A 57,671-nucleotide genomic window follows, 5' to 3' on the forward strand; every position below is an offset into this window, starting at 1 on the left:
TCTGACGGTGGTGCGGGAGGCTCTGACGGTGGTGCGGGAGGCTCTGACGGTGGTGCGGGAGGCTCTGACGGTGGTGCGGGAGGCTCTGACGGTGGCGCGGGAGGCTCTGACGGTGGCGCGGGAGCAGAGACCCGGTACAGGAATCCTGAGCCGCCAAACAAGGGAGCACCTGGGTAGGTTGTATCAAACTGCTCGGCACCCGTAAGGCCGCCTTTCACATCAAGACTGGGATCTGTGGAATAGACCAACCAGCGCCCATTGGGGTTCGTAAAGACCGTTGAGCCAAAATTATTAATAAAATTGTTGCCAGCCACGAGCACAATGGCATCTCCAGAGCCAAAGGCGGTAATCGGTGCATTCAGAACAATGTTACCCGTCAAGGTTTGCAGAAAAATAGTGCGACCTGTAATCCCTGTAGGATTGACGGTACCAACGGTGAGGGTGCCGTTGTTCACCAACTGAAAGTCACTGGAACTGTTTAACTGAGCAGCAACTGTGCCGATTTGGTTACTGGGGTTTAGGAGGGTGACGCTGCCATTTTGTAGGGTTGCCCCTAAACTCCCCACTTGCAGCGGAGCCGTTTGGGTAAGGTTGCCAGTGGCTAAATTTACAATGAAAGGGTTACCGTTCGTGCTCAAGCCAGTTGTCAGGCCATTGACCCCATTATTAAAGCTAGTGATAGCAAGCCCCCCTTGGTTGCTGAGGGTGACCCCGCCATTAACATTGCCCGACAGTGCTTGCACTTGGTTATTGAGGTTGCTGAGGGTGACGTTGCCTTGGCCGAGCAGTTGTAGGGTGTTGGCAGCAATGGCATGACTACCTTGGCTGACACCGCCGCCACTGTTGAGGGTTAGGTTGCGCCCATTCAGAGTTGTGACCCCAGAGCCATTAAACTGAATCCCAGCGGAACCAGCACCGGGAGTTTGCAAGGCAAGGTTATAGCTCAAACTCAAGGGACGCACATCCATTAGGCCAGTACCACTGGGATGACCAATGGTCACGAGGGAAAACCCACCACTAATACGATCCAGCAGTGTCTGATCGATCAATAAGCTGCCCGTTGCACCATTTCCCACGCCAACTGTGGTACTGGCAAGCACGGGTTGAAAGACTAAACGACCGCTGCCATTAGAGGCGATGAATATATTAGCTGGATTGTCAGCCCACAAAGAGGTACTACCTAACGCCGCAAAGGTTAAGGTTCCATTCTCTACTTGAAAGCGAGCAACACCATCGTCATAGGAATTAATTTCAATGCCAGTTCCAGATTCGCTACTGCGGCCATCAATTAAAAGGTTTCCAGAGCCACCAGCCTGAATAATGGTTGTAGAGGGTAGCCCAGAAGAAATTTCAACTCCAGTTCCATCTGGCTTAGCGATTCCCAGAATCTGAACATTGCCAGTGCTACTGCTAATTAGCATCGTTCCATCAACTTCACTGGAAATTGACACCCCTCGGTTGAAAAAGAAATCATTTCCAGTTCCAGAGCGCCCCTCTAGTAAAATATTTCCCGATGCGTTTGTAATGGAGGAATCAGTGATCTCAATCCCTTGACTCAATCCTTCTGGGATGGGATTGCCACCCGTACCGAATATTTCAATATTGCCACTGCCTGTTGTTGTAACTATGGCCTCCGTTATCTTAATACCACGGCTACTCCATCCACCATCAGAGCCCTGACCAGTCAGGGTAATATGACCACCCCCAGCATTTAAGGTTGAATCGGAAATCAAAACACCGGTTCTACTACCAGTACCAGTGATGTTAATGTTCCCTCCTTGTGATAAAAGACTGGAGAGTTGGATCCGAACCGCAGCCGAACCACCTCCAGTACCATTAATAGTAATGCTCCCCCCGTTTGAATCAAGTCTCGAGTTGCCGATATTAATTCCACTACTGTTACTTGAAAGTAAAATGTTGGCGGATCCTGATGTTGCTTGAATACTGGCGTTGCTAAGTCCAATCAACGTTTCAGCTTTCAAAGTAATTGAACCGACTCCTGAGCCAGTGTAGTTAATTGATGACGATGGAGCGACAGAAATAGATCCTGTTTGCGACTGAAGAGTAATATTGCCACCCGCTGATAGATTTCCTGTTAGCGAGTTAATGGTGAAACTACTTATATTTACAAAAGAGATGGCTCCACCAACCGTTCCAGCTAGTTCAGACACATCATTGGCTGCAGTTAAGTTAAAGGTTCCACTGCCAGAGAGCGTTAAGATATCTGCATTGATTGTGCCGCTACTGCTTTGACTGATGAGGCCATTTCCTTGCAAACTAACAGTTGTTGTGCTGCCAGACGAAGCTCCTAGTTTGATAGGGGCATTGAGGGTAATATTGTTGCCAGAATTAAAGCGAAGCGTAACAGAGGAGCCTGAGAACGCATCTATAGGTGCATCGACCGTAATATTGCTGCCAGTGATTTCAACATTTGTACCCCCAGAGAGCCGACTTTCAATTGTTTGATTGCCAACCGTTGCATTGGCAATGGGGGTAAAAATATCAGGATCGCCACCAGAATAACCACCATTATTAACGACATTACTATCAACGATGGTGACATCAAAGGGATCAAGCAGCCATGTTCCAGCTTTGCCATTGATAGCGCTGGCATCCACAAGGCCAAAGGCATTCAGGACGTTGCGCCCGGAGGTTTCTACAAAGCCACCATCGCCTCGGAGTTGGCCACCACGCGCCGTAATGGTGCCATAGAACTGGGTGGCATTATCGGCCCAGGCAATGATGGTACCGCCATTGCCATCGCTGAGGGCATCCGCTGCAATGATGCTGCCACGGTTAATAAAAAGGTTTTGAGCATTGAAGCTGCTATCAAGGCGATGGGTGCCTGTTGTGCCCCCTAGATAGTCGCCGCCGATCAGAATTGTGCCACCACCAAACTGGCCGGAGGCATTGAGGTTGGCATTCAGGAGAGCGGTGTTTTGCCCCGTGACGGTGATTTGCCCACCGATGCCGTTGGGGTTGGTAACGGATACATTACCCCCCACCACGGCGGTGCTGCTGCCCATTGGCACCTTGGCAGGGTCGTGCACGAGACTAATGGTGCCATCAGGGTGCTGGATGACGCTGTTGACGGTGGGATAGGTGCCACCGCCGGTGAGTAGATTGGGTAGATCTATGGCGGTAATGATGCCGTCTGCGGGGAGTCGCTCTTGAGGAATTTCGAGGCTGAGGAGCATCCCCTCTTGTGAGACCCGCACCATGCCACTTTCGGGAACGGCAATGAGGTGAATCGTCCCGGCAGGGGCAACAAGGCTACCGGTGTTAATGACGTGGTGCGCCATTAAACTCAGGGTTTGGCCACTGCCGACGGCCAGATGACCTTCGTTGATGATGATGCCTTTGTTGAGGAATTCAAAGCCAGTGGGGTTGCTGTTGAGTTGACTGTAAGTGTTATTACCGTTGAGATCAAACACACCACCATCGAAATGCACCCGCTGCGCTGTGCTGGCATGAAAGGCAGCGGGCAGGTTGAGGCGGGCATTGGCGCCAAAGACGATTCCGGCAGGGTTGAGCAAGTACAGGTTGCTGTTGCCACCGCTAATTTGCAGAAGGCCGTTGATGTAGCTGGCATTGCCGCCATTGACTCCGGCCAGAATATTGCGAATTTGAGGATTCGAGAGGAAGTTAGCGGTTTGGCCACTGCCAACGTTAAAGTCCCGAAAGATGTGAAAGAGGTTTTTGCCGTTGCTGGATAGGGTGCCACCCCCAATATCAAATTGTTGACCGGTTTGGGTGACGGTGGTGCCAGTGGTATTGGGGGCAGGGGTGATTTGACCGGCCACCGCGCTCGTGAACATTCCCCAGTACAGGAGGGTCAGCGGGAGCGATCGCCATGTCCAGTTCATAAATAGCCTCTACTTAGATGTGGCTTGGCATGTTTACCGAAAACGCCGTAAAGCCCCTGCCTTCAGGCATGGGGATATAAGGCGCATGTTGTGTTATCGAAAATTTTAGGCCTAAAAACTCGTCTTTTAGAGTGATTTTAGTTTAAACTAAAACCAGAGGTAAGGGTAATCAACCTCTCTAAAAACCCAATAGCCTAACGGCTAGAAAACAACCTAAGTTTTTTTGGTTGGTTTAACAGTACCTTTGGGCAAAAGGGAACTGCCCCGCAAGGGGGAACGCTTGGGGAGATAAGCACCGCTGTCGTAGCAGGACAACCTGATGCGATAGGTGCTGTCGCAGAACCAAGAACAAGAATCCCCTGCCTTTAGGCATGGGGAGTATGTCAAGGGACTCTGATATTATTGAATCATTTGTAAGGGTCGTGAACTACAGTTGGCCATCGGTCTTAGTGGCCATTGTGCGTCAGCCTTTACCCAGCTTAGGTGATGGCGATCGCCCCTGCGATGCGCTCATTACGTCTTCTGATCCTAATCAACCGCTGTTTTTAATGACCTGAGAGATTTGGGAGGTAAAGCAATATGCAACGTTTTGGCCGCTGGCTAGCACTGGTGTATCTACTGGGGGTTAGCCTTCTCGGCTGGATGCACTGGAGCGCACCTACATTGGCTGCCACCGCACCCGCCGCAGAGGAACTGGTGAATGTGGTGGACGAAAAACTAGGCAGTTCCTATGGGGAAAAGATTGACCTCAACAACACTAATATTGCCGCATTTATCCAATATCGTGGTCTTTATCCTACGCTAGCAAAGCTCATTGTTAAAAATGCTCCCTACCAGTCGGTGGAGGATGTCCTTAATATCCCCGGTCTGACAGAGCGGCAAAAAGAAACGTTACGGGCAAATTTAGATAAATTTACGGTTACTGAGGTGGAAACTGCCCTTGTTGAAGGGGGCGATCGCTATAATAATGGGCTATACAAGTAAGCTCTTGTGCATTTCCATCCTCATAAAACAACTCTAAAGGATGCGTTGGGTTAACGTTGACTGCCGCGACGTCTGGGTTTGATGTTCTAATCATTGGCAGTGGAGCCGCGGGGTTAAGTGCAGCGTTAGCCCTTCCTGCCTCCTATCGAATTGGGCTGATTACCAAGAATGACCTGCAGCAGTCTGCCAGTGGCTGGGCGCAGGGGGGGATGGCGGCAGCGATCGACCCCAGTGATTCCCCGTTATTACATGCACAGGATACCCTCTTGGCTGGAGCGGGGCTGTGTGATCCCGAGAGTGTTCGTTTTTTGGTTCAGCAGGCACCAGCGCAAGTGGAGCGCCTGCTGGCGATGGGGGTCGCCTTCGATCGCCAAGGCGATCGCCCAGCATTAACACTTGAAGCGGCTCATTCGCGACCGCGAGTCCTCCATGCTGCCGACACCACGGGGCAGGCATTAGTGACCACCCTATTGCAACAGGTGGCTGCCACAGCGAATATTACCCTGCTGCCCAACAGCTTTGTCTTAGACCTTTGGATGGAGTCTGGGGTGTGCCGCGGGGTATGTCTGTTGCGCGATCGCCAGATTCAATGGCTCAGTGCTGGGGCTGTCATTCTGGCAACAGGCGGCGGCGGCCAGGTCTTTTCCCAAACGACAAACCCACCCTTAAGCACCGGCGATGGGGTTGCCATGGCATGGCGAGCCGGGGCACAGATCCGCGATGTCGAATTTTTTCAKTTTCATCCAACCGCCTTGAACGTTCCCAATGCCCCCCGCTTTTTAATCAGCGAAGCGGTGCGAGGAGAAGGTGCTCATCTCGTTGATAACCGTGGGTATCGCTTTGTTGCCGACTATCMCCCCGCCGCAGAATTAGCCCCTCGGGATGTGGTCAGCCGTGCCATCTACCGCCACTTACAACAGTCTCGCGCCGCCCATGTCTGGTTAGATTTACGGCCAATTCCCCGCGATCGCCTGCACTACCGTTTTCCCAAAATTATTGCCGTGTGTCGGCAGTGGGGCATTGACGTGGAGCAGCAGCCCATCCCGGTGGCCCCCGCTGCCCACTACTGGATGGGTGGCGTCCTCACCAATTTACAAGCCCAAACCACGATTCCCGGATTGTATGCCGTTGGCGAAGTCGCCAGTACAGGCGTGCATGGTGCCAATCGCTTGGCCAGTAACTCCCTGCTGGAGTGCTTTGTTTTTTCTGCCCAGCTAGCTCATCTTCAGCTTACCCCAAGGCCAGTGCTTATCCCCCAGAGCACCACCTCCATCGACATTGACAGAATTGATATTTCCTTAGCCCACCTTGTTGCTTGGCGTACGCAATTGCGCGAGCTGATCTGGCAGAGTGCTGGCATTTGCCGCGATGCCCCGACCCTCATGGCAGCCCTGACCCAAGTCAAAACGTGGCGAGACCAAATGCCCACCCCCCTCCAACACCGTCTCCCGCAACACAGCGTTGAACTGGGGAGTGCTGCCATACAAACCTACCTATGGCAGTGGGGAGAACTGCGTAATCTTCTAGATATCGCCTACCTGATTCTCAAAAGTGCTCTCTTTCGGGAGGAAAGCCGTGGTGGACATTATCGCCAAGACTACCCCCAACCCGACCCAGCATGGCAAATGCATACCCTTATCTGTGGCGATCGCTGGCAAAAAGCTCCGATTCAAAGCGGGGATTGGCAGCCCCAAGCGCATCAGCATCTAGACCTGCATCAATTCTAAACTTCGGGACGTGCCAAGTCGTGTTGCCCCTGCGGCAAGAAGGTCTAGAGCTTGCTCACGGCTGCGAATGCCGCCTGAAGCCTTAATGCCGACGCGATCGCGACTTAAGCGTTTCAGGAGTTTAACATCAGCTACTGTTGCACCCCCCCGCCAGCCCGTACTCGTTTTCAAAAACGCCACCCCCGCATCCAGACAAATCTCCACCGCTACGGCTATCTCATCCTCCGTGAGCACCGCTGTTTCTAAAATCGCCTTGACAGTCACCCCCGTCTCCGAACAGATTTGGGCAATGTCACGATACACAGCTTCCGTATGGCCGTCCTTCAACCAGCCTAAATTTAAGACCACATCCAGTTCTGTTGCCCCCACCTCCACCGCCTGCTGCGCCTCATAGAGCTTGGTCTCACTGGTATGGGCACCACTGGGAAAACCAACCACCGTGCAAACCTTGACAGAGGTGCGATGGAGGTAGTCCACGGCTCTTTTCACCCATACCGGCATTACGCAAACCGTGGCAAACTTAAACTGTTCCGCCTCGGCACAACACTGGTCAATGGCAGCTATGGTGGCCAGCGGGTCAAGCTGTGTATGATCAATATAGGGCGCTAGGTCAAAAAGAGTATTTTCAGTCATAGGCGCTCTCTATTCCTGAAAGCCAGACACATATTCAAAACCATTATCCTATTATTAAAATTAAAAATATTAACTTTAGGGTCGCGCAATTCCCCATCTGCCTATGGGGTGGGGTAGTTCATCAGGCGGAAACTCGTATCTTTGCAGATCGGTTCTCCCCCCTTACCCTGACCAAAAGAGTTGCTACATTAAAGCTAAGTAAACACAGTAACATTGGCTGTGTGGCCTAAAGCACCTGTTGGAGAGGACGCACTATGGAGCCAACCATTAACCCACGCACAGTTCAGGAAAATGCTGAATCCCTTTGGAACTATCTGCAGAATATGGACGCAGAAGTGGTGGCTCGCCTGTCACGTCCTTCATCGCCAGCAATGGCAGTGGTGATGGAGCGCCATATTGGCAATTTATTAGGGTATTTGCCGGCAGAGGGATTTGAAGTATCCATTACCACTAACCGTGAACACCTCGGTCGCTTGCTAGCCTCTGCGATGATGAGTGGCTACTTCCTGCGGGGTGCGGAGCAGCGACTAGAGTTCGAGCAATCGCTCCAAGGGACAATTCAAGGGGAATAGGCAGGCGTGCCGCATCTAAAAGACGCTGAGGGTGGGTATGCCCTAGGGGTACCCTCCCTTCGCAGTGCATTGCTGGACTGGTATCAACACCACAGCCGAGATTTACCATGGCGACACACTCGCGACCCCTACGCCATTTGGGTGTCGGAAATCATGCTCCAGCAAACCCAAGTAGCCACGGTTCTCCCCTACTATCACCGCTGGCTGGATCATCTACCAACCATTCAGGCCTTGGCAGGGGCAGAGTTAGACACGGTTCTCAAACTTTGGCAAGGGTTGGGGTACTATGCCCGTGCCCGTTATCTTCACTGCGCCGCTCAGCAGATTATGAGTGAGCATCAGGGGCAATTCCCCCAGAACTATGCCGCTGTTGCTGCCCTGCCCGGAATTGGCCGCAGTACGGCGGGGGCCATTCTCAGTGCTGCCTTTGACCAAGCCCACCCTATTCTGGATGGCAATGTTAAGCGAGTCCTTTCCCGTCTCTTTGCCCTTTCTATACCCCCCAAGCAGGCAGAGACGCAATTGTGGGTATGGTCAGCACAACTCCTGTGCCCGCAGCAGCCCCGTAATTTTAATCAAGCCATCATGGATTTGGGGGCGACCATCTGTACACCACGTCAACCCCTATGTCATGCTTGTCCATGGCAAAATCATTGCCGCGCCCATCGGTATGGATTAACTCAGGACATTCCCCGCAAAATGACCAGTGCGCCATTACCTCACAAGCAGATTGGTGTTGCCGTCATTTGGAACAATGCTGGCCAAATTCTCATTGATCGACGGCCACCGACCGGATTATTGGGGGGGCTGTGGGAGTTTCCGGGGGGCAAAATTGAACCTAGAGAAACGGTACAGGAGTGCATTCGCCGCGAAATCCGTGAAGAACTTGGTATTGAGGTTAGGGTTGGTGAGCACCTAATCGACATTGACCATGCCTACAGCCACTTTAAGGTCACACTACAGGTCTATTACTGTCATTATGAGTCGGGAACACCACAACCCCTTGGCTGCGATGCTATCCGTTGGGTGGCACCAGCGGATCTTGATCAATTTCCTTTCCCTAAAGCAAACACCCTGATTATTGCGGCCATCCGTGAACGTGGTGCACCAAATTAACTAGGTGATCATTCGACTATCCATAGCACTGTTACAAGGGTGTTGAGTTTTTTGCTGTTTGCGCTAGAATTAAGATTATGCAATTTTTGGCTCAGTAGCTCAGTGGTTAGAGCAGGGGACTCATAAGCCCAAGGTCGCAGGTTCAAATCCCGCCTGAGCCATCCATCCATTGTCTGAGACAGTTTTACTTGAATGCGAGTTTTAAAATGAGGAGCTAGTCAAGCACGAACAGCACTCGAACAACGCTAATGACAACGGATCTGACGTTTTTTACCAATGAACCGGGAGCAACGCTGCTGGATCGCTTCAAGCGGACGCTGTCGGATGTGCAGTATTTTGATGTTTTGGTGGGTTATTTCCGAACAAGTGGGTTCCATCAACTGTATGACGCATTGGAAACCGTTGATCACATTCGGATTCTAGTCGGTCTCACAGTGGATCAAAAGGCGTTTGAGTTAATTGAAGTTGCTCAGGCTCAAATGAATCTGGATTTTGAGTCTCATAAACGAACGAAAGAGCAAGTTAAGGCTCAAGTTGCAAAGGAGATCGCGCAAGCTCAAGATTCCTATGATACGGAATTGGGCGTACAAAAATTCATTGAGTTTATTCAATCTGGGAAGTTAGAAATTAAGGCATATCCCAGCGCAAATCTCCATGCCAAGGTTTATATCAGTCGGTTTGGTGAGGGCGATCGCGACTTTGGGCGAGTGATTACGGGATCAAGCAATTTTTCCTGGTCAGGGTTAGTTGCCAACCGAGAATTTAATGTAGAGCTAAAGGATCGGGCAGATGTGGAGTTTGCCCTAGCGCAGTTTGAAGCTTTATGGGCAGATGCGGTTGATATTTCCGCTGAGTATGTTGACACTGTTCAACAACGAACCTGGCTCAACGATACAATCACCCCCTATGAGCTTTACCTTAAGTTTCTCTATGAATACTTTAAGGAAGATATCAATCTAGATGAAGACGATCTGGATGTGTATTTGCCGGACAGCTTCATGGAATTGGCGTATCAAAAACAGGCAGTCACATCAGCTCGTAAAATTTTGGATGCCTATGGCGGCGTATTTTTAGCGGATGTGGTGGGGTTGGGCAAAACCTATATCTCGGCATTATTGGCGCAACAGTTGCAGGGAGGGATTTTAGTCATTTGTCCTCCAGTGTTGCGTGACTATTGGCGAGATACTTTTTTTGAATTTGGGATTCGCGGCTATGAAGTTGAGTCACTGGGAAAGTTAGATGCCCTATTGCAGCGTGATTTAAAGAAATTTCGTTATGTGTTGATTGATGAGGCTCATCGGTTTCGGAATGAAGGAACCCAAGCCTATGACAATCTCTGCCGAATTTGTGCCGGGAAGAAGGTTATCTTGGTGTCTGCAACGCCCTTGAATAACCGCATTAGCGATATTTTCAATCAGCTTAAATTATTTCAACCTGCTCGAAAAAGTACCATTCCGGGGATTGCTAATCTTGAGCAATTCTTTAAGGCGTTACAAAAGCGATTAGATCAGTATTCCAAAGACGATCCTGATTATTGGATCACGTTGAAGGACGTATCGCAAGAGATCCGGACTAAGGTATTGCGATATGTGATGGTGCGACGAACCCGAACTGAGATTCTCAATTACTATGCCGATGATTTGAGACAACAAGGATTGATGTTTCCCAGGGTGGCGGAACCGCAGAAGATCATTTATCAGTTTGACGATAAGACGGAATGGGTGTTTAACCAAACGATGCAGCGATTGCGGCGGTTTTGCTATGCCCGTTATACCCCACTGTTGTATTTGAGGCAGCAAGTATCTAGCTTCACACGCCAGAGCCAACGCAACATTGGCGGATTTATGCGAGCGGTTTTAGTGAAACGCTTGGAGAGTAGTTTTTATGCGTTTAAGCGAACCTTAGGGCGATTTATTGTGTCCTATGAAAAATTTATTGCCATGTTCGAGCAAGGCACCATTCTGATCAGTAAAGAGCTAGATGTCTATGATTTACTGGAGCGAGACGACCCAGAGGAACTTTTAGCCTTGATTGAGCAAGATGCTGTACAGCAATATGATGCTACAGATTTCAACGATGATTTTATTCGCGATTTACGGTCAGATTTAGTTCTTTTAAAGGATATTCAAGCCCTTTGGCATCAGCTTGAGGATGATCCAAAACTGAATCAGTTTGTGGCGGATCTACAAAAWCATCCTCACCTGAACGGTCAGAAAGTCATTATCTTCACAGAATCGAAGGAAACGGGCGATTATCTTTACACAAATCTGGATCGGGTTTTCCCAGGGCAGGTGATGTTTTATGCCAGTGGAGGAGGCGTTTATAACCAAACAGGTAAGCCTGTGAGCCATAATCCAGCTATTGCCAAAGCCCTGATTCAGCAAAACTTTGATCCGAAGCATCCAGAGCCAACCGATACCATTCGGATTCTGATTGCCACAGACGTTTTGGCAGAGGGGATTAACTTACACCGCGCCAATGTGGTCGTTAACTACGACCTTCCCTGGAACCCGACACGGGTGTTGCAGCGGGTGGGACGGGTGAATCGGGTGGGTACGGTGCATGAACAGGTCTATATTTTTAACTGCTTCCCCACGGCGCAGTCGGAAGCGCAACTGGGGTTAGAAGAGAATATTATTGCTAAGATTCAAGCGTTTCACGACACCTTGGGAGAAGATGCCAAGTATCTGAGTGATGAGGAAGAGGTGACGACCCATGAGTTATTTGGCGATCGCCTCTATCGCACCTTGAATCAGCGAGAGAGCTACGATCGCGAGGAAGGCGACGAACGATCCGAACTAGAGTATTTGCAACTGTTACGCCAAATCCGCGATCGCCAACCGGATCTGTTTGACAAAATCAAAAAGCTACCCCGCAAAGCTCGTACTGCCCAACGATGGAACGGGTCGCCCCAGTTGGAACAGGATCAGGTCTTAACCTTCTTTCGCCAAGGAGCTTTGAAGAAATTTTTCCTGTCGGATGGAACAGCCGCTCAAGAGTTAGACTTCTTTCAAGCCGTTGATTGGTTGAAGTGCGAACCCGACACGCCGAAGCACCCTATTCCCAAGAGCTACTACGATCTGCTGCAACAGAATAAAGATGCCTTTGCGTCTCTGGATGACACCGCAGACATTGCACCTGCAAGCAGTCGGGGTGGCAGTAGCGCTGACAAATTTGTGATTCAGTGTTTGAAAGCTAGGGAAATTCGTCAGTTTCAAGGATTTACTGACGCAGATGAGGAGTTTCTAAAAGCGGTGCGTCTTGCCTTTGAGGAAGGTAGAATTCCGAAGCAAACGGCTAAAAAAGTGCAAGAGGCTCTAAAACCGATCGCAGGAAATCCTCTAAAGCTCCTGAGTGCGCTGAAGAAGACGGTGCCGCTAAATTTATTGGTAGAACCAGAGCCGCAAACGGTTCATCAGTGGGGCAGCAGTCGAGAGGTGGTGCTGTCGGAATATTTTTATCACCCACCCTGCGGGAAGAGCATCGCTCTACATCCCCCAGCCCCTTCTCCCCAGGAAGAAGGGGAGCTTGAAAAGCCCTCTCCCTAGGGAGAGGGTTGGGTGAGGGCAGCTACAGGTTTAGGAGGGATTAAGCAATGGAAAAGTCAAGCGCCATTCGATTACTAACCGACACGCTACAGCGTCCCTTTGACGAGGCACAGTTTCGGCAATTTGCCCGCAACTTGGTCAACGATCTGGATGAATCCAAGGCATTCCAAGTGCAGGGCAACTATATTAAGGATGCCTACAAGCGCCAGGTGCGGCTGTATAAGCGCATTGGGCAGTATGTCGATCCTGATGGCAATACGATCGATGTGTTGGTGGTGCGGTTGCAGCAGCCGGCATCTCTGGATCGGGCACGCACTATGCAGCGCAACTTTGTTGCTCAATACCTGCAAGATCGCAATCAAAAAGAAGCGGCGTTGGTAGCGTACACCACTGATGGCTCGCTGGATTGGCGCTTTTCCCTAGTTCGTTTGGATTATCGGCTAGAGCAGCAGGCAGACGGTAGCTATAAACCCAAGAAGGAGGTCACAGCGGCAAGGCGATCGTCCTTTCTGGTGGGGCAAACAGAGCCGAATCACACAGCGCAGCAGCAGTTATTGCCGCTGTTATTGAACGATCGCCAGAATCCTACCCTTGACCAATTAGAAGCGGCGTTCAATATTGAATCGGTTACGCAGGAATTTTTTGAGCAATACAAAAACCTGTTTCTCCAGGTGCGGGATGAGGTCGAAACCCTACTCAAGACCGATCCGGTCATCGCTACTGAATTTACTCAGAAACAGATTGACCCCGCCAATTTTGCCAAAAAGCTCTTGGGGCAAATTGTCTTTCTGTATTTTCTGCAAAAGAAAGGCTGGTTAGGAGTGGAGCCGGGGCAACCCTGGGGCAGTGGCGCGAAGGACTTTCTGCGGCGCTTGTTTCGGCGGGAGAATGTGCAATATGACAATTTCTTTAACGATGTATTGGAGCCGTTGTTTTACCAAGCTTTAGCGATCAATCGCGGTCGTGAAGCGCTGTATGAACTGCCCGGATGTCAGCAGCCCTGCAAGATCCCATTTTTGAATGGGGGCTTGTTTGAACCGATCGCTGGCTATGACTGGCAAACCACGAATATTTTAATCGCCAACGCCACGATTCAAAACATTCTGGATACCTTTGACCTGTATAACTTCACGGTGCGGGAAGATGAGCCACTGGATAAGGAAGTGGCGGTTGATCCGGAGATGTTGGGGAAAGTGTTTGAGAATTTGCTGGAGGTGAAAGACCGCAAGTCTAGGGGTGCCTTCTACACGCCCCGTGAGATTGTGCATTATATGTGTCAGGAGAGTTTGATTAACTATCTGGACACGACGATTCATCAGGTGCCCCGTGGCGATCTGGAGCGGTTGATTCGGCAAGGGGAACGGGCGATCGAGAATGATGCCGTGGTGGTGCAAAAGGGCAGCGAAACCGCAACCTATCAGTTTCAAGTGCCGGAGTTGGTGCGAACCCATGCGGCAGAAATTGACCAAGCGTTGGCAAATATCAAAATCTGCGACCCAGCGATCGGCTCTGGGGCATTTCCAGTAGGGATAATGCAGGAGATTGTGAAGGTGCGGAGCGTGTTGACGACCTATTTACCCGATGAGGGCAGATCTGCCTACGCCTTCAAGCGTCATGCCATCCAGTCCTCAATCTACGGTGTGGATATTGACCCCGGTGCGGTGGATATTGCTAAGTTGCGGCTGTGGTTGTCGTTAGTAGTAGATGAGGAAGACTACGAAAGCATTAAGCCATTGCCCAACCTAGACTACAAAATTGTCTGCGGTAACTCGTTACTGAGTGTAGAGAAAAACCTGCTGAATTATCAGGTGTTTGCCGAGTTAGAGCAGCGGAAACAGGAATACTTTGAAGAAACCAACCCAGACCGTAAGGCAGAATTACGCACCACCATTCAAGGGCTAATTCAAACCATTACTAACCAAGCTGAAACCTTTGATTTTGAGGTGTATTTTAGCGAAGTGTTTCAGCAAAAAGGTGGGTTTGATGTGGTGATTGGCAATCCGCCCTATGTGCGCCAAGAAAAATTAGGTGACGAAGCTAAACGAGCCTTAAAAGCAAACTTTCCAGATCTCTATAAAGGCACAGCCGATATTTACACCTACTTCTATGGTAAAGGGATTAGCTTACTCAAGCAAAATGGCTGCCTTGCCTACATCACCTCGAATAAATGGTTTCGTGCTAACTATGGCGTTCCCCTGCGCCAATATATGGCAACCCATTGCCAAATTCACCACATTATTGACTTTGGTGAATTACCCGTCTTTGATGCCGCCACATTCCCGGTCATTTTCATTGCCCAAAGGGGAGCCACAAACCCCGTAACCCCCCATTTCACCCCTGTAAAATCCCTCAATCCTCCCTATCCAGATATTCCGGCACTGGTTCACCAATTTGGTCAACCATTACCCAAATCTGCCATTCAAGGATCAGACTGGATGCTCACCAGTTCGGGTTCTGCCGATATTTTTAACAAGATGCAGCAGGTAGGTATACCGCTCGGAGAATATGTCAATGGTGAGATTTATTACGGCATTAAAACCGGTTTCAATAAAGCTTTTGTGATTGATGGGGCAAAACGTGCCGAATTGATTGCCCAAGATCCCAAGAGTGCAGAAATCATCAAACCATTAGCCGTAGGTGATGATGTTAGAAAATGGCATATTCGGAAGAGTGATAAATGGTTGATTTTTACAAGACGTGGAATCGATATTAACCAGTACCCAGCAATTAAAAATTATTTAGAACAATGGCGAGACGATTTAACGCCAAAACAAAGTAGTTCAGATGCAAAAGGTAGAAAACCTGGGCGATATAAATGGTATGAGATTCAAGATGACGTAGCCTACTATCAAGCTTTTGAAAAGCCGAAAATTATCTATCCTGATATTGCTAAAGAATCCCGCTTTGCTTTTGACACAAAAAATTATTATGTGGGAAATACAATTTACTTTATTGCTAAAAATGATTTATTTTTACTGGCGATATTAAATTCATCAATTATTTGGTCATACTGTAAAGAAACTCTGACCGTTCTTGGAGATGCTGATAAAGGAGGTCGGTTACGATTTTTTCGGCAGTTTGTTGAAAAAATCCCCATTCCCGCCGCTTCACCCGCCGACAAAACCCGCATCGAAGCCCTCGTCCAGCAGTGCCTTGATGCTCAGGGGCAAAATGTCGCCGCCTACGAAGCCGAAATTGACGACATTGTTGCCCGTCTGTATGGTTTGACCGAGGCAGAACGCGCCATCATCGCAGGGAGGGACAATGATCGACGGGTTTGAACTCTCTGACCATGCCCGCTTCCAGATGCAAGAACGAAACATTCAGCCATCCTGGCTCACGGAAACCCTTTCTGCGCCCGATCGGCTTTTGCCCCTTGCCGATTCTCATGGCAACACCCATTATCTAAAACAGATTTCAGATTTTGGAGGTAGATGGCTGTGAGTGATTGTCAACCCAACGGTTAATCCCCAACAAGTTGTTACGGTCTTTTTTGATAGGAGAGTTAAATGAAAGTAACCGTGCATAAAGATGATGATGCCCTTTATTTACGGCTCGACGATACCCCCATCATCGAGTCCGAAGAAGTGAGCGACGGCATTATCCTGGATTACAACGCTGAGGGTAAAGTGATTGGCATTGAAGTCCTTTATATTAGCCAGCGCAGTCCCAACTCCTGGCAACAGATTCTTTTGGAAACAACAGCTTAGTGATAAAGAGAGAATATGTTGATTTCCATTGCCTCCACCTCACCCTAGCCAATTGTAAACAACAACTCCAGCAACACGCCAGAGTTTTGAGAGCTATCAGCTTAACTCGGCTTGACAGGACGTTGTAGCGATCGTGGTTCTAGGTTGTTCGGGAGAACTGTCTAACAACCGCATGCACCGGAACGGCAAGGCGATCGGTAAGGTAGCAAAGGTTATCTGCGTCCGGTGATGCTAGCCGTTATGTCGCCAGCGCTGGGGGTTGTGGGTAGCAGAGCCGATCGGTGCAAAAATTTACACAACATAACAAATTACTGCACCCGACTTGGAGCTATACTTTCAGCATTACCCAAAACTAGTGGTAGCGGGTGAGTTCAGCCGTTAGCCTGTAAATTTGGGAACCCTTTGGGTGCAAGAGTGTTGCTTTTGACTCATTACTGAAGGAAATAAAGAGTATGGATCAACTCGTGAATATAATTGCTGCACTTGGTGTACCTGGTTTAGTGCTCGTAGTTGCTATGGCGGTTACAGGTTGGGCGGGTGCTGCTGCATTAACTGCGGCTTTAGCCGTTCTTGGAGGTCCATTTGGGATGCTTGGAGGAATTGCAGTTCTTGGAATTCTTGGACTAATCTCAAAAGGTTTGTCAGACTATGGGTTTGAAGCTATTTTCAAAGCAACTGTAGACGAGTTAAGGAGAAAAGGTAAGTCCAAAGTCGATATAGAGCAGGAGGTTGAATCATATCCAATTTCACGAGATTTGAAGCTGAAGATCAAGGATTACCTCCGGACAATGGCATAGTTATTGATTGTGTCGTATACCGAAAGGGGGGATTCAATACGCCTCATCAGCGCAAGAGAAGTGACACGAACCGAGCGAGAAGCCTATGAAGAGGGATAAGTCAGAAATGGAAGATGATTTACGGGCAGAGTATGACTTCAAGAGCCTCCGAGTCAGAAAATTAGGTTCTGGAAGAAAAAGCTTTGGTGGAACCACTGTACGGTTAGAACCTGATGTTGCAGAGATGTTTCCTAGTGCTGATGCGGTTAATGAGGCGCTACGGTTCTTGATTAGAGTGATGCGGGATAATCAGGCGATCGCTCCAACGGCACAGGCTAACAATTCAAATGCAGCGGACGATTGATAGTTATTGGTGCTGAGTTCGAGGTTGCTTGTCGCCGCTGATTTGAGCCGTTAGACCTCAGTGCTCCGGTTCTGTCAGCTTTCGGGTAGGTAGGCGATTCGCCCCCAATTGCCGAGGTTCGGTTCTTCTAGCGCTCGGTCAACCCGAAAACTCCTAGGTGCTTCTGAGTGAGCCGCAAAGGTTAAGCAGTGCTAGATTTGGGTCATAGTTTGAGGTTCCGAGAGGTGTCGGGGGGCGATCGCCTCTATCGCACCTTGAATCAGCGAGAGAGCTACGATCGCGAGGAAGGCGACGAACGATCCGAACTAGAGTATTTGCAACTGTTACGCCAAATCCGCGATCGCCAACCGGATCTGTTTGACAAAATCAAAAAGCTACCCCGCAAAGCTCGTACTGCCCAACGTGTAACCCTCTCGCCCAATTCTCTCTTTCCCTCACCCCCAGCCCCTCTCCCTAGGGAGAAGCGATTATCTTAAAAGTCAAGCAAATGATGATGCTGGAACAGCCGATTGACTCCCATCTGAGTTGGACGGCTGCCAGTCCGTACCATGGTTGAGCATGGCATTGAGAATTGTTAATAGCTTATGCATACAAGCCACTAACGCTACTTTGGTAGCCTTGCCCTTCGCTAATAAGCGGTGATAGAAGACGCGAATCACTGAATTATGGCGCACCGCCACCAAAGCTGCCATGTACAACAGTTGACGCACAGCAGCACGACCACCAACGATGGCGCGTTTGCCTTGCTTCTGCCCACTATCTCGGTTGAATGGGGCAACGCCCACCAGCACACTGATTTTTCGAGTGGACAACTGTCCCAGTTCTGGCAACAGGGCTAACAAGGTAGCGGCGACGACCTTGCCCACCCCTAGAACCGTCATCAGCCGCGTCTGTTTTGCCTGCCAGGGCTGACATGGATGGATTTGGGTGTCGATCTGCTCGTCTAGTTGCTGAATGCGGTCTTTGCGCCATGCAATGTGAGCTGCTATATCTGCTTGGGCTGTTCCGCGTAAGCCTGACAAGCGGTTTTGTTCAGCAGTCAGGAGGTCTACCAGTTGCCGCCTGCGGGTCACCAAGTCCTGAAGTTCTGCGTCCGCTTCGCTGGCCAATGAGCGAATCGGCGGTTTCATCGCTTCGCCAAACTAGGCTAAAATCGCGGCATCGACCGGATCGGTTTTAGCCAGTTGATTGGCAGCTTTGGCAACGTTTCGCGCTTGCCGAGCATTAATCACGACCACGGGATAGGCTAGCGTGGACAGCACCAACGCCACTGACCGCTCATCGCCGCCAGTGGATTCTAGAATCACCCGAGCGACCGCCTCAGGCGGACACAGGTGAGTCAGAAGTTCGCGAATCCCACTCGCGGTGTTGCTCACGCGAAAACTCTGCTTCTGGGGACGTAGATGTACATCTAGCCACCGCTTACACACATCAATGCCAATCCATTGTTCTTGATCCTGCATATCACTTTTGCGCCTGTCTGGGGGTAAATCAGGTGTTTACTCAGCCTTGCGTCATGGGGGTTCTACTGTCCCAACCGATGATTCGAGTTTGACCTGTTGCATCAGAGAGATGACCCTAGCTTCTCCACGATGTCTCGCATCTAAGGGGTGACGGTCTATCTCTCTAGTTTTAAGATACAAGGGTTGGGGATGAGGGCAATTCATAGCCACACTCAGCAATGCCGGAAACAAAATCATATTTGCGTCACCTGTGGGCGGCAATTCATTCTCTCTGGGATCAGTGGTTATAGCTGGCGGCACTACGAAACTGTCAAGGTATGGCAGGAGAAACTCATGACTACAGGGTCACCACCAAATTATCACGGTGGATAATTGTGTCTGCACCACTATAGCCAAGGATGCTGGCCAGTTCGGTGGACTGCTGCCCTTGAACGCGACGCACTTCGTCATTGTTGTAGTTCACCAGCCCGCGGGCCACTTCTGCCCCGTCAGGATCACAGAGCTTTACTGCATCTTGCGCTTGAAACTCGCCACACACTTTCGTAATTCCTGCCGCCAACAGGGAGCACCCACCCTCGGTAATGGCTTTGACTGCCCCGGCATCCAACCATAACTCGCCTTTCGGGATCAAGGCACGGGCAATCCAGCGCTTGCGGGCATTGATGGTTTTGGGTTTTGGTTCAAACTGGGTACCCAAGGACTCGCCCGCCATCACTTTCAGAATGTTGGTGGGCGATCGCCCATCGGTAATAACCGTTCGCACCCCCGCTTCAGTGGCAATCTCCGCTGCGCGAATTTTAGTGGCCATCCCACCCGTGCCCCACGGCGAACCCGCTGCCCCCACCTGTACCGTTTGCTCTAGGGCTGCAAGGGATTGAACCCGCTCAATGGGCACAGCCGTTTTATCCAACCGTGGATCCGCTGAGTAGAGACGATCCACATCCGTCAGCAAAAAGAGCCAATCGGCTTCGACTAAGCTGGCCACCAACGCCGAGAGGGTATCGTTATCTCCAAATTTCAGTTCATCCACTGCGACGGTATCATTTTCGTTGACGATGGGAATGACCCCCAAGTCAAAGAGAGCCTGGAATGTATTAAAAATATTGAGGTAGCTTTGGCGATCGACAAAGTTCTGTCGCGTTAACAGAATTTGGGCGATGGGCTGGTGCAGCACACTAAACAGATCATCGTACATCCGCATTAAGTGACCTTGCCCCACGGCTGCCACCGCCTGTTTTTGCGCCAACTGTTGTGGACGCTCCTGCAACCCCAGCCGCACTGCTCCTACGCCCACCGCTCCCGAAGATACCAGCACGACGCGATCGCCCCGCTGCCGACAGCCCCAGAGCACATCCACAAGCTGGGCGATGGTGGCCAGTGCCAGAGTTCCCTCCTTGCCCCCTGTCAAACTAGAGGTGCCAATTTTAACCACAATGGTTTGTGCCATGGTGCCTAACACGATCCACCATAAAAATATACCCCCGTCCCTAGGGCGGGGGATCGTACGCTAAAGGCGTTTATCGGAACGATGAGAGTACTTTAGGACATGGCTTGGATAATGTAGTCAAAGTAGGGAGCAGCAACTTCCGCCTCCTCGGCACTCAACAGCGACAAGGAGGCATCCTTCAGACAGCGAATGGCTTCTACCATACCAGCCATCGGCACCCCTAAGGAGTTGTACATTTCCCGCACCCCAATGAGTCCAGTGCGCTCAATGGGTTCCTTGTCCCCTGACAAAATACCGTAGGTAATTAAGCGCATATACCAGCTATAGTCGCGTAAGCAGAGGGCACGCTGTTTTTGGCCATAGGCATTACCACCAGGAGCAATAAAGTCAGGCCGCTTTTGCCACAGTTGCTTACTGGCTTGCTCTACCAACCGTTTTTCATTTTCAGCTAATGTCGTGGCAATGCGTAGGCGTTGCGCACCCGTTTCAAAAAAGTCACTAATTGCCTTGAGTTCGCCTGTGGTGGGGTAGCGCAATTCATCGTCCGCTTTGAGAAGAACCTGACTAATGACACTCATATTGCTAACACCGCTTAATACATTCCTCATTTTAGAGGACGGTGGTCGCCCGGTCACAGTTTTTTTCACCCCCTTAGCCTTTTGTGAATGTCCTACGCCTTTAGACAGCGGGTGAAAAGCTAACAAAGAAAGCGAAGTGCGGGAACGAGCAGAGCACCGTGGCGCTGCTGTCGATGACAGGGTTGGTGCTGAGGCATACATTCCCACCTAGACCTCCGAGGTGCTCCCGCCACAGCGAAGCTTGGCGGTCAGGAGGGGAGGAGCGCTGTCGAGCTTCGCTGCGCCAAAGGCGTATGAGTGCGGCTCAATACCGCCGAAATCAGTAATACTCTTGACCATTGCAGGCAATCTTCACGTGGTGGTAAAGTACCAACCATGAAACAAGTCTTGACACTCGTTGTAAAGCTTCAACCTACGCCTGAGCAAGCGTCCAAACTGGCGGCAACTCTTCAGGTGTTTGCTGATGCGTGCAACTATGTCAATGACAACACCCATCCCAAACTCACCAACAAAATCGCTCTTCAGTCCTTGACCGACCAGACCATCAAAGAGACATTCTCCTTGGTGGCCAACATAGCGCTCAGGGCGTGCGCTCGTGTGGCGGCAAACCGTAAGACTGCTAAACTCAAAGGCAAGCCTGTTAAACGGTTTGCACCAACCAGTATCGACTGTGGCAGCGATCTGTTTACCTTCAACGATAAGGAGTGGCAGGTTAGCCTTGCAACAGTTCAGGGCACAGAGAAGGTGAAGTTGGATGCAGGCCATTACCAAAGAGGCACACTCAAAGGGCGTCAGCCAACCTCGGCTCAGCTTTGCAAGCATCGAGACGGCAACGTCTATCTGCACATCCAACTGAAGACTGAAGCACCAGAGTCAGACCAATCAAGTCAATCAAGTAATGTGATTGGCGTTGACTTTGGACACAGAGATATTGCGGTTACGTCTGAAGTGGAAAAGTGGGACGGTCAGGACATTCAGCAAGTTAGAGATCGGTTGTCTAAGGTGAGAGCGTCGCTCCAAGCAAAACGCTCGAAAGGCACCCGATCGACTCGCCGCAGGGCAAGACAGAGTTTGCAACGGTTGTCGGGTAAAAATCGCCGTTATCAGCAATGGTTGAACCATCAAATCAGCAAAGCGATTGTGCAGCGGGCTAACGCCTTGAATGCTGTAATTGCTGTGGAAGATTTGACAGGTATCAGAGAATGCACCAACAAGCTGCCGCGCAACAAGACCGAGCGACGCAGCTCTAGTGGTTGGGCATTCTTTCAATTGCGTCTGTTTATCGCCTATAAGGCACTTCAGGCAGGCGTTCAGGTGCTTGCGGTTAATCCGGTATATACCTCGCAAATCTGTCACCAATGCCTGCACATTCATCCAGTGCAAGGCAAGTCTTATCGAAGTGGCAAGGGGTTTACTTGTGGCCATTGCGGTTGGCAGGGGGAGGCTGACTTGAATGGAGCAAACCTGATCAAGCGTTTGGGTCTGTCTTTAAACCAGCTTGGAGGAGCCGAGAAATTGTCTTGCTCTTTGAGTGAGCATATCTTGAGGGCTACTGAAAGCTCCCGTCTAGAGCACGTTAGCGCTTAGCGGAAGTTGTTTACAGAGGCGTTGAGAAGCAACAATGGGCATCTTTGGTGGCATTTTAGTTGTGGTTGCAGTTGTGCTGTTTTTTGTGCAACGCCACTATCGCCTGAAGCTACGCAGCCTCAAGTTAGCAACCCCATCCACCACCGCTGAACTGCATCACCTAGGGGAGCAAGTGGCACGGGAAATTGGCGGTGGCAATCTGCGCGAATATGTAAAAATTACAGGCCAAGTGACGACGGAGTCTCCCTTAACCTCAGAATTAAAGCAGGTGCCCTGTGTGCACTACAAAATGTCTGTCACGCGGGAGTACGAGGAACAGGTACGTGAGACAGATAGCGACGGGCGGACACGCTGGCGTACCGAACGTCGCTCTGACACCATTAGCAGCAATAGTCAGTCGATTCCCTTCCGTCTGCGCGATCGCTATGGTGACATTGAAGTGGATCCGACCGGGGCGGATATTGAAACTGTACAGGTCTTAAATGAGTTTCGCCCCGCCAATAATGCCAATCGGCTCTCCTTCGGGGCATTTACCTTGAATATTGGTACCTTGTCCTTCGGCAGTGGCACCACCCTCGGCTACCGCTATCAGGAATGGATTTTGCCCGTGGATCGCTCGGTTTTAGTGGTGGGGACTGCTAGCGACCAGACGGGAACCCTACGGATTGAGCGCCCAACTGCGAAGGGGCAAAAGTTTTTTATTTCCCTGAAGTCGGAAGACAGCCTCACCTCGGGTATGGCTGGAAGCCCCGTACTGAAGTACGGGGAGGAAAGCTCCTTTAGCAACTTTAGTTGTTTTAGGTTATAATAATACTGCGGACAACAGAAACGGCTATTTAAGGCACTGTTAACGGTCGATTGGGGGTGTTGTAAACCACCCCAGAGGCTCGTGGTTGGCTTGCTAACTGCAGGGCTACTAAAAGCTCCCTGCTTTAGCTGGGAGTAGTTTACTCAAGACACCAGTAATACCATTCTTTACACTGGTCTGGGGGCGGTGGCCTGTGGTGGCATCGGAGTGCTACTCATTTTGCTGAGCCTGTTCTAGCGCTTCGCTGAGGGCTAGCCAGTCTCTCAGGCTCAAGGCTTCAGCACGGCTCTCGGGAGGAAGTCCCAGTTCCGCTAAGACCTGACGAACAGCACTCGGATCAACCAGTGATTTTAAGGCATTGGCTAGCATTTTGCGGCGGGTGGCAAACCCCTGCTTCAGCAGCCGCTCTAACCACTGGGGGGAAGTCACCTGAGGTGGCGTTGGGTGAGGCCGTAAACAGATCACCATCGATTCCACTTTTGGGGGTGGCTGAAAGGCGCGCGGGGGAACGGCACAGACAGGTTCACAGGTGGCCAAGAACTGGCTACGTACTGAAAGGGCACCGTAGGCTTTGCTGCCCGGTTTGGCCATGAGGCGATCGCCAATTTCCTTTTGCACGAGGAGGATGAGGCGCTCAAAGGCGGGGGTGCGAGGCTGGCTCAGGGTTCCCAGTAAGTGTTCTAGGAGCGGGCCTGTGATGTTGTAGGGAATATTGGCCACTACTTTGTTACACCCCAAAGCCGCCAGATCAGTGCGCAGGATGTCCCCTTCCATCAGCACGAAGCGATCGCTACGGATCTGCCGCTTCAGGCTTGCACATAAATCGCGATCCAGTTCCACCGCAACCACCGCAACCCCAGCCGCCAACAGGGGACGAGTGAGTGCACCGCGCCCTGGGCCTACTTCAAGGACGCGATCGCCCGGTGTTAAGTGCGCCGCAGCAATCATCTGTGCCAACACCGCTTCACTGCGTAGCCAGTGCTGGCCAAACCGTTTGCGAGGTCGATTCACCTACTGCGGGCCTAACCCCACGGTCGGGGCATACACTGCCTGATCCCCCAGTTCCGCTTCAATGCGCAGCAGGCGGTTGTACTTGGCAACCCGCTCACTGCGGCACAGCGAACCAGTTTTAATTTGCCCTGAGCGAGTCGCCACGGCCAGATCCGCAATGGTGGTGTCTTCGGTTTCACCGGAGCGGTGGCTGATCACCGAGCGGTAGCCACTACGGGTCGCTAAGTCAATGGTTTGCAGCGTTTCAGTGAGTGAGCCAATTTGGTTGAGTTTGATTAAAATGGCATTGGCCACACCGCTGTCAATACCGCGCTTGAGGCGTTTGGGGTTCGTCACAAACAGATCATCCCCCACCAGTTGCACCCGCGTGCCTAACGCTTGGGTGAGGAGCCCCCAATTCTCCCAGTCTTCTTCTTGAAGGCCGTCTTCAATGGAAATAATGGGGTAATTGCTCACTAGTTGCTCATAGTAACTCACTAGCTCAGCGCCACTACGGCTGGCATTGTCAAAGGTATAGCAGCCATCTGTGTAGAACTCGTTAGCGGCAACATCAAGGGCGAGCGCCACTTGCGTACCGGGCGTGTAACCTGCGGTTTCGATCGCTTGCAGCAAAATATCTAGTGCCGCCTGATTCGATTCAAGGTTGGGGGCGAACCCACCTTCATCGCCAACCCCCGTGAGCAGCCCTTTATCCGCCAAGACCTTGTTCAGTGCCGCAAAGACCTCTGCTCCCCAGCGTAACCCTTCGCTAAAGCTAGGAGCGCCAACGGGCATAATCATAAATTCTTGGAAATCAATAGTGTTGGCGGCATGGGCACCCCCGTTAATCACATTCATCATCGGCACCGGCAGCACGTTAGCGAGGGGGCCACCCAAATAGCGATAGAGGGGTTGTCCAAGGTACTCGGCAGCGGCTTTGGCGATCGCCAAGGACACCGCCAAGATGGCGTTGGCACCTAAATTGCTCTTGTTCTCGGTGCCATCTAGCTCCAAAAGGCACTGATCAATCGCGGTCTGATCCAGCGCATTTTGATCCACTAAAGCACTAAGAATCGTGGTTTCAATATTTTCTACGGCGTGCAGCACTCCTTTGCCCCCGTAGCGCTTGGGATCGCCATCGCGCAGTTCGTGGGCTTCAAAACTGCCGGTTGACGCGCCACTAGGAACTTGAGCCAACCCGACCACGCCACAGTCTAGTTCAACTTCTGCTTCTACCGTGGGTCGCCCGCGGGAGTCTAAGATTTCCCGGGCACGAATGGTTGCGATCGCCGTATCCATCATGAGCATTATCCTGAGTATGCAGGTTAGATTTTACTGGTTTCGCACCGCTTTACCCAAGTACAGCCGGTTACGTTGGGGCAAGAATTCCAACTTTTTTTATACAGCTGAGCGCGGGGGCATGCCTTAAGTGCCTATCCCGCAACCACTCCATCGCGGATGACTGTAAAATCTTGTTAAGGAATTTAAGGGATGGTTGCGTTGCTGAATTCAGCCTATTCCTAGGGATCTTGTGTTAAGTAGGCTGCACAGGTTTGCTGAACCAGCGATCGCCCCGCAAAGATAGCAACTTCCCCACAGGCGCTATAAAAACCATGTAAACAGAGGTGAATTTTTTATTAAAAATCACGTACTAGTAGTCTAATGTACATTTTGCCAATCTGTATTAGCCTTAATCTAAGTTATTTCCGATTCCTCATAGAGCCAGTGTTTGCATGAGTAATTTTTCCGATTCCAACGGTCACGCCCCTAACTCCTCTGCTGTTCCACCAACCGATGACCATTGCGATCTCTACATCGAGAGCGATCGCACGGGCATGACGGTGCAAACCCTGAAGCGCGCCTTTGTCGATAACTTGCACTACATCCAGGGCAAAGATGCCACCTTTGCCACCCCCTACGATTATTTCATGGCACTGGCCTACACGGTGCGCGATCGCCTGTTGCACCGCCGCATTAAAACCGCCCAAACCTATTTTGAGCAGGATGCCAAAGTAGTTTATTACCTGTCGGCGGAATTTTTGATCGGGCGGTTATTGCTCAATAACCTCATTAACGTCGGCCTTTACGAGCAAGCCAAACAAGCCATGGCAGAGTTTGGGCTTGACCTGAATGAGCTGATGGAGCGAGAGCCAGAACCTGGCTTGGGCAATGGGGGCTTGGGTCGGCTGGCAGCTTGCTTTTTAGACTCCTTGGCCACCTTGGAAATCCCGGCAGTGGGGTATGGCATTCGCTATGAATACGGCATCTTTGAGCAAGTCATCACCAACGGCTGGCAGCACGAAGTACCCGATAACTGGCTCCGCTTTGGGAACCCGTGGGAAATTGCCCGCCCCGACTACAACGTCGAAGTGAAGTTTGGCGGCCATACAGAAGCCTACACCGATGCTCAAGGCCACTATCGGGTGCGATGGGTGGCAGGCACCACCGTTCTTGGCACCCCCTACGATACCCCCATTTCCGGCTACGGCAAAAATACCGTCAACACCTTGCGGCTGTGGAGTGCCCGCGCTGCCCAAGACTTTAACTTGCAAGTCTTTAATGCCGGGGACTATACCCAAGCGGTTTCGGAGAAAACCTTTAGTGAAAACATCTCCAAAGTTCTGTATCCCAACGACAATACCCCACAAGGGAAGGAACTACGGCTGCGGCAGCAGTATTTCTTTGTCTCGTGCTCACTGCAAGATATTATTCGGCTCTATCTGCGCAAGCACACCAGTTTTGATGCATTCCCCGAAAAAGTTGCCATCCAGCTAAACGATACCCACCCGGCCATTGGGGTGGCGGAATTGATGCGACTGTTGATTGACGAGTATCAACTGACGTGGGAGGAAGCGTGGGACATTACCCAGCGCACCTTTGCTTACACCAACCATACCCTTCTTTCTGAAGCCTTAGAACGCTGGTCTATTGATCTGTTTGGGCGACTGTTGCCGCGTCACCTAGAGATCATTTATGAAATTAACTACCGCTTTCTCAATGAAATCCGTCAGCGATATCCCGGTAATACCGCCCGCTTAGCACGGATGTCTCTGATTGAGGAGGGGCACCCGAAGCAGGTACGCATGGCGCACTTAGCCTGTGTGGGTAGCCATACGGTAAATGGCGTGGCCGAACTTCACACCGAGCTAATTAAACAGGAATTGATGCGGGACTTCTACGAGATGTACCCCGACAAATTCCAAAACAAAACCAATGGCATTACGCCACGGCGCTGGCTCCTCCTGAGCAATCCCCAATTGGCCAAGCTGATTACCGATACCCTCAACAGCGATCGCTGGCTTTACCACCTAGAAGACCTGCGAGGCTTAGAACCCTACGCGACGGATCCGGCGTTCCACGCCAAGTGGCAGAAGATTAAACAGGCCAATAAGGAACGCCTCGCCGACTACATCTGGCGCAACAATCAAATTGAAGTGGATCCCTACTCCTTATTTGACATTCAAATTAAGCGCATCCACGAGTACAAGCGCCAGCACTTGGCCGTGCTGCACATCATTACCCTGTACGAGCAAATTAAGGCCAACCCCAATATTGATATTCAACCGCGCACGTTTATCTTTGGTGGCAAGGCGGCACCCGGCTATTTCATGGCCAAGATGATGATCAAACTGATCAATTCTGTTGCGGCCATGGTGAACCACGACAGCGATGTCAATGGTCGCCTCAAGGTGGTATTCCTGAACAACTATTCGGTGTCTCTGGGGGAAATTGCCTATCCGGCGGCGGATCTCTCAGAGCAGATTTCCACCGCAGGAAAGGAAGCCTCAGGAACCGGCAATATGAAGTTTGCCCTCAACGGTGCGCTCACCATTGGCACCCTAGACGGCGCAAATGTGGAAATTCGCCAAGAAGTCGGGGCTGAAAATTTCTTCCTCTTTGGGTTAACAGCGCAGGAGGTGATGAGCCTCAAAGCGGAAGGCTACAATCCCCGTGACTACTACAACAGCAATCCGTTGCTGAAAAAAGTCATCGACAGCCTCATTTCCGACTATTTTTGCCCGCGGGAGCCGGGGTTATTTGAGCCAATTGTTAGCTCACTGCTCAATGACGATCAATACATGCTCTTGGCGGACTATCAGTCCTATATAGACTGCCATCAGCGGGCAGCGCAGGCCTTCCGTGATAAAGACCGCTGGACCCAGATGTCGATTTTGAATGTGGCGCGCATGGGGAAATTCTCTAGCGATCGCACCATTGCTGAATACTGCAAAGACATCTGGAAGATTGCACCAGTGCCCGTCTCCTTAGATGCGTGTCGGCCTGCCTTCCAGCCTGCACGAACCACACAAACCAGTAGTCTCTAGAGCCAAGCCCGCTGCCCAATCTAGTGAAGTGCTGTTCTTTGCTCTACACTGGACAAGGCTTGAGTAATGAGGAGAACAGCATGGCGGGGATCGGGTCAGCCCTACGGGTCTTTCAAAGCCGCAAGATGGCGGCACTCCTACTGCTGGGCTTTTCGTCCGGCTTGCCGCTGTTTCTCACCAGCCGTACCCTCCAAGCCTGGATGACCGTAGAGGGGGTTGACCTCACGGCGATCGGGCTGTTTAGCTTGGTGGGGCTGCCCTACTCCCTCAAGTTTCTGTGGTCGCCGCTTTTAGATCGCTATACCCTGCCGTTTTTGGGGCGGCGACGGGGCTGGTTGTTACTGATTCAAGGGCTACTGCTGGCGGCGATCGCCCTGATGGGGCTACAGAATCCGAGTGCCAGCTTACGGTTACTGGCGATGAATGCTTTGGCGATTGCGTTTTTAAGTGCCAGCCAAGATATTGCCGTCGATGCCTACCGCGCCGATGTGCTCGATCCCCTTGAAATGGGTGCAGGGGCGGGKATTTWTGTGTTGGGCTATCGAATGGCGCTCCTGATCACCGGATCCGCTGCGTTGATCTTGGCGGATCAACTGCCGTGGCCGCTAGTCTATGGCGTGATGTCGCTATTGATGCTGGTGGGGATGCTGACAACCGTTTGGGCACCGGAGCCTGAAGTACAGCCACCCGCTCCCCGCTCTTTGCGCCAAGCGGTGCTCCAACCCTTTTTAGATTTTTTTCAGCGGTATAGCTGGGGGACGGGGCTGATTATCCTAGGGTTTATTTGTTTGTATCGCTTGGGGGATGCTCTTACGGGGAATATGATGACCCCCTTTCTGCTGCAACAGGGCTTTAGCCAAACAGAAATTGGCGCTGTGCAGGGCGGAATTGGTCTCATTGCCACCATTGTTGGGGCACTGGCTGGGGGGGCTGCTATCAGTCAAATTGGCATTCATCGTGCCCTTTGGGTGATGGGAGGGCTACAGGCCTCTAGTAATGTGTCCTATTTTGTCTTGGCCAATGCGGGTGCAAATCCGGTTGTTATGATTGCTGCCATTAGTATTGATAATTTTTGTGCGGGGCTGGCGATCGCTGCGTTAACAGCACTTTTAATGAGCCTCTGTAACCCCCAATTCAGCGCCACTCAGTATGCACTCCTCTCCAGTTTATTTGCCTTTAGTCGAGATGTTCTGGCCGCTCCTGCCGGGAAAGCAGCGGAACTCATGGGCTGGCCCTTGTTTTTCCTCTTTACGATTGGTGCTGCCCTTCCCGCGCTGCTGCTGTTGCCCTTCTTTGCACCATGGCACCCCAAAGCCGATGTTCCCCGACCCGGCAGTGATGGCTAGCATTCAGGCTGGGCTGGGTGTATCGCTGCCGAGCCGCACAAAACTGCGTCGGGGGCGTTTTTTCCAAGGAATATCCAGCATACCCGTTTGGGAGCGGCCACTACTGATTTTATGCTTCACCTTCACAGGACGGTAGTCTGTGAGAATCCGCAGACTATTGAGTTCTGCTAATAGGGTTGCCCCATTGCTAATGAGCACCGCCAGCACTGGGTGTAGGCTCAAAAATACCCCTGCTAAGACCACACTGACGTTGGGAATAACCACCAAGGCAATGTTTTGGTTAATAATCTCCATGACTTCTTTACTGAGGGCGATCGCCTGAATAATCCCTTCAAGATTATTATTCATCAGTAAAATATCTGCCGTTTGCCGTGCGGCATCACTGCCCTCCGGCAGGGAAATGGAAATGTCGGCGTAGGCCATCGCCGCTGTGTCGTTAAACCCTTCCCCAACGTAGGCCACGACGTTTTCGACATTATTCTTAAACTTCTTGAGAATCTCCACCTTATCTTCTGGCAGGGTATTGGTATAAATTTGGCCAAGACGAAAGCCAGCGGCATAACCAACGGCGTTGGCAACTTCGTGGTGATCCCCTGTCACCATATAGCATTCAATGCCGCGACTTTGCAGATCGGCAATGACACTGGCCGTTTCTGGGCGCACCGGATTGCTGTAAAAAAGGACAGCCACCAGTTCACCATTACAGGCAACGCAAGCAAGGGAGCGATTCCAGAGCACGCCCTCGTGGGAGCGAAGTTCTTCAAGGTCGGCGTCAATATTGTTGTCAGTCATAAACTGGTGTGTGCCCACCAGAATCCGTTGCCCCTCTACCAACCCCATAGCACCGCGCCCGGGTTCATAGCTCCAATCTGAGTACTCGCCCGGCGAGATCCCCCGCGCTTGGGCGTACTCCATCACCGCTAAGGCAAAGGGATGGTTGATGTGCTGCTCAATGGTGCTGAGCCAGTACAGGAGGGTGTCTTCGCTAAGGTGTTCTTTGAGAATTTCCACCCCAGCAATGGTGCCCTTCACTTCCGTGAGAGTGCCGGTTTTATCAAAGACGATAATATTTACCCGCGAGAGTAGCTCAAGGGCACGACCATTGCGCACATACACGCCTACTTGGGGAGCATGGGTCAGGGCGGCCAAAATGGCTGTCGGAATGGTAATGCCAATCCCAGCGCCAAAGTCAAGCTGTAACGGGGCGATCGCTCGGTGAGCATCCAAGGTCAGCCCATACACAAGAGCAGAGACCCCCATGGCCGGTAAGATCGCTTGGTTAGAAATTTCTTCGGCGTAATTTTCAATGCGTGTATCGAGTTGGGGGGCTTGTTTGGCCAGTTGGAGCGTTTTCCCCACTTGGGTATCATTGCCAACGGCCTTAGCAGCAATACAGAGTTGCCCCCGCACCACCAAAGACGAGGCCAGCACCGCCTGCCCCGGTTCACAGGTCAGTAAATCCGACTCACCCGTCAAAAACTGCCGCTGAATCACCGCTGACCCCCAGAGCACCTCGCCATCGACAGGCACTGCCGAGCCAGCCGCCACAATGACGTGATCCCCCACGTGTAACTCACGAATTGAGACGTTACGACGACTACCATCCCGCTCAATCCAGTAGGTGCGCTGCTGATCAAGGGGATCAAACACTTGGGCTTCACCCACCTGTGCTGTCATGTCCCGCAGGCATCCCCCCATTTGGCTCATGAACACCGCTAGCACCGGAGCCATATACTCCCCTTGCAAGGTATGCAAAATCGTCCACAAGGATTCCAGTTGGGTGACGTTGAGATGGCGATGCTCAAGGCTTTCGAGGGCTTCCTGAAATGTGGGCAGAGCAATGATGGTAATGATTGTCGCGACAATTACTGGATAGAACGGAGTTTGCAGTGGCAATAGGGCAACAATGGCTAAGGCAGCCACGGGCAAGGCCATCTTTTGCAAAAAGTAGGCGGTGTTCCATGGGGAATACACCTGCTTGTCAATCGGCAGAATGGTGGGGCTGGGTAAGTCAGGGTCGGCGGCGCGACGGATCAGGGAACTAAACAGGGCAAGGTGACTCTCGCCATCGCTGTTATATTCGATGACAATACAGGCGGCAGCAGCATTGACGCGAATTTGCTGAACAACCTCCTGCTGCACCAACAGGTGCTGAAGTTGGCGCAGGTAGTGCTCGTCATAGCGCAGACGCGGAACCCGCAGCCGCAATCGCCCAGGAAGGTGATGAACCACTTCGTAGGCAATGGTTTGGGGGTCAGGATGAGTAGTGGTCATGGTCATGGGGAATTACCACATCGTCAAGGGAGGATTGGTGGGGTGCTGGCGTACTAATGAGGTCATGAATGTTTTGCTGCATCGTAATGCAGATTGCATCTAATGGTAAATCATTTAAGTCGCGGCCAAAGGGGTTTTCAATTTCAATGCCAATTTCCTCAACGCCAAAGAGGGTAAAGGCAATCAGACCCACCATTGGCCCTGTTAACCACCCTAGATCATCCACCAGTTGGAAGGGTAACAGCAGACAGTACAGCAGTAATAACTGCTTGAGGTGAATGGCGTAGGCCAAGGGGATCGGTGTTTTCAGGATGCGCTCACAACTGCCTAGGGCATCTACAAGCAGCACGAGTAACTCATCCATATAGGTGAGTTGATACAGAGACAACTGACCACAGCGGTGTTGTTGATGCAGATACGATTCTATCCATAGGGCAATGCGCAGCGGCACATTTTGTACCGATTGCAGTTCCCGATATTCGTGAGGGTCAAGGAATGGCTGAAGCTCTACAAAGGTTTCGTGGCGCAGGTGCTGCTTGGTGGCGATCGCAAAGGCGCCCACTAAGTTCACGGCTTTGATTTTGCCTTGGCGATCGGCGGCTGTTTGCTCATCAATGGCCGTCCACATCAAGCGGGTTAAGTTGCGGGAGGCGTTGATGATGTTCCCCCACTGTCGCCGTCCTTCCCAAAACCGCTCGTAGGCGGTGTTGGTACGAAACACAAGGAGTAACCCGAGCACAATAGAGGGGATTAAGCTGCCCAGAACTGGCCAATGCAGATTGACAATGTAAATGTCTGCCGCTGAAATCAACACCCCAAAGGCAACACAAAAAAGGACTTCTGGCAGAATAGCAGGAATGACGGAGCCGCGCAGCCGCAGCGCCAAGCGCAACCAATTTGGATCTAACAATAGCCGCTTAACGGCACTAGGACTGAATTGGCGCAGTTGGTGGTTGGGAGGCAAGTTCAAGCGTAAAAATGAGGTTCGAGGCATACATAATCCTAGAACGGAGTTGCGTTCCCAAACAATTACCTCTTTGGCTGCCACGAAAACTGGGATACGGTTACCGATACTTGGCATGCAACCCTCGAGGATGCGAAAGCACAAGCTGCGTTTGTAATTATCTATCGTTGTGGCGGATGAGTGCGGACGTTCGACCGTATGCCAGAATGGGTGGGAGATTACTTAAGTTGACATCCCCATCGTCGCTACGGCGGGGAATTCCGCGCGTCTTGTTAAGAAAAACCCTGTTAGCCGACAGCGGTTATTATTTATTTACAGGAGAATCGGCCTCATTTATGACTGTTGCAGTACCGGCAATTAAGGAACTCGAACGACTCCACCAGCAGGCGCGCCGCTGGCAAGAACTTTCTCCTCGAGAGCGCATCCCCTATTTGCAGCGCATGAAACACCTTGCTCGCCACCATGCCCAAAGGTGGGTAGAACTGGCCTGCCAGATCAAGGGGATTGACCGCGACTGGGTCGGCGAGGAGTGGACGACTGGACCGCTGGGGTTGATTCTCAAGCTAGACCACTATATCTATGCGCTGCGCCATAACGGTGTGCCGCCGGTGCCCCGCTGGCAAACCACCCCAACCGGACAGCGGGTGGCTCACATTCTGCCCCGCAATTGGCAAGAACGACTGCTGTGGTTTGGGGTCAGCGCTCAGGTGTGGTTACAGCCAGATCAGCCGGCTACCCAAGGCTCTGCCTACCGCAATCCGCCACCGCCGGGCGTTGCCGTGGTTTTAGGGGCAGGGAATATTACATCCCTGTGCTTGGCCGATGCCCTCTACCAACTCTTGGCAGCCAATCGGGTTGCGCTGCTAAAAATGAATCCGCTGCTGGATCCCTTAACAGACTGTTTTCGGCAAGTTTGTGCCCCACTCATTGAAGCGGGCTTTTTAGAGATTGTTACCGGGGATGGCACAGTAGGTGAGCAGCTTTGTCACCATCCCCTGACGCAGCATATTCACATCACCGGTTCCCACCATACCTATAACCGTCTGGTTTGGGGGGGGGCAATCCCAGATTCTCAGCAGCCACGCCTAACCACACCTGTGACTGCAGAGCTGGGAAATGTGACTCCCCTAATGATTGTTCCCGGGGACTGGTCAGCCGCAGAGCTGGACTACCAAGCGCGGCAGGTGGCGAGTGCTCTGGTTCATAATGCTAGCTTTAACTGCATCGCCGCCCAAATTGTTGTCACTTCTCGGGAATGGCCACAGCGGCTAGCCTTTTTGAGTGCCCTGAAGCAGCACTTGCAGGCTATCCCGCCACGCCCGGCCTACTATCCGGGGGCGATCGCCCGCTACGAGTCCTTTTTAGCGGAGTATCCCCAAGCTACAGTGCTCTCCCCCAAGCAGCCAGGCACGATTCCTTGGACCTTGATTGAAGGGCTAGACCCCACGGCTAACCCACGCATTTTTCAAGAAGAAGTCTTCTGCGGGCTACTGGCAGAGGTACAACTGCCGAGTAGGAATGCCCGCGACTTCTTAGCGATGGCGGTGCCCTTTGTCAATGAGCAGCTTTGGGGGACGCTGGGGTGCACTGTGATTATTGATCCGCGCACGGAGGCGCAGGAAGCAGATGCCTTTAACCAAGCGATTGCTCAACTGCGCTATGGTTCTATTGCGATCAATGCGTGGGTCTCCCTTGGGAATGGTTTGGGGTGTACCCCTTGGGGTGCGTTTCCCGGCCATACGCCTGCCGACATTGGTTCTGGGGTGGGGGTGGTTCACAACAGCTTTTTGTTTGATTACCCTGAAAAAGCTGTCATCCGCGCTCCTTTTCGGTTACCTGTAACCCCACCGTGGTTCTATGGTCACCGTAGGCTACCCGAACTGGCACAGGCAGTCATGGATATTTATACCAGTGGTAATCCCCTGAGCTGGTTCATGGTATGTTATTTCGCTTTAGGAAGCGTACATTAAGCCCCTGAGCGATCGCCCTGTCAGTCTATGGGCGTTGCACAATATCAGTATGATGCTTGGTCGGCCAGTGTATCTCAAGCGTTTAAGCCTGCGCCATTTTCGTAACTACCCTGAGCAAACGGTCTCCTTTACCGCGGCTAAAACGATTTTGCTGGGGGACAATGCCCAAGGGAAGTCCAACCTGCTGGAAGCGGTGGAATGGCTGGCCACCTTGCAGTCCCACCGTACCCCCCGCGATCGCGATTTGATTCAGCATGGCCACACCACTGCCCAGATGACGGCAGAGGTGGAACGGCAGGGGATTCCCCTTGAGTTAACGGGGGTGCTACGGCAGGGGGGAGGACGCAGCCTGCGGGTCAATGGCTGTACGGTGCGGCGCACCCTTGATTTTTTAGGCCAGTTGAATGTGGTGGAGTTTTCCTGTTTAGACCTCGACCTTGTGCGGGGAACCCCAGCGCTGCGGCGCTCATGGCTGGATCGCATTCTTGTGCAACTTGAACCGGTCTATAGTCAACTGCTCCAGAGCTATCAAAAAACTCTGCGGCAGCGCAATGCTCTGCTTAAGCAGGGCACAGGAATAGATGAAGGGTTATGGCAGGCTTGGAACCAGCAGCTTGCCGTCACAGGAACGCGGATGATGCGCCGTCGCCAGCGACTCATTGAGCGCTTAGCTCCCTTGGCTAGCCACTGGCATCAGGTCTTAAGTGGCGATCGCGAGGTGCTCACCCTTAGCTACCACAGCCATGTGCCCATTGCTGACCCCAGTCCCGAAGCAATGTTGGTCAGGTTTATGGAGCGTTTGGCAGAGCGCCGCTCGTTGGAACTCATCCACAAAACCACGCTGGTGGGCCCCCACCGTGATGATGTGGGGTTTGACCTCAACCATCAGCCAGCTCGTCAGTACGCCTCCCAAGGACAGCAGCGAACCCTAGTATTGGCGCTGAAACTGGCGGAGTTAGCTCTTGTGGAAGCTGTGGTTGGGGAGTCCCCCCTGTTGCTGCTGGATGATGTACTGGCAGAGTTAGACCTCTATCGTCAGCAGATTTTGCTAGAGGTGATGGGCGATCGCTACCAGACCCTGATCACCACAACCCACTTGACCCCCTTTGCCACTCCTTGGCGCTCCGATGCCCAGGTGCTTAAGGTGGCGGGGGGGCAGATTGCAGCCGTTGCTGGCACTGCTGTTGAAACCAGTAGCTAATTTGCGCGATCTCTAGCTCGGCGACGGTGACATTGGCGCTGGCGGCAATGATTCGCAGTTGCTTCAGGGCACTGATGAGAATCTGACCATACCACGTCATAAAACCCGCTTGTCGTTCTTCTTCTGCTTGCAGACGGGGATCTTTGGCAATGCAGTCATAGATCTGTGCCTCGGTGAGGTCGTCTAGGGGGCGATCGCCCACCGCTGCCTTGAGATAACGTAGGGTATAAACCGCAACCCGGATGGCAAAGCGATCCGCTGCGGGGAGCAGCAGTTGATCAATCCCTTGGCACTCGCTCACACTGAGGAGACTATCCGGGTCTATCATGGGTTGGCGGCTAAAAAGGCTTGCAGGCGATCGCCCACGGTGGAGCGCAGGCTGGGATGACACACCACCAACGGCTGCCAGTGCTGCACATCGGCTCGATTATAGCGGGGAACTTCGCCATTGGCATAGGTAAAGGCACCGCCCGCCTCCTGCATAATTAAATCCGGGGCAGCCAAGTCCCAATCTTTGGGGGCACTGCGACCGGTAAGGTTCACATAAAGATCGGCCTGTCCTTGACAAATAGTCGCGGTTTTGCAGCCCATGCTGCCCATGGGAATTTGCTGAACCCGGCCAAGGGTGCTTAAAAAGGCTCGTAGGCGATCGCCCCCATGGGAGCGGCTTATCACCACCCGCAACGGTTCCTGTGAAGCAGGGGGAGCAACCGTCAAGCGAGTACAGCCATGGCGGGTTTCCCGATAGGTGCCCGCGCCAGTAATCGCCGTAAAAAGAACCTCCTGCTCCGGCCACACCACCGCCGCCACACAGGGGCGCTGCTCATGCACCAAGGCAACGTGGATTGCATACTCCCCCGTCTGCTGCAGAAAGTCGTAGGTGCCATCGAGGGGGTCAATGATCCACTGGTAGGGCTGGGGCAGCGGCTGCCCGGGCTGGTAGGTCTCCTCCGTGAGGTAGCCAAACATCGTCTCTGGAAAATCGCGCTGGAGAGCGTGGCGCAAAAAAGCATCGATGGTTTGATCGGCAATCGTGACCGGATCGCCCCCCTTATCGGCAACCGCCAAATCCTGCACATGGCGGTAAAACTGACGCAACTGCTCTAGGGCTTGCCAGAGCACGGGGCGCAGTGTGGCTAAAACACGATGAAAATCAAGAGACTCAGACACTCAAGCCGCCTCAACGGATAGACCACGGGGAATGGCCGCAATTAGGGTGCGGGTATAGGGGTGCTGTGGCTGGGCATAGATCGCTTCTGCCTCGCCCATTTCCACAATTTCGCCATTGTACATAACCATGAGGCGATCGCTCATAAACTTGACCACATTCAGATCGTGGGAAATAAACAGATAGGTCAGCCCCAATTCCTGCTGCAGCTCCTTGAGTAGGTTGAGCACCTGCGCTTGCACCGACACATCCAGCGCCGACACCGACTCATCACAGACAATAAACTCAGGGTTCAGAGCAAGGGCACGGGCAATACAAATGCGCTGCCGCTGCCCACCGGAAAATTCGTGGGGATAGCGCCGCTGTGCTGCTGGGTCAATGCCTACCCGTGCCAGTAAGGTAGCGACCCGTTCTTGGCGCTGTTGTTTCGAGGGTGGCCGTCTGTGAATCACCATCGGTTCAGCTACCAAAGCACCAATGGTCATGCGTGGGTCGAGGGAGCTATAGGGGTCTTGAAAAATGAGTTGCATCCGCTGCCGTAGCGGGCGCAGTTGTCGAGGCCGCAGGTGCGTAATGTTGCGATCGCCAAACCAAATCTGCCCTTGGCTGGCGGGTACCAGACGCAGCAGGGCGCGCCCTAAGGTGGTTTTGCCACAGCCGGATTCCCCAACTAAGCCGAGGGTTTCTCCCCGGTGAATCGTAAACGACACATCCCGCAGCGCCTTGACGTATTGTTGCTTACCCTGCCCAGGATACTGCACCCAAAGATGCTCCACCCGCACCAAGGGAGGCTGAGCCGCCAATTGAGCTAAACGCGCCTGCTGCGCCGCGGCGGAGACAAGGGCTAAGGGGGGTGGAGTCTGGCTCATAAAATCAGCCACCGTTGGCAAAATAGCTAGGCGTTGCTCCAAGCGAGGGCGACAGGCCAGCAGGCCTCTGGTGTAGGGATGCTGAGGTGCCCGGAATACCTCGGCAACAGCACCCGCTTCCACAATTTGGCCACGGTACATCACCACCACCTGATCCGCCAAATCCGCGACAAGATTCAAATCATGGGTTACAAAAATCAGCGAGAGATGGTACTGCTGCCGTAACTCCCGCAACAGTTGCAAAATTGCTGCCTGTACCGTCACATCCAACGCCGTGGTGGGTTCATCGGCAATGAGCAGGGCTGGTTCTGCGGCGATCGCCATCGCAATCATCACCCGCTGGATCTGCCCCCCCGAGAGTTGATGGGGATACCGTTGCAAAAAGCGGTGCCGTTGATCTAGTGGGTCTTCAGGCTTAAGCAACTGCACCTGTTCAAGGAGGGCGATCGCCCGTTGCTGTACCTGCTGGCGGGGGAGTCGCTGCTGCGGATCAATGGCCTCTGCCAATTGAAAGCCAATAGTGTAAACCGGATTGAGGGAACTCATGGGTTCCTGGAACACCATACTGATCCGGCACCCCCGGATCTGTTGCATTTGTCGTTCTGAGCACGCCAAAAGATCGATCGCCCCCCCGTTTGGCTCCGGCTGAAACCAAGCACACCCCTGCGTCACCCGACCGGGGGGCAACAGTAACCGCAGCAGAGCCATACAGGTTACCGACTTTCCCGATCCCGACTCCCCGACAATGCCAAGGGTTTGCCCACGCTCTAGGGAAAACGACACCCCATCCACTGCCCGCACCGATTGCCCGACCTGTGGAAAATCAACGGTTAACTTGTCAACCTGTAAAAGTGGTGCAGACATTACGCAGACAAGATTCAAGATTAAGGAGTACAGCCAATTCCAGATAATCCTAGAATAGATGGGGTTTCCACATACGTCTATGGAACTTGCCTTTTTGGGGGTAGGGTTCCTGCTGGGGATAGGAGTCTGGCTCTGGCAGCGAACTCATCTACAGCGGCAGCTAGAAGCGATCCTTGCGCAATACAATGTCCATCCCCTCAGGTCGTCCCTTCCTCAGCGGGTGCAAACGGCGCTGGCCCAGCAGGCGATCGCCCAGCAACATTGCCTCAGTCAAATAGAGCAGTGTCAAGCCATCCTTGATGCGGCTCCCGTCGCCTATCTCGAAGTGGATGCTGCCAACCGTATTGTTTTCTGTAATCAACAGGCGCGTTCCCTCTTTCGACTCAGCACCCCCCACGGACGGCTGTTGCTAGAGCTAGTGCGCTCCTACGAGCTGGACTGCTTGATTGAAGAGGTACGGGAGCAAAATGCCATCACCGAGAAAGAATGGCTGTACGGATTTTTAACCCCAACAGGGCAAACCCGACGCAAACCCCTGCGGGGGCGGGGAATTCCCATTGCGGAGGCACATGTTGGGATTTTTCTGGAGGATCGCGRGGAGGTGACCCGCCTGCGGGATGAGCGCGATCGCTGGGCAACGGATGTCGCCCATGAACTCAAAACCCCCCTCACCTCCCTGCGCTTGGTGGCCGAAACCCTGCAACAGCGAGTTCCAGAGCCACTGCGAGATTGGGTCGATCGCCTCCTCGACGAAATTATTCGCCTCAGTTTACTAGTGCAGGAGTTGCTCGATCTCAACCGTCTTGCCCATACCCCCCTCAGTGAGATTGAGCGCCACTCCCTTGATCTGGTGCAAGTGATACACACTGCTTGGCAATCCCTTGCGCCCCTTGCCCAACATAAACAGATTGACCACACCTACACCGGCCCCGCCCAGCTCCCCTACTATGGCAACGAGGCACAACTGTTGCGGCTATTGGTCAACCTTTACGATAACAGCATCAAGTACTGTGGCCGTGGCGACCATGTGATGACGCGGCTGCTCCAAGCTAGCAGCGAAAGTCACTACCTATGCTTGGAAATTATTGATACTGGCAATGGGTTTCCCAGCAAGGATTTACCCTACATCTTCGATCGCTTCTACCGCGGCCAGTCACGGCGACATCGCCTAGTTCAACCGGCCACCGGCGATGTGACAACCGTTGCCCCCATTGGCAGTGGCAGTGGCTTGGGGCTGGCGATCGCCCGCCAAATTGTCGAGTGCCATGGCGGCTACATACAAGCAGCCAATCATCCTGAGTACGGTGGGGCGTGGCTACGCATTTATTTACCCATCACTAGCGAGGCTGGCACTGCCGCCCTCTAGGGTTTTTGCTACCCAGCGATTGCGCCCAGCAGCTTTTGCCTCGTACAGGCACTGATCCGCAAGCGCTAGTAGATCTGTCGGCGACAGCCCAGATTGGGGGATCGTTGTGGCAATGCCAAAACTGGCCGTCAGTGATGATCCAACTGTACTTTTCTCATGGTGAATGGCGAGGTCACGCAGCGCAGCCTGGATCTTTTTGACGATACAGATGGCACCCTCGAGATCGGTATTGGGCAAGAGCAAAACAAATTCTTCACCCCCATAGCGGGCAACCATATCCCCTGCGCGCTGCAGATGCTTTTCCAATAAGCGCGCCACCTGTTTAAGAACCTCATCCCCCTGCAGGTGGCCGTAGAAATCGTTATAGGCCTTAAAGCAGTCAATATCGATCATGATGAGGCTCAACGGCTGCTGCTCGCGCTGGCAGCGCCGCCACTCTTTGGGAAACAGATCATCAAAGCAGCGGCGATTGCCAATATCTGTGAGGCCATCGAGATAGATCATCTGCTGGAGGTTGGTGTTGCTGACTTCCAACGACTGATACATTTCTGCCTGCTGTAAAGCGACAGCTAACGGCTCAGCAATGCGCTGCAACAAAAAGACGTCTTCCCGCGTCCAAAGGCGAGGAGCACGGCACTGGTGTACAATCAACAGACCCCAAAGATCTCGACCACGCAACAGGGGGACAACCAAGTTAGCTTGGACGTTGAAGCTCAAAAGCATATTGCGGTGGCAGTCCATGATTTGTGCCTGTTGCACATCGCTGATCACTAATGTGCGGCCTTCTAAAAAGCGCTGAGCAGTGCCTTTAGTAAAGCAGGGATCGTGGATCAGCTGGCCGAGGATAGAGTACTGAGGCGCGGAGAGCGCTTCGACCTCAACCACACCAGCGCCATCAGCTAAAAAGCGGTAAATGAGGACACGATCGCTCAGGAGCAATTGCTGAATACTGGTGACGGCTCGCTGCAAAATATCTGCCAAGTTAATCGTTTGGCGGATATCTTGAATAATGGTGCTGACGATCAGCTCGCGCTCTAAGGCTGTTTTGAGGCGCTCTTCCGTACGCTTTTGCTCTGAGACATCCAGCAACACACCGTGAAAGCTGCGATTCTCTGGGTGAAACTGCCCGCGATCGTTGAGCCAGCGAAAGCGGCCATCGTGGTGCTGAATGCGATAGGTGGTGTTGTAGGAGCGCTGTTGAGCCATGGCCTGTTCAATCTCGCGCTCGGCCATAACCCGATCCTCCGGAGGAATCAAGGTCTGAAATGAGGGTAAATCTTGGGGGAAATAACCGGTGAGTTGATAAATATGATCGCTGACGTAGCTAAAACGCCAAAGGTTGTTGTCACTTCGACAATACAGAGCGACGGGCAAGTAGCTCATCAGGGTGTTGTAGCGCTGTTCACTTTCAGTAATAGCCGCTGTAATGGCTTGCTGCTGAGACAGTTGCCAGCGCAGCTCTGCCGTAGCTTTATTCAGCTCTTGCGTCAGAACCTGAATCAAACTCTCGGCTTCTGCAATGTCAATGGCAGCGAGAATATTACTCTGGGTAACAATCCCCACCATTGCCCCTTGCTCATCCACAACCACCACGCGGCGGATGTGGTGTTCCTTGAGCAGATGATTCACCTGCCAAAGATTCTGATACGGCTGTACCGTCAACACCGGCTGGGACATTGCCGTGGCCACCGTTCCCTCTAGCTTGCCGCCTGAGCGGCACAGAACCTCAAAAATATCCTTTTCGGTAATAATGCCACGGGGGCGGCCATTGACAGCGTCAGGAATCACCAGACTTGTAATCCCCCGCTCAGCCATGAGTGTGGCTGCCTCCTTCAGGGAGGCCTCAGCGCTAATGGTGGCCACCTCTTTGACCATGACATCGGCAACTGGCTTAATCCGCAGCAAGTCAATGGCGCGCAAACTATTGCGGAAGGCTTGGCGGGTCAGTATCCCCTCCACACGGCCACTGTTATTGACAATAGGCAGTGCATCTACGCCCAGATGGCGAAACTTTCCCAAAACGGTCAAAGGGTGATCGAGATCACTGAGGTGGAGGCAATAGTCTTGAGGCAGCATAAGGGTTGCTGCCGTGATGCGTTCTAGATCAGTGCCTTCTCCTACAGCACGTACCACTTCCCGCTGGGTAATCAAGCCGCAAAACTGACCCTGCTCTTCGACCACTAATCCTCGTCCTTGATTGCTGCTCAACCCTGCAATAATTTCAGCCAAGGAACCCGTAGGGGCAATAGTGACGCCATGTGGCTGAACTAATGTTTGCAAACTTAGGGTTGGATTGAATCGTTCCATGCGCTATAGTCTAAGCACTAATTCTAGTGTCCCACTTAACTTAGACTTAATCAATTTCAATAATAAATTTATTAAGATTCATGACTTTCTTTAAGGATTTGCACAGCTTTCTTGAGCAGCGTCTGGAGGACGTTATTCGTGCTAACCCGCAACTTGAACTCAACCTCCTGCTCATGGAGCTAGACGATCAAGAGCGACAAACCCAAGACCTTTACCTGAAGTTGCAGCAAGAGGTGCATGAATGCGAGCAGCAAATTCTCAATCTGGTTAGCGAGATTCGTCGCTGGCGCGATCGCATTCAAACCGCAACGGCAGCTCATCGACCTGACTTAGTGAAGGTTGCTCAGCAGCGGGAAGCCCAACTACGGCAACGGGGGCAAGAGCTTTGGACACAGCGCCTCAATGCTCTTAATCAACTGCCGGCGACTGAACAACTGCTCGCTAAGATTCGCGATCGCCGTCAGGAATTGCAGCGTCGGGTACCTCGTGCTAGCACACCGCCTCCCTCCCCGCCACCGTTTACCGGCTCCAACTCGCCAAGTGATCCCCTAGAGGCAGAATTCCATCGCTTAGAACTCCAAACAGCCCTTGAGGAATTGAAGCGTTCGATGGGACTCTAGCTGCTGCCCATAGGGCTGAAAACGTGCTGATAGGTCTCTAGGGAAGCTTAAGGTCAACCATTGATGACGGCAAATACTGGCTAGATCGTATAAGTATTTTAGATACCTTACTCCCCTAGAATTACGAAAACGATACGGACACAGGGGTAAATGCAGCGACCAAGACAAGAGTTTTCCCCTAGTATCTTAATTGGAGCGCATACGCTCCCTGCCTTTTCCACAACACGAGAGGACAACATTCATGGCAACCTACAAAGTAACGCTTGTCCGTCCTGATGGTGAAACGACCATTGATGTGCCTGAGGACGAGTACATTTTAGATGTCGCTGAAGAGCAAGGCTTAGATCTCCCGTTCTCCTGTCGTGCAGGAGCGTGCTCGACCTGTGCTGGCAAACTATTGGAAGGGGAAGTGGATCAATCCGATCAATCGTTCCTTGATGACGATCAAATTGAAAAAGGGTTTGTGCTCACCTGTGTTGCTTACCCGCGTTCGGACTGCAAAATCCTCACCCACCAGGAAGAAGAACTTTACTAAAAAACATTGAAACGGTAACGGTGATTGGGGTGGTCGAGGCGATCGCCCCTTTTGCTTGCAAAAGAGCGTAGTACGATCAGTGCGCCCGCGAGCTTGAGCTGAGGTTGTAAGATAATGGTAGTATCCCCACCTACCTATGTTTTCTGATATTCCCCCCACCAGCGACCTCGTTATTCGTCCCCTTGCTTACCGCGATATTGATGTGGTTGAGCAATGGCTGAGTCAGCAGGGTGTTCATGAGCAGCCGTTTGGTAAACACACTCTGCTACCCCAGTCGATGACGGCACCGCTACAGCGTTTGCAGTGGCTCACAGGTACAGCCAAGCAACGTATTTACGTTGCCGAGCGTGGCAACAAGCTATTGGGGGTGGCGCAGGTGGCGCCCTTTAATGAAAACCGCACCACATGGCAAGTACAGCAGTTGGCGGCGACAGAGTTTACTGAAGTGGGCACCCAGCTTCTGCGGCATTGCTTTAGTAGCATTCTGGAAGCCCGCACATGGATGCTAGAAATTAACATTGAGCATCAGGATGCCTTGGCACTCTACCGTCACAATGGCTTTCAGCCCCTTGCGCAGTTAACCTATTGGCAAATTTCTAGCACGCAGCTGGCTCAGCTTGCCCAGCAAACTCCCAGCTTGCCCAACCTGCTGAAGGTGACCAATGCGGATGCACCACTGTTGTACCAACTGGATACGGCATCAATGCCTGCCTTGGTGCGACAAGTTTTTGATCGCCGTAGCCGAGATTTCAGAATCAGTCTGACGGACTGGCTTCAGGACAGTTTTGCTAGTTGGATCGCCCAAGCTCACGCCAGCCGTGCCTACGTTTTTGAGCCTCAACGGAAGGCGGCGATCGCCGCCTATACCTTGTATGCCTGCCAAGATGGTCGATCGCCCCATTGGCTAGAATTGACTGTGCACCCTGCCTATACGTGGCTCTATCCAGAGCTATTTGCGCATCTTGCCCGCGTGCTGCAACCCTACGCACCTGCCCCCTTAGTACTGGTTTCAACGGATTACCAACCTGAACGCGAAGCCTATCTTGAACAGTGCGCAGACCCGATTCGCCACAGTTTAATGATGTCCCGTTCTGTGTGGCATAAGGTACGCGAGGTACGCTCGACTCTCCCAGAAGGCTTAACCCTCTCGGAAGTGCTGCAAGGGTTACAAACTCACCACCGTCCTCAGCCCGGACGCATGAGCACCAAGGAGGGGATGCAGGTCTATTATCAAGAACCCGATCAAGGTAACGGATAATGGGTTTGCAGGTAGGCAATGGCACTGGCGCGATCGCTCACTAGGCCATCAAGGGTGGCAGCTTGGAGTGCCCTCAACATCTGCCGTAGTTGCGGGCCGCGTTGATAGCCCAAGGCTTGAAGGTCGTGGCCATTGAGGAGGCTTTTTTGCAGCCGCCACTGCCACAAATAGTCCCGTAGCAGTTCAACACGGTGGGGGTCAGGCTCGCTATGCAGTTGTGCCGCTAACAAAACGACCAGCGGCAGCGGGTAGCTCTCTAAACAGTGGTAATAATCACTTAAACGAGCACTTGCTGCGAGGATGGCTTGCCACTGTTGGCGCAGCGCCGGTAAGTCCTGTAGCCACCGAATAGCATCTTCACTGAGTTGCAGTTGCCGGGCGATCGCCACAGCAGTGGGAGCATTAATAATTAAGGCCAATAATAAGAGTTGCCAGAGGGGAACAGTTTGCCATTTTTGTTTTTGCGGGAGTTGCGGCCACCACTGCCACACCAGTTGCAAACGAGCACGAGCCGCGTCATCAAAACAGACGTGCCGATCTAAGCACTGGAGTGCTCCCAGTTCCGCCAGCAGGGTAAGGGCGCGATCGCCAGCAAAGGCCTCCCCAGGAGCGACAGGCAGTTCTAATATATGGCGCAGTTCATTGCGGAGGCGGCTTTGGAGAGAGGGTCGTTTGCTAGCAGCGCGATCGTCCCCCTCAAACACCCCGCTGGTGAGGGCATACTCAATATACTGCCGGGTTTGGGATTCTAGCTCAAACCCCAGCCGCACCGCAAACCGCACCGCCCGGAAGATGCGCGTCGGATCCTCAATAAAGCTATTGGGGTGCAACACACGGATTAAGCGCTGCTCTAGATCCTCGCGCCCACCAAAAAAATCTAGCACTTCACCGTGGCGGGGGGCACTAAGGCGCAACGCTAGGGCATTAATCGTAAAGTCACGGCGGTAGAGGTCTTGGCGAATCGAACTGGCGGCCACTTCCGGATGCGCTGCCGGATAGGGATAAAACTCACTGCGGGCGGTGGCAATATCCACGGCAAAGCCAGCCAAATCAGAGTGCTTTGGCCAGTGCAGGGCAGCGGTTTGAAACTGACCATAGACCTGGAGCACCGTCTCACGGTAGAGATCATGGAGAGCTTGGGCTAGGTGCACCCCCGCCGCCTCGTCCTGCTGTACCCCATCCACCACTAAATCAAATTCACGGGTGGGTACCGCCTCCGACCCTTGGGCGATCGCCAGCAATAAATCCCGCACGGCTCCGCCGACAAGATACAGTTGCCAGCCTCGATCCTTAGCAATGTTGGCCGCCCGCTGCAGTAGCGCCCACAGTCGCGAGGGCAACCGCTGCTGCAACGCCTCGTAAAGATTCAGTGTCGGCAGCGGGCACACCGTTTCGGTCTCCACCGTCAGAGCATAGAGATGGCGCAACACATCGGTGCGGGTGACAATTCCTAAAAGGTTGCCCTTAGGGGTCATCACCGGCAATCGCCCAATATCATACTTCACCATCAAGGCTTGAATCTCTGGCAACGTGGTATCGGGGGTAATGGTGCGCACGGGTGCCTTCATATAGCCTTTGACTGGCGCGTGGGCAAAGCCGTGGTGCAGGGCAATATCCAAATCTCGCCGCGAAATAATGCCCACCAGTGTCCCTGTGGCATCAACGACCGATAACCCCGAATGACCATAGCGCAGCAATACCCGATGGGCATCTGCAATGGGGGTGTCTGGCCGCACGGTACGCACGGGGGACGACATCAGTTCTACGGCAGTGGGAGGATGCGGCACCTGCTGACAAAGACTGTGATACACCTCTTTAAGCACCTGCTCCGGGGTCTCTGTGATCACGGTAGCAGCGGCGGCTTGGGCGTGCCCTCCCCCTCCCAAAGCAGCAAGACTGTAGGCCACATTCACTCCCGGAATTTGACTGCGGGCAATCACTGCCAGATGGTTGTGGCGATAGGCATGGCCGAGGAGGATTGCATCGCACTCACTTAAATCCGCAAGTTGAGTCACGAGCCGCGACAACCCGGGGAGATAGGATGCCGTTGCCAGCAATACCCAACCTAGGCGATAGCCGTGGAAATCCTCTTGGTGCAAGTGTTCCCATGCTTCTCGTAGGAGGGGCTGTAAGTCTTCACTTAGCCCCGCCTCACTATAGGTGGCGATCGCTCGTTGATTGGCACCCTGACTCAGCAGCCAAGCTAATGCTTGCACGTCCCGCACCGTCGTTTGCTCAAAAGTAAGAGAACCCGTATCCGCATGAATTCCCAGAGCCAGCACCGTGGCCTCAGTGGGGGTTAAGGCAAGGTTGGCAGCCTGTAGCTGCTCAGCAATAATTGTACTGGTGGCACCCACTGGCTCTAGGTACAGGGTAGTAGCGGCAATATCCCCGGACAGCTCCACGTGGTGATCGTAAATCGTAATCTTTACCTGCGGTTGATCCAGCCATAGAGCGGCTTGTCCCMACTGCTTGCGCCATTGGGTATCCACAATCCACAGTTGACGTAACTGGGTTGGGTCCACAGCTCGCGCTTCAATCAGAGGATATTCGTCACGGTGGTAGGCCAAGAATTCACCAATTTTGGGATGGGTACCTCCTGTTAAAACAATTTTTGTGCCCGGATAAAGCCGTGAGAGACCCACCGCTGCCCCTAGGGTGTCAAAATCAGCAATTTGATGGCACAGCACCAGATCCATAACATGCCCTAAAAAACTGCAAACTGATATTAGCGGGGTGAAAACGTGAAAAGCCTACCCCACACTGGCAAAACTGATCCGCCGGAGCAGACAATGTTCCTAGGGCACTAAGGATACCTGCATAGATCCTAGCGCGGCAACAAAGTTGACATCCTCCCCGCCGCAAGCGGACGGAGTTTTTCGCTCACATTCGATAAATCTTTTTATTAATTTTTGTTAATATTCATCGTAGCTGAAACTATTCTAGGCACTTCGGGTACCTTAGGAGGCAAATCTCCTTAGACTGACATCAGTGTTGTTGGGGTTCCACCTCTTCAATGACCCCCACCTAGCATCCGCCGAGGTGGGGGAGTGACCGGAGATAACCCGGTCGTAGCTGCGAATAGGCCACCAAGGTTAGTACGGCAACACTTCCGGTTGCTTCTCTAAATCGGATTATCTGTAAGGCCCTGGAATCTCAGGGAGTGGGTTCAGCCCAGAAACACCGTGCTAACTGGCTTAAGAGACCTGTAGTTTTGGAATTATCTTCCATGCAACGCATCCCCGTCCAAAACCCTGATGGTACTCCCGCCATGCCCACCAAGCGCAGTCGCGCGCAGCGATGGGTAGAGCAAGGCAGAGCAACATGGGTAAAAACAAATCTCCGCCTTAAGGCCGTGCGCCTGAACGCCGAACCATCGGGTCGTAAGACTCCACCCATGGTGGTTGGAGTCGATCCCGGCAAACTCTATTCAGGGATTGCCGTTCAATCCGCTCAAGCGACATTATTCCAGTCCCACCTAGAACTCCCCTACCCCAAGGTGCGGGCACGGATGGATAATCGCAGAATGCTACGGCGTTCTCGCCGCAGTCGGCGGATTCATCGAGAGTTACCTTTTCAATTACGGAATCATCGCCAAAAGCGATTTAATAACCATCGCGCCACGGGTATTTTAGTCAGTTGCCCGCAGAGATTGTCAGTCAGTGGGGCATTTAACCCCGCTGCCTGACGCTTGTTTCCTCCGCCACCTGCGGTGCGAGGTGGGGGTTTCCACAAGGAGTTTTTGATGAAAATTGGCGAATTATTGCTCAAAGCTGCCCTGATCAACACTGGACAACTGCAAGTAGTGCTAATGGAGAAAGACATTTATGCTAACTTGCGGCTAGGGGACATCATTTCCCTGCATGGTTGGGTTGCCCAAGAGACGATTGACTTCTTTGTGGAGGAATGGCCGCAGCTTATCCAAGCCAAAGAAAAAAAACCACTGGGGTTCTATCTCCAGCGTGCAGCTTTACTCACAGAGGCACAAATTCAACAGATTCTTAAAGATCAGTGGCAAGCCAGTTACCGCTTTGGTGCCCTTGCGGTCTTAAATGGCTGGTTAAAGCAAGAAACTATCAATTTCTTCCTTCAACGCATTAACCCTAATGCCCTCAAAGAAAGCACGCGGATTGAAAAAGCAACCCTATCGGATATATCTCGCGTCAGAGTGCCTAAGGTGCCCCGCTCAAAGCAAATGTTGACTGACGAGCTTCAGCGGCAACTCATTGACCCAGAAGATTTAGCAGATATAGATATCAACCTTGATGACGTTACGTGGCTGAATTAGCGCAGCAGCGGCGGGGKGTTACTCATTCGACAGAGCAACTAAGGCTTGGAGTTTAGCCCAGGCTGCACCGCTAGCAAGAATGGCTTTGGCGTGATCCACACCTTGCCACCAGTCGTTTACTGCCCCAGCAACGTAGAGTGCCAAGGCGGCATTAAGAGCCACGACATCTGTTTGGGCTGCACTGCCATTGCCCTGCAAAACAGCCTCTAGAATTGCGCGATTTGTGCTGACATCGCCTCCTGCAAGTTCTGAAAGGTCAGCCTGCCGTAGCCCCAAGGCTTGGGGGTCTAGCACCTCTTGCTGTAGGGAGTCTTGGGGGCTTGTAAACATGACCATATCGGTCATATTGCCAAGGGTGGCCTCATCAACCCCTTCCCGACCATAGAGGACAATTCCCCGCTGACAGCCTAGTTGTTGCAAGGCACCGGCCATGGCTTCCAAATAGCGATCGCTAAACACACCAATGACTTGACCCGTAGGATGCAGTGGGTTGACCAAGGGGCCAAGGAGGTTGAAGACGGTGCGAATTTTCAGGGTACGGCGCAGCGGGGCAACGGCCTTCATGGCGGGATGCCAGCCGGGGGCAAATAGAAATGTAATCCCTACCTCCTGCAACAACCTCTGGGGATCGGGGTGGGCAAGGTTCACGCCCAACGCTTCCAGAACATCTGCCGACCCGACGCGGCTCGAAACGGAACGGTTGCCGTGCTTAGCCACCTTCACGCCTGCCGCTGCCACCACAAAGGCAACGGCTGTCGAAATATTAAAGGTGCCCGCGCGATCGCCACCGGTGCCACAGGTATCAATGAGGGGAACGCCCAAATTAATGGGCTGACCGGTTGATTGCTGGAGGAGCACACTGGCCATCCCCGTGAGCTCAGGCACCGTCAGCCCCTTAAATTGTAGTGCCGTTAGAATTGCTCCCCCAAGCGCCTCAGGAATGTCGCCTTTTAGCCACCCCTCCATTAACTGCACAGCTTGCTCTTGGCTAAGAGCCTGCCGATCCAGTAGTTGTTGCAGAAGTTCTGGCCACATGAAGACATTGAGGCGTAGAAATTTATAGGAGATTAATTAGGCTGCTGCTGCTGCTGCCGCTGGCGAGACTGCCAATAGTGCATTGGTAAGCACAGGAGCGAGGAGAACGTCAGCAAAAAGGCCAACAGTGCCGTAATTTTGCACATCTGACCTAGATCAGTGCCTTCTAATGGTACAGCGATCTGGAGGCCGGTGGCACCAMAATAGACGAGCCAATAGACAAAAATCATTCGCCATAGGGTTTCACCATAGGCTTGCTGAGGGGAACAGCCCTGCAGTGGGTGCTGTTTGCTCTGCTGCTGAGCCTCGTGGAGGAGCCAACTCAGACCAATCAGAGCGGCGATCGCCGACACAACTAACATGACAACAGACCACTGACTCACCACTAACATTGCACCATTTAACTCCCACAAATGTATGTACCGTCCTTTAGTCTAGGGGAGTTGTTTATAAGCTATGACAAATGCTTACAATTTGAAATTTTTACATCAACATAATTTACAAACTGGTTCTAAATTAAGGTGAGCCATCACAGCATCAGTCAGCCGATCCAGTTGTCGGTCTCGCTCCGTTGCATAGTCAGGGATCGCTGTGGGCAACGGGGGCAACTGTCGCCGCGATCGCAGCTGATTGAGCCAGTGGCGCCGCCATGAACCATTTTCAAAAAGACCATGGAGATACGTTCCCCAGAGGGTTCGTGCGGTATTGACGCACCCTAGCTCTGGCGTTTCAAACAGCATCTGCCAGTCGCCTACGGTGGCAGTATAGGTACTTTGGCCGTGATGAATTTCATAGCCATGAATGGGTGTGTCACTCGGAAAAACGAGGGAACGGGTCTGCCGCTGTTGCGTGATTTTCTTGGGGGTCAGGTGCGTCTGTAGTGGCATTAATCCTAGCCCCGCGTGCACGCCTTGGCATCCTTCTAGCCCCTCCGGGTCGGCGATCGTCTCACCGAGTAATTGCCAACCGCCACAGATTCCCAAAATGGTGCCCCCCTGAGCCGCATACTCCTGTAGTTGTTGCACCATCCCCGTCTCACGCAGTACCTGCAAGTCGGCAATGGTGGTTTTTGTCCCCGGGACGATCACCGCATCGGGGTTCCCTAAGGGGTCAGACGGCGAACAAAACCGCAGACTCACCGTAGGCTCTGCCAACAGCGGATCAACGTCGGTAAAATTGGCGATCCGCGGCAGGCGCACAACCGTAATTTGAAGATCGGCAGCGCGCTGCGGGCGTGGATCCAATAGATCGAGGGAATCCTCCGCTGGGTGGTGCAGATTCAGCCAAGGGATCACCCCTAAAACCGGTACACCCGTTGTCTCCTCGAGCCACTTCAAGCCCGACTCCAGCAGCGATCGCTGACCGCGAAACTTATTAATGACTACCCCCCGAATCAACGCCCGCTCATCAGGGTCAAGGAGCATCAGGGTTCCCACAATGTGGGCAAACACACCGCCACGGTCAATATCTGCCACTAGGATTGTTGGCGCCTTTAGGTACTTGGCCACTCGCATATTCGTGAGATCGCGATGCTTTAGGTTCACTTCCGCCGGGGAACCCGCTCCCTCACAGACAATCCAGTCAAAGCGCTCCTGTAACTCTCTCAAGGCCGTGGTAATGGCCTGCCAGCCCCGATCAAAATAATCTCGGTAATAGTTGGCTGCCTCAGTGACGCCAGCACTGTGACCATTGAGAATCACCTGGGAGGTCATGTTGCCTTGGGGCTTCAGCAAAATTGGATTCATTGCCACTTCCGGTTCAACCCCCGCTGCCCAAGCCTGTACTGCTTGGGCATAGCCAATTTCGCCGCCCTCGCTAGTCACGTAGGCATTCAAGGCCATATTTTGCCCCTTAAAGGGAGTCACCCGGCAGCCGTGCTGTGCTAACCAGCGACAGAGCACCGCCGTCAGTAACGATTTTCCGGCATGGGACGTGGTGCCCACGATCATTAACGCCTGTGCTGCCATCATTGCCCCAAAAGGAACGCCGCTGTAACCTGAATCAATGATCCCAAAATCCAGTAAGGTTGATGCAGTAGTTGACGAGTCACTCGCGATTCATGACGGCCTCAAAATCCACAAAACGCCCCCTGCCCCTTGCAGCGCAATTCTTGAAACTGGTCGGCATCATTCTCCTACTCACGTTTTTTGTGGAGTGGGGACTTCTTTTTGTCTCCCCCCAGTTTAGTAATAATCAGTGGCAACTGACGGTCGTCAACCAGTTTATTGAGCGCGGTGCCACCCCTCTCATTGGCTTTGTTTTTATTTATACTGGCTTTTGGATCCAAACGGTCTCTGGAAACGCCCCTCAAGTAGATCCTAGCCAGTCCGCCCTGAAAGACTGGCGGTTTTGGGTATTTGTTCTCTCTAGTTTGCTGGGGCTCCTTTGCCTGTTGGGGATTCCGCTTTACCTCTCCATTACAGGGCAAATTACTGAGCAGGCAGTCAATCAGATCAATCAAGAAGCCGCCCAAGCTGAGATCCGTGTTGATCAAGAGCAGCAGCAAATAAAACAACTCGCCAGCAGTGGTCAATTGGAGCAAGTTTTACAAAGTGGTCAACTGCCTGCCGAGCAAAAAGCGCTTCTCCAGCAGTTGAAAAATGATCCGCAAGCCCTCGATCGCCAAGCGGGTCAAGCTCGAGAGCGCATCCGTTCTCAGCAGCAAGAAGCAGTGGAGCGGGCGCAACAGGAAGCCCTCATCAACCGTCTAAGGGTGAGTATTCGCAGCTTTTTGTTAGCCATTGGCTTTATTACCATTGGTTGGAGCGGCCTGCGGGAACAACGTTAAGTTTTTGCCATGGGTTGTGTGGGTTGGCTGGCCAATCTCGCTACAATTCCCTAGAAGCAGGCCATGGCAGAGGAGTGAAGTATGGTCTATTTAGTATTTTTGTGGCGATCGCTGACCCGTGCTGGTGGCCTCAGTGTGCTGATGACGCTCTTGCTCTCCTCAGCGGCTTGGGCAATTGAGCTACGGGTGGCCATCCTTGAAGGGGTTCGTCAAGTTACCATTAGCAGCTCTACCCCGGCTCAGTTACGGGACGATGCGGGTCGCACTATTGCGGTTTCTCCCCAGCAATCTGTGGCCGCAGTCTTTACCGGTAGCAGCGTTCAGGCAGCGGGGATCCAAGGCCGACAATTGCTCCTTGAACCACGGGACACCGGTTTAGTGCGGGTGGGCGATCGCTGGTATCGGGGGCGGTTGCAGATCCTGAGCACCAGCCGCGGTTTGTTGGTGATTAACCTTGTTGACCTTGAAGACTACCTCCCCAGTGTTGTCGGCAAGGAAATGTACCCTTCATGGCCACAGGAGGCTCTAAAAGCCCAAGCGGTTGCCTCCCGTTCCTTTGCCCTGTTTCGGTGCGATCGCGAACGGCGGCGTCCGGGTACCCTCTACGATGTGGGTGCCACAGTGACCCATCAGGTCTATCCTGGTGTGAGTTCARAAACCGCCAGTACCCTCGCAGCAGTGGCGGCTACTCGTCATCAAGTCCTCACCTATGGCGGKCAAGTTATTGAAGCTGTCTTTCATGCTGCGTCGGGGGGGCATACGGAGGATTCTGAGTACGTTTGGCAAAAACCTGTGCCCTACCTACGTGGCACCCCTGATTTTGATCAGGTGTCCCCTAACTTTCAGTGGACTGTTCGCTTCACAGCGGCACAACTGCGCCAGCGCATTCCCGGTATTGGCACCATTGTTGGCTTCCGCCCCCTACAAACCAGTCCCCAAGGACGGATTATTTCCATGCAAGTGGTGGGGACAGCGGGTAGCCGTACTATTTCTGGCAATGAGTTGAGACGTGCTCTGGGGTTGCGCAGTACCCTCCTCACGGTTGCCCCTGAGTATGGGAATGTGGCCAGCCAAGCGGGACAAAGTGTGCCCGTTGCCTTTACGATTACAGGACGCGGTCATGGGCATGGCTTGGGGATGAGCCAGTGGGGTGCTTACGGTATGGCATTGCAGGGCTATACCTACGATCAAATTTTGGGGCATTATTACCAAGGGGTGACCCTCAGCGAAATCAGTAACGCTGGGCGTTGAGGCTGCTGGTTACCTCGTCTATACTCCCAGTGCAAGGCAGGAGACAGCAGCTATGGGCTTGACACTTTACTTTTTACGCCATGGTCAAACCAGTTTTAGCCGTGCTAATGCATTCTGCGGTGAACTGGATCCCCCGCTCACGGAGGCGGGGACTGCCATGGCGGCAGCCTTTGCCAGCGCCTATGCCGAACTGCCTTGGCAGGCAGTGTTTGCCAGCCCGATGCTGCGAACCCGTGCAACTGCTCAGTTCCTCTGCGATCGCCTCGGGTTACAGATGCAACTGCGGGATGGCCTACGGGAAATTTACTACGGCCAGTGGGAAGGATTATCCACCCAAGAGGTTAACGAGCGGTTCCACGATGACTACGTGAGTTGGCTCTCGGATCCGGGCTGGAATGCCCCGACGGGTGGCGAGCGCGGTATTGATATTTATTACCGTAGCAATGCCGTGCTACTGGAAATTGAGCGTCAATATCCGAGTGGCAACATCCTGATCGTGTCCCACAAAGCCACTATTCGGATCATGCTGTGCGGCTTGCTGGGGATTGATGTTGGGCGGTTTCGCGATCGCATTGCTGCGCCGGTGGCCAGTGTGAGTATTGTGGAGTACACAGCTCGCGGCCCATTATTACTCGCCCTTGCGGAGCGATCGCACCTGCCAGCCCATTTGCGGGAGCTACCCGGAACGTGATGTCCCCGCAGCAAACCTTGTTGGGACAGCGCGGCGCTTCCTAGCTAGTCGCTTGGAGATCTCAACAGTCGCCGTAATAGCTGCTGTGGTCAAAGTCGGTCTGATCACAACAACTCCCTTGCAGGTTGGCATGGCGAAAATTGGCCCAGCGGCAAACAGCATGGCTAAGATTGGCATTCACAAACAGTGCTCTGGCAAAATACCCCTTGGTTAGCCCTGCATAGGTGAGGCTGGCTCCCTGAAAGTTACAGCGATAGGCATACACGCCTTCAAGGGAGGCATAGTCAAGTTGGGCAAAACGCAAGGTGGCATCGTTGAGGCTCGCAGCCACCAGTTGCCCACCTTTGAAGTCCGCTGCGGTCGCTTGGGCAAAACTGAGATCCGCATCCCGAAAATTGGCTTCACGGCAGTCCGCTTGCTCGAGAATAGCCCATGCCAAGTCGGCGTGCTGAAACTGTGCCTGTTGCAAATTGACCAAGCGCAGAATGGCCCGCTGACAGGTGCTGCGATCGCCCACGGCTCGGTAAAACAACGCCCCCGTACAGTCTGCCTCTTCTAGATTTGCCGCGTGTAAGTCTGCGCCATAGAAATTGGCGTAGCAAAGAGTTGCCCGCCGCAGGTTAACCAAGCGCAGTACACTATGGCTAAAGTTACACCCCCGCAGATCATAGCCGCCTAAATCTAACCCCGTGAGATTCACCTCACTCAGATCAACGCTAAGCTGGGGATAGGACTGCCGCCACTGATTCCAATGGTGGCGACCCGCCCGCAGGCAACCGTACAGCCACTCCCTTGATGCCATTGCTATCGGCTTACCGATCATCTATCCCTCCGCAAGACACCTTCGCGCAGCACGCACAGGATGTCAATTTGGATACAGTATTCTTTGGTTTTCGTTATCATGACGTGAAATTTGATAGAATTTCATCTATAGTAGTTTTACTGCTGTCTGCAGCACATCCAACAGTTGGGTCTCTCTGTTGGAGGTCCTATAGATCAATCATGCTATTAGTCGTAATCACTTTGCTGAGGAAAGGAGAGTGGGTTTGAAACAGGCAACCCTACATCAGCTTAAGGTGTTTGAGGTCACTGCTCGCCACGGAAGTTTTACTCGCGCTGCGGAGGAACTTTTTCTGACCCAGCCCACGGTTTCAATTCAGATGAAGCAGTTGACCCGTGCTGTCGGTATGCCCTTGTTTGAGCAGGTGGGTAAACGCCTTTACCTCACGGAAGCGGGTAAGGAACTCTTAGCCACCTGTCAAGACATCTTTGAGCGCTTAGATCGCTTTGAAATGGCGGTTGCCAACCYCAAGGGGTTGAAGCAGGGGCACCTGCGCCTCTGTGTTATTACCACAGCCAAATATGTCATCCCCCGCTTGCTGGGGCCATTTTGCCAGCGCTATCCGGGGATTGACGTTGCCCTGACGGTCACAAACCACGAACAGGTGGTAGAGCGTATTCGTGGGAATATGGATGATCTCTATATTCCCAGCTATCCTCCCGACAACGTCGATGTAGAGTGTCACCCTTTTTTAGATAATCCCCTAGTGGTGGTTGCCCCCAGTCAACACCGCCTGAGTCAGCGCCATGGCATTTCCATCCACGATCTTGAAGGCGAACCGTTTATTATGCGCGAGCAAGGGTCGGGGACGCGCCAAGCGGTGGAAAAACTCTTTGCCCAGCACGGGGTGTCGATCAATATCCGCTTAGAACTGGGCAGTAATGAGTCTATTAAACAGGCGATCGCCGGGGGACTAGGAATTTCGGTGTTGTCCCATCACTGCCTTGCTCTTGACCGCGAGTCCAGTCAGTTGACTATTCTTGATGTTGAGCACTTTCCGATTCAACGCCACTGGCACATTGTCTATCCAGCTGGGAAACAGCTTTCAGTGGTTGCCCAAGCCTTTTTTGACTACGTTTCTACGGAAGGGCGCGAGATGATTGAGTCTAGTTTGAGTTATCCACCACTGCCCCAAACGACGAAGGAACTCAACCCTGTCTAGCCATGGCTGCCCTGCGCTACCGTTGTGCGCCTGATCCGCCAACAGCGGCCGATCGCACCCTATTATTGCTCCACGGCTGGGGTGCCAATGCCGCAGACCTGTTACCCCTTGCGTCTGTGCTCGCCCCCACCTATCAAGCCTATGCGGCGGACGCTCCCTTTCCCCACCCCTACGTTACGGAGGGGCGGATGTGGTACGACCTCAGTCAGCACGACGGTGCCTCGGAGTCCTTGCTACTCGACGATCGGGCAACGGATTTAGCCACTAGTGAAGCAATGCTCTCACAGTGGTTTGAGGAACTGCCCATTGACCTCAGCCGCACAATTCTGGCCGGGTTTTCCCAGGGGGGTGCCCTCACCCTTTCACTGGGGTTACAGTT

47 protein-coding genes and 1 tRNA gene (1 of these 48 running past the window's edge) are annotated in these 57,671 nt (G+C 52.7%); 29 read left to right on the plus strand and 19 right to left on the minus strand.

Annotated features, from left to right (window positions below; translation table 11 throughout):
- The coding region (locus L5470_RS07555; RefSeq protein WP_499499167.1) for a beta strand repeat-containing protein at window positions 1–3,866 on the minus strand (3,866 nt) is incomplete at its 3' end.
- A 422-nt stretch (window positions 3,867–4,288) separates the two neighbouring features.
- Between L5470_RS07555 and L5470_RS07560 the strand changes: the two genes are divergently transcribed.
- The 3 genes from L5470_RS07560 to nadB are packed head-to-tail and all read left to right on the plus strand — an operon-like array spanning window position 4,289 to window position 6,577.
- Complete coding sequence (locus L5470_RS07560; RefSeq protein WP_257790477.1) at window positions 4,289–4,423, plus strand: hypothetical protein; 135 nt, start codon at window positions 4,289–4,291, stop codon at window positions 4,421–4,423.
- Window positions 4,424–4,445: 22 nt separating this feature from the next.
- Window positions 4,446–4,850 carry a photosystem II complex extrinsic protein PsbU gene (psbU, locus tag L5470_RS07565; protein WP_448527581.1) on the plus strand — a complete coding sequence of 135 codons (405 nt, stop codon included), beginning with the start codon at window positions 4,446–4,448 and terminating at the stop codon, window positions 4,848–4,850.
- A 56-nt stretch (window positions 4,851–4,906) separates the two neighbouring features.
- Window positions 4,907–6,577, plus strand: coding sequence for an L-aspartate oxidase (gene nadB / locus L5470_RS07570; RefSeq protein ID WP_499499169.1), 1,671 nt, complete (start codon window positions 4,907–4,909; stop codon window positions 6,575–6,577).
- Here nadB and deoC read toward each other — a convergent pair.
- Window positions 6,557–7,210: a deoxyribose-phosphate aldolase gene (deoC, locus tag L5470_RS07575; protein WP_499499171.1), complete on the minus strand. Its 654-nt coding sequence runs from the start codon at window positions 7,208–7,210 to the stop codon at window positions 6,557–6,559. The genes nadB and deoC overlap by 21 nt on opposite strands.
- Window positions 7,211–7,464: 254 nt before the next feature.
- On the opposite strand from deoC, the gene L5470_RS07580 reads away from it, so the two are divergent.
- From L5470_RS07580 to L5470_RS07620, 9 genes are all read left to right on the plus strand, one after another.
- Window positions 7,465–7,782, plus strand: coding sequence for a DUF760 domain-containing protein (locus L5470_RS07580; RefSeq protein WP_099799281.1), 318 nt, complete (start codon window positions 7,465–7,467; stop codon window positions 7,780–7,782).
- A gap of 6 nt (window positions 7,783–7,788) precedes the next feature.
- On the plus strand, window positions 7,789–8,898 hold the full coding sequence (gene mutY / locus L5470_RS07585) for an A/G-specific adenine glycosylase (protein WP_099799282.1): 1,110 nt from the start codon (window positions 7,789–7,791) through the stop codon (window positions 8,896–8,898).
- Between the two features lie 88 nt (window positions 8,899–8,986).
- Window positions 8,987–9,059: transfer RNA gene (locus L5470_RS07590), tRNA-Met, on the plus strand.
- 87 nt (window positions 9,060–9,146) lie between these two features.
- Window positions 9,147–12,446: a helicase-related protein gene (locus L5470_RS07595; protein WP_499499173.1), complete on the plus strand. Its 3,300-nt coding sequence runs from the start codon at window positions 9,147–9,149 to the stop codon at window positions 12,444–12,446.
- Between the two features lie 47 nt (window positions 12,447–12,493).
- Complete coding sequence (locus tag L5470_RS07600) at window positions 12,494–15,727, plus strand: Eco57I restriction-modification methylase domain-containing protein (RefSeq protein ID WP_499499175.1); 3,234 nt, start codon at window positions 12,494–12,496, stop codon at window positions 15,725–15,727.
- A 228-nt stretch (window positions 15,728–15,955) separates the two neighbouring features.
- Window positions 15,956–16,156: a DUF2283 domain-containing protein gene (locus L5470_RS07605; protein ID WP_099799288.1), complete on the plus strand. Its 201-nt coding sequence runs from the start codon at window positions 15,956–15,958 to the stop codon at window positions 16,154–16,156.
- Window positions 16,157–16,608: 452 nt separating this feature from the next.
- A complete protein-coding gene (locus tag L5470_RS07610; protein ID WP_099799289.1) occupies window positions 16,609–16,953 on the plus strand; it encodes a hypothetical protein in 345 nt (114 codons plus the stop codon).
- Window positions 16,954–17,059: 106 nt separating this feature from the next.
- Entirely contained in the window at window positions 17,060–17,296 is a 237-nt protein-coding gene (locus tag L5470_RS07615; protein WP_219724726.1) for a hypothetical protein, read from the plus strand.
- A 197-nt stretch (window positions 17,297–17,493) separates the two neighbouring features.
- Window positions 17,494–17,772, plus strand: a complete 279-nt coding sequence (locus L5470_RS07620) for a hypothetical protein (RefSeq protein WP_499499177.1) — start codon at window positions 17,494–17,496, stop codon at window positions 17,770–17,772.
- A 3-nt stretch (window positions 17,773–17,775) separates the two neighbouring features.
- Here the strand turns inward: L5470_RS07620 and L5470_RS07625 are convergent, their stop codons facing one another.
- The 4 genes from L5470_RS07625 to apcD all read right to left on the minus strand — a co-directional run bounded on the left by L5470_RS07625 (window position 17,776) and on the right by apcD (window position 20,784).
- Window positions 17,776–18,426 (minus strand): IS110 family transposase, encoded by a 651-nt coding sequence (locus L5470_RS07625; RefSeq protein ID WP_499499179.1) that lies wholly within the window; start codon window positions 18,424–18,426, stop codon window positions 17,776–17,778.
- A 12-nt stretch (window positions 18,427–18,438) separates the two neighbouring features.
- On the minus strand, window positions 18,439–18,759 hold the full coding sequence (locus L5470_RS07630) for an IS110 family transposase (protein ID WP_499499181.1): 321 nt from the start codon (window positions 18,757–18,759) through the stop codon (window positions 18,439–18,441).
- A gap of 337 nt (window positions 18,760–19,096) precedes the next feature.
- On the minus strand, window positions 19,097–20,221 hold the full coding sequence (gene proB / locus L5470_RS07635; RefSeq protein ID WP_499499230.1) for a glutamate 5-kinase: 1,125 nt from the start codon (window positions 20,219–20,221) through the stop codon (window positions 19,097–19,099).
- 77 nt (window positions 20,222–20,298) lie between these two features.
- On the minus strand, window positions 20,299–20,784 hold the full coding sequence (gene apcD, locus L5470_RS07640; protein WP_448525430.1) for an allophycocyanin subunit alpha-B: 486 nt from the start codon (window positions 20,782–20,784) through the stop codon (window positions 20,299–20,301).
- Window positions 20,785–21,159: 375 nt separating this feature from the next.
- On the opposite strand from apcD, the gene L5470_RS07645 reads away from it, so the two are divergent.
- Both L5470_RS07645 and L5470_RS07650 read left to right on the plus strand, forming a co-directional pair.
- Window positions 21,160–22,371, plus strand: a complete 1,212-nt coding sequence (locus tag L5470_RS07645) for an RNA-guided endonuclease InsQ/TnpB family protein (protein ID WP_499499232.1) — start codon at window positions 21,160–21,162, stop codon at window positions 22,369–22,371.
- Window positions 22,372–22,405: 34 nt separating this feature from the next.
- Window positions 22,406–23,179 (plus strand): E3 ubiquitin ligase family protein, encoded by a 774-nt coding sequence (locus L5470_RS07650; RefSeq protein WP_499499183.1) that lies wholly within the window; start codon window positions 22,406–22,408, stop codon window positions 23,177–23,179.
- A 210-nt stretch (window positions 23,180–23,389) separates the two neighbouring features.
- Here L5470_RS07650 and rsmA read toward each other — a convergent pair whose 3' ends face one another.
- Both rsmA and eno read right to left on the minus strand, forming a co-directional pair.
- Window positions 23,390–24,190: a 16S rRNA (adenine(1518)-N(6)/adenine(1519)-N(6))-dimethyltransferase RsmA gene (rsmA, locus tag L5470_RS07655; RefSeq protein ID WP_499499185.1), complete on the minus strand. Its 801-nt coding sequence runs from the start codon at window positions 24,188–24,190 to the stop codon at window positions 23,390–23,392.
- A complete protein-coding gene (gene eno, locus L5470_RS07660) occupies window positions 24,191–25,480 on the minus strand; it encodes a phosphopyruvate hydratase (protein ID WP_499499234.1) in 1,290 nt (429 codons plus the stop codon). It abuts the gene before it with no gap.
- Between the two features lie 524 nt (window positions 25,481–26,004).
- On the opposite strand from eno, the gene L5470_RS07665 reads away from it, so the two are divergent.
- Together L5470_RS07665 and L5470_RS07670 are read left to right on the plus strand one after the other, a co-directional pair.
- Window positions 26,005–28,494, plus strand: coding sequence for a glycogen/starch/alpha-glucan phosphorylase (locus tag L5470_RS07665; protein ID WP_499499236.1), 2,490 nt, complete (start codon window positions 26,005–26,007; stop codon window positions 28,492–28,494).
- Between the two features lie 80 nt (window positions 28,495–28,574).
- Window positions 28,575–29,840 carry an AmpG family muropeptide MFS transporter gene (locus L5470_RS07670; protein WP_499499187.1) on the plus strand — a complete coding sequence of 422 codons (1,266 nt, stop codon included), beginning with the start codon at window positions 28,575–28,577 and terminating at the stop codon, window positions 29,838–29,840.
- A gap of 3 nt (window positions 29,841–29,843) precedes the next feature.
- On the opposite strand, the gene L5470_RS07675 is transcribed toward L5470_RS07670, so the two are convergent.
- Window positions 29,844–32,120, minus strand: a complete 2,277-nt coding sequence (locus L5470_RS07675; RefSeq protein ID WP_499499189.1) for a heavy metal translocating P-type ATPase — start codon at window positions 32,118–32,120, stop codon at window positions 29,844–29,846.
- The gene (locus L5470_RS07680) at window positions 32,095–33,108 is read right to left on the minus strand and encodes a bestrophin family protein (RefSeq protein WP_499499191.1); all 1,014 of its coding nucleotides are present in this window, start codon (window positions 33,106–33,108) and stop codon (window positions 32,095–32,097) included. Before L5470_RS07680 ends, L5470_RS07675 begins: the two co-directional genes overlap by 26 nt.
- Before the next feature lie 305 nt (window positions 33,109–33,413).
- On the opposite strand from L5470_RS07680, the gene L5470_RS07685 reads away from it, so the two are divergent.
- Both L5470_RS07685 and recF read left to right on the plus strand, forming a co-directional pair.
- On the plus strand, window positions 33,414–35,048 hold the full coding sequence (locus L5470_RS07685) for an aldehyde dehydrogenase family protein (protein ID WP_448526891.1): 1,635 nt from the start codon (window positions 33,414–33,416) through the stop codon (window positions 35,046–35,048).
- A 67-nt stretch (window positions 35,049–35,115) separates the two neighbouring features.
- Window positions 35,116–36,249: a DNA replication/repair protein RecF gene (recF, locus tag L5470_RS07690; RefSeq protein WP_099799800.1), complete on the plus strand. Its 1,134-nt coding sequence runs from the start codon at window positions 35,116–35,118 to the stop codon at window positions 36,247–36,249.
- Here the strand turns inward: recF and L5470_RS07695 are convergent.
- Genes L5470_RS07695 through L5470_RS07705 form a run of 3 tightly spaced genes read right to left on the minus strand, consistent with a single transcriptional unit; the run spans window position 36,188 to window position 39,150 of the window.
- Window positions 36,188–36,577 (minus strand): NDH complex assembly factor CRR9, encoded by a 390-nt coding sequence (locus L5470_RS07695; RefSeq protein ID WP_099798125.1) that lies wholly within the window; start codon window positions 36,575–36,577, stop codon window positions 36,188–36,190. The genes recF and L5470_RS07695 overlap by 62 nt on opposite strands.
- Window positions 36,574–37,419: a 3'(2'),5'-bisphosphate nucleotidase CysQ family protein gene (locus L5470_RS07700; RefSeq protein WP_448526893.1), complete on the minus strand. Its 846-nt coding sequence runs from the start codon at window positions 37,417–37,419 to the stop codon at window positions 36,574–36,576. The genes L5470_RS07695 and L5470_RS07700 overlap by 4 nt, the downstream gene beginning before the upstream one ends.
- Window positions 37,420–39,150 (minus strand): ABC transporter ATP-binding protein, encoded by a 1,731-nt coding sequence (locus L5470_RS07705; protein WP_499499194.1) that lies wholly within the window; start codon window positions 39,148–39,150, stop codon window positions 37,420–37,422.
- Window positions 39,151–39,229: 79 nt separating this feature from the next.
- Here L5470_RS07705 and L5470_RS07710 point away from each other — a divergent pair, with 79 nt between their 5' ends.
- A complete protein-coding gene (locus L5470_RS07710; protein ID WP_499499196.1) occupies window positions 39,230–40,516 on the plus strand; it encodes a PAS domain-containing sensor histidine kinase in 1,287 nt (428 codons plus the stop codon).
- Here L5470_RS07710 and sesA read toward each other — a convergent pair.
- Window positions 40,478–42,796, minus strand: a complete 2,319-nt coding sequence (gene sesA / locus L5470_RS07715) for a diguanylate cyclase SesA (RefSeq protein ID WP_499499198.1) — start codon at window positions 42,794–42,796, stop codon at window positions 40,478–40,480. The two genes, L5470_RS07710 and sesA, sit on opposite strands and share 39 nt — an antisense overlap.
- Before the next feature lie 107 nt (window positions 42,797–42,903).
- On the opposite strand from sesA, the gene L5470_RS07720 reads away from it, so the two are divergent.
- From L5470_RS07720 to L5470_RS07730, 3 genes are all read left to right on the plus strand, one after another.
- Entirely contained in the window at window positions 42,904–43,443 is a 540-nt protein-coding gene (locus L5470_RS07720) for a TIGR04376 family protein (protein ID WP_099798128.1), read from the plus strand.
- Window positions 43,444–43,684: 241 nt separating this feature from the next.
- On the plus strand, window positions 43,685–43,978 hold the full coding sequence (petF1, locus tag L5470_RS07725; RefSeq protein WP_099798129.1) for a ferredoxin PetF1: 294 nt from the start codon (window positions 43,685–43,687) through the stop codon (window positions 43,976–43,978).
- A 136-nt stretch (window positions 43,979–44,114) separates the two neighbouring features.
- Window positions 44,115–45,236 (plus strand): GNAT family N-acetyltransferase, encoded by a 1,122-nt coding sequence (locus L5470_RS07730; RefSeq protein WP_499499201.1) that lies wholly within the window; start codon window positions 44,115–44,117, stop codon window positions 45,234–45,236.
- Here L5470_RS07730 and L5470_RS07735 read toward each other — a convergent pair.
- Window positions 45,221–47,935, minus strand: a complete 2,715-nt coding sequence (locus L5470_RS07735; RefSeq protein ID WP_499499203.1) for a CBS domain-containing protein — start codon at window positions 47,933–47,935, stop codon at window positions 45,221–45,223. The genes L5470_RS07730 and L5470_RS07735 overlap by 16 nt on opposite strands.
- A 530-nt stretch (window positions 47,936–48,465) precedes the next feature.
- On the opposite strand from L5470_RS07735, the gene L5470_RS07740 reads away from it, so the two are divergent.
- Both L5470_RS07740 and L5470_RS07745 read left to right on the plus strand, forming a co-directional pair.
- A complete protein-coding gene (locus L5470_RS07740) occupies window positions 48,466–48,924 on the plus strand; it encodes an RRXRR domain-containing protein (RefSeq protein ID WP_499499205.1) in 459 nt (152 codons plus the stop codon).
- A gap of 57 nt (window positions 48,925–48,981) precedes the next feature.
- A complete protein-coding gene (locus L5470_RS07745; RefSeq protein WP_499499207.1) occupies window positions 48,982–49,524 on the plus strand; it encodes a hypothetical protein in 543 nt (180 codons plus the stop codon).
- Between the two features lie 18 nt (window positions 49,525–49,542).
- On the opposite strand, the gene trpD is transcribed toward L5470_RS07745, so the two are convergent.
- From trpD to L5470_RS07760, 3 genes are all read right to left on the minus strand, one after another.
- Entirely contained in the window at window positions 49,543–50,559 is a 1,017-nt protein-coding gene (gene trpD / locus L5470_RS07750; protein ID WP_099798134.1) for an anthranilate phosphoribosyltransferase, read from the minus strand.
- 32 nt (window positions 50,560–50,591) lie between these two features.
- Window positions 50,592–50,921 carry a hypothetical protein gene (locus L5470_RS07755; RefSeq protein ID WP_499499209.1) on the minus strand — a complete coding sequence of 110 codons (330 nt, stop codon included), beginning with the start codon at window positions 50,919–50,921 and terminating at the stop codon, window positions 50,592–50,594.
- A gap of 126 nt (window positions 50,922–51,047) precedes the next feature.
- A complete protein-coding gene (locus tag L5470_RS07760; protein ID WP_499499211.1) occupies window positions 51,048–52,529 on the minus strand; it encodes a cobyric acid synthase in 1,482 nt (493 codons plus the stop codon).
- A gap of 89 nt (window positions 52,530–52,618) precedes the next feature.
- Here L5470_RS07760 and L5470_RS07765 point away from each other — a divergent pair, with 89 nt between their 5' ends.
- From L5470_RS07765 to L5470_RS07775, 3 genes are all read left to right on the plus strand, one after another.
- Complete coding sequence (locus tag L5470_RS07765; protein ID WP_099798137.1) at window positions 52,619–53,347, plus strand: HpsJ family protein; 729 nt, start codon at window positions 52,619–52,621, stop codon at window positions 53,345–53,347.
- A gap of 81 nt (window positions 53,348–53,428) precedes the next feature.
- Window positions 53,429–54,598, plus strand: coding sequence for a SpoIID/LytB domain-containing protein (locus L5470_RS07770; RefSeq protein WP_499499213.1), 1,170 nt, complete (start codon window positions 53,429–53,431; stop codon window positions 54,596–54,598).
- 52 nt (window positions 54,599–54,650) lie between these two features.
- Window positions 54,651–55,289 (plus strand): histidine phosphatase family protein, encoded by a 639-nt coding sequence (locus L5470_RS07775; RefSeq protein ID WP_099798139.1) that lies wholly within the window; start codon window positions 54,651–54,653, stop codon window positions 55,287–55,289.
- A 61-nt stretch (window positions 55,290–55,350) separates the two neighbouring features.
- Here the strand turns inward: L5470_RS07775 and L5470_RS07780 are convergent, their stop codons facing one another.
- Window positions 55,351–56,112: a pentapeptide repeat-containing protein gene (locus L5470_RS07780; protein ID WP_448514625.1), complete on the minus strand. Its 762-nt coding sequence runs from the start codon at window positions 56,110–56,112 to the stop codon at window positions 55,351–55,353.
- Between the two features lie 223 nt (window positions 56,113–56,335).
- On the opposite strand from L5470_RS07780, the gene L5470_RS07785 reads away from it, so the two are divergent.
- Window positions 56,336–57,292 carry a LysR family transcriptional regulator gene (locus L5470_RS07785; protein WP_499499216.1) on the plus strand — a complete coding sequence of 319 codons (957 nt, stop codon included), beginning with the start codon at window positions 56,336–56,338 and terminating at the stop codon, window positions 57,290–57,292.
- Between the two features lie 2 nt (window positions 57,293–57,294).
- Window positions 57,295–57,671: the 5' portion of an alpha/beta hydrolase gene (locus tag L5470_RS07790; protein ID WP_448514627.1), read on the plus strand. 247 nt of this gene lie beyond the right edge of the window; only the first 377 of its 624 coding nucleotides appear in the window; its start codon is at window positions 57,295–57,297; the stop codon falls past the right edge of the window.

It is taken from the genome of Synechococcus sp. PCC 6717 (genome assembly GCF_022698185.1).
GTDB lineage: Bacteria > Cyanobacteriota > Cyanobacteriia > Thermosynechococcales > Thermosynechococcaceae > Thermosynechococcus > Thermosynechococcus lividus.

Bases quoted from the DNA above. Each gene is read 5' to 3' on its own strand.
- L5470_RS07610 (WP_099799289.1), top strand. From the start codon at position 16,609: ATGGATCAACTCGTGAATATAATTGCTGCACTTGGTGTACCTGGTTTA.
- L5470_RS07730 (WP_499499201.1), top strand. From the start codon at position 44,115: ATGTTTTCTGATATTCCCCCCACCAGCGACCTCGTTATTCGTCCCCTT.
- L5470_RS07675 (WP_499499189.1), bottom strand. From the start codon at position 32,120: ATGACCATGACCACTACTCATCCTGACCCCCAAACCATTGCCTACGAA.
- L5470_RS07685 (WP_448526891.1), top strand. From the start codon at position 33,414: ATGACTGTTGCAGTACCGGCAATTAAGGAACTCGAACGACTCCACCAG.
- L5470_RS07695 (WP_099798125.1), bottom strand. From the start codon at position 36,577: ATGATAGACCCGGATAGTCTCCTCAGTGTGAGCGAGTGCCAAGGGATT.
- L5470_RS07760 (WP_499499211.1), bottom strand. From the start codon at position 52,529: ATGATGGCAGCACAGGCGTTAATGATCGTGGGCACCACGTCCCATGCC.
- L5470_RS07605 (WP_099799288.1), top strand. From the start codon at position 15,956: ATGAAAGTAACCGTGCATAAAGATGATGATGCCCTTTATTTACGGCTC.
- trpD (WP_099798134.1), bottom strand. From the start codon at position 50,559: ATGTGGCCAGAACTTCTGCAACAACTACTGGATCGGCAGGCTCTTAGC.
- L5470_RS07705 (WP_499499194.1), bottom strand. From the start codon at position 39,150: ATGTCTGCACCACTTTTACAGGTTGACAAGTTAACCGTTGATTTTCCA.
- L5470_RS07600 (WP_499499175.1), top strand. From the start codon at position 12,494: ATGGAAAAGTCAAGCGCCATTCGATTACTAACCGACACGCTACAGCGT.
- L5470_RS07720 (WP_099798128.1), top strand. From the start codon at position 42,904: ATGACTTTCTTTAAGGATTTGCACAGCTTTCTTGAGCAGCGTCTGGAG.
- L5470_RS07580 (WP_099799281.1), top strand. From the start codon at position 7,465: ATGGAGCCAACCATTAACCCACGCACAGTTCAGGAAAATGCTGAATCC.
- L5470_RS07615 (WP_219724726.1), top strand. From the start codon at position 17,060: ATGGAAGATGATTTACGGGCAGAGTATGACTTCAAGAGCCTCCGAGTC.
- L5470_RS07745 (WP_499499207.1), top strand. From the start codon at position 48,982: ATGAAAATTGGCGAATTATTGCTCAAAGCTGCCCTGATCAACACTGGA.
- L5470_RS07645 (WP_499499232.1), top strand. From the start codon at position 21,160: ATGAAACAAGTCTTGACACTCGTTGTAAAGCTTCAACCTACGCCTGAG.
- petF1 (WP_099798129.1), top strand. From the start codon at position 43,685: ATGGCAACCTACAAAGTAACGCTTGTCCGTCCTGATGGTGAAACGACC.
- L5470_RS07625 (WP_499499179.1), bottom strand. From the start codon at position 18,426: ATGAAACCGCCGATTCGCTCATTGGCCAGCGAAGCGGACGCAGAACTT.
- L5470_RS07650 (WP_499499183.1), top strand. From the start codon at position 22,406: ATGGGCATCTTTGGTGGCATTTTAGTTGTGGTTGCAGTTGTGCTGTTT.
- L5470_RS07775 (WP_099798139.1), top strand. From the start codon at position 54,651: ATGGGCTTGACACTTTACTTTTTACGCCATGGTCAAACCAGTTTTAGC.
- apcD (WP_448525430.1), bottom strand. From the start codon at position 20,784: ATGAGTGTCATTAGTCAGGTTCTTCTCAAAGCGGACGATGAATTGCGC.
- L5470_RS07740 (WP_499499205.1), top strand. From the start codon at position 48,466: ATGCAACGCATCCCCGTCCAAAACCCTGATGGTACTCCCGCCATGCCC.
- deoC (WP_499499171.1), bottom strand. From the start codon at position 7,210: ATGACTGAAAATACTCTTTTTGACCTAGCGCCCTATATTGATCATACA.
- L5470_RS07665 (WP_499499236.1), top strand. From the start codon at position 26,005: ATGACGGTGCAAACCCTGAAGCGCGCCTTTGTCGATAACTTGCACTAC.
- L5470_RS07630 (WP_499499181.1), bottom strand. From the start codon at position 18,759: ATGCAGGATCAAGAACAATGGATTGGCATTGATGTGTGTAAGCGGTGG.
- L5470_RS07765 (WP_099798137.1), top strand. From the start codon at position 52,619: ATGACGGCCTCAAAATCCACAAAACGCCCCCTGCCCCTTGCAGCGCAA.
- L5470_RS07780 (WP_448514625.1), bottom strand. From the start codon at position 56,112: ATGATCGGTAAGCCGATAGCAATGGCATCAAGGGAGTGGCTGTACGGT.
- L5470_RS07680 (WP_499499191.1), bottom strand. From the start codon at position 33,108: ATGCCTCGAACCTCATTTTTACGCTTGAACTTGCCTCCCAACCACCAA.
- psbU (WP_448527581.1), top strand. From the start codon at position 4,446: ATGCAACGTTTTGGCCGCTGGCTAGCACTGGTGTATCTACTGGGGGTT.